Consider the following 57,671-nt stretch of genomic DNA (forward strand, 5'->3'; position numbering starts at 1 on the left):
CCAAACCTTCCAGCAAACTAGCTATTTTCTCCATAACTTGTTGATCTAGACGTCCTTTTAACGACAACAGAATCCCTCCTTCTGATAATTGAGTACTTCAGTCTAATTCCGACTAACTATATAGGATTACTATAAATCAAATCATAATTGTTATTTTTCCAAAAATCAATATATTTTTAAAAAAATTTAGAAAAGTCTATTGTTAGTAAATCTCTGCTTTAAACATACTCATCTTTTTAAGGGGAATACTAAAACCATCTACATGTATCCAGGAGGAATAAAAGTTGAAAACGAAACAGTTATCCATTTTCGCCTTAGGCGGAATTAATGAAATTGGTAAGAACATGTATGTAATTGAATACGGTGAAGATATTTTGGTGATAGATTGCGGGGGAAAATTTCCCGATGAGAGTTTAATGGGTATTGATCTGATTATCCCTGATATGACTTATTTAGAGGAAAATCAGCATAAAATTCGGGCGATGATTGTAACACATGGTCATGAGGATCATATCGGCGGTATTCCCTTCTTCTTAAAAAAACTAAATGTTCCCATTTACGCTACTCGTTTTACATTAGGACTAATTGAACTAAAGTTGGAAGAGCATCGCCTGATTCGGGATACTGAGCTAATACCGATTCACTCAGAGTCAACTTTGGAGTTTGGAGAACTCAGCTGCTCCTTTTTCAAAGTAAGTCATAGTATTCCTGACTGTCTAGGAATAGTTTTTCATACACCAGAAGGCAATGTTGTTCATACTGGAGATTTTAAATTCGACTTAACACCTTCCAATGACCAGTATAGCGATATTCATAAAATGGCACAGATTGGCCAGCAAGGTGTTATTGCATTAATTTCTGAAAGTACGAATGCCGAACGGAAAGGTTTGTCACCTTCAGAGCAAATGGTCGCCGAACATTTGGTAGAGGCTTTTATGAAGGCAGAAGGAAAAATAATCCTTTCCACCTTTGCTTCAAATGTTAACCGTGTTCAACAAGTGGTCGAGGCTTCTATAAAGACCAATCGTAAGCTTGCACTTCTTGGGAGAAGTATGGTGAACGTGGTGGATGTTGCTCTTGAACGCGGGTATTTAAATGTACCGGAAGGAATGCTCATCAGCTCAAACGAAATTGAACAGTTTCCTCCTGACAAGGTCGTCATTTTGTGTACTGGAAGTCAGGGCGAACCTAATGCTGCGCTTGCCCGATTATCAACAGGAAATTATCGGGACGCAACAATTTACCCCGGGGACACCGTTATTTTAGCAGCTTCGCCTATTCCTGGTAACGAAAAAGGCGTCTCTCGGATTATAGACAATCTATTTCAATTGGGAGCAAAGGTTATTTATGGCTCAGGAAGCTCAACCGGTATGCATGTTTCAGGACATGGCTACCAGGAAGACTTAAAACTCATGCTTACCTTAATGAAGCCAACCTATTTTATCCCTATTCATGGGGAATATAGAATGCTCCATCACCATCGGCAGTTAGCCGAATCAGTTGGTGTTGAAAAAGGAAATACGTTTATTATTAAAAATGGTGATGTGGTTGATATCGAAAATTCAGTCGCTCGTCAGACTCGAAGTATTCCAGCAGGTGATACGTATGTTGACGGAATCAGTGTTGGAGATGTCGGGGAAATTGTCTTACGTGACCGCAGGCAGCTTTCAGAAGATGGCATGCTGGTTGTGGTCTTAACCATCAGCAAAACCGATCGAAAAATCATTCAAGGTCCTGATACCATTACACGTGGATTTGTCTATGTAAAGGAATCTGAGGATCTAATCAGAGAAATTAACCGCCTCGTTAAAAAAGTGATAATTGAATTAGAAGCGGACAATATCCGCCAGTGGAACGTCATGAAACAAAATATAAAGAAATCCGTCGGTCAATACTTATTTAAACACACAAAGAGAAAGCCAATGATTCTCCCGATTATCCTTGAAATATAATCAGCACAAATTCAAATGTCAGGCACGCTTTGATTGCTGCCTGACATTTATATTTGGATTATCATAAATATTTTCGGATACCAGCATATATAATCAGAATAACGAAAAATTGTCTTGATTTCAGGACGAATTTATTTTACAGTTAAGCGAAATTGGCTATACTCCTAATAGTATTGGAGGAATATTATGTTTCGTTTACTTAGATTAATCGCTGTTTTATTTCTTATATATATATCTTGGCCTTTTATTGCCAAACAACTGGATCAATCAGAAATTCAAGCTAATTTTGTAACATCTCTAAAAGAAAATCTTGAAGTCCCTGAAACCATTAGCATCTTGTATGATGATATCCAGCAGATGTTAAAACAGCTTGGCTTTCAACTTAATGAAATGCAGAAGACTGAAGAAAAATCAAAAGAGGAACCTCTGGAAAAATTAGAATTAACACCTCCTTCGGAACAAACCTTTTCTATTCATAATATAGAGCTTGGGAATGATAAAAATGATATTGAACATAACCTAGGCGGCGCGAAAAGGGTTTCACTGAATGAATATGGGTCAAATTGGCATGCTTATCATGAGAATTATCATGACTTTTTCATGGTGATGTATGATGACGCTGACAAGGCAGCCGGTCTCTATACGAACCAAGATTTATTAGCATCAACAAATGGAATCAAAATCGGCAGTACAAAAGATAGTGTTCGCAGTATTTTTGGTGAACCGATTACGAAAATCCAAAAGGGAATGGTTATTTACCAGCTTCAAGAGGATAATGACAATGATTTATTTTTATTGGATGATTCCTATGTAACCATTTTTTATGATAAACATGAACAAGATACCGTAACGGCCATTCAAATCATAAGCAAAGCTTTAGAAGAAAACAAAAAAGATTTTTATACAAAAGCAACTCCGACCTTGAAAGAAGGCTTTGAATATCAAATGTTTGATATTACTAATGCTGCACGTGTCAATCATCAGCTTCCTATTTTAACTTGGGATGACCATGTTAGAGAAACCGCTAGAGAGCATAGTACAGATATGGCGGAAAATGATTATTTTGATCATAAAAACCTCGAGGGACAAACGCCTTTTGATCGGATGAAAGAAGATGCGGTCGCTTTTCATACAGCCGGAGAAAATTTGGCTTATGGCCAATTAAGCAGCATTTTTGCTCATGAAGGTTTAATGAATTCCCTGGGGCATCGAAAAAATATTCTCCGCCAGGATTATCAGTACTTAGGAGTCGGTGTCGCTTTTAATGATAAATCCCAGCCTTATTACACCCAAAATTACTATGCTAAATAATACAAAGGAAGTGGGGTAAAATAAGCACGAGCAATCCCACATTGCTCAAAAAAAACATCGTCGGGAGTGATGTATCATGGCTAGAAACAAACTAGTGGTTCCTGGTTCAGAAAACGTCCTGAATCAAATGAAAGAAGAAATCGCCAATGAGTTTGGAGTTCAACTTGGTGCTGATACGACCGCACGAGCAAACGGTTCAGTTGGAGGGGAAATGACAAAACGTCTCGTAGCCTACGCTGAACAAGCACTTCGAAATCAACAAGGTCTATAACCTGTGATTTCATACCCTAGGCTGTCCGAATACTCGGACAGCCTTTTTTCTTACCCTCTTAAAATTGGAAGTGTGCAGCAGCGGAAAGAGCCTCCTGACTTAATGATTTCAGTTATATCTACTTCAATCACTTCAAATCCTCGGTTACGAAGCTGTTGGTTTACTTGTTTATTTACGGGTAAACTTAAAATTTTTTTATTCCCGATATTTAATACATTAGTTCCTAAAGTAAATTGTTCTTCCTCTGATACCTCAATTAATTCATATCGGGATGAAAAAAGGTCAATATCTTCCTTCGTCAAAGCCGGCGGATAAATAAGGGCAACTTCAGGTGAAACGACATTAAAAACACAATCTAAATGGAGGTATTTTTCCTTAAACGGAATAGCTTTTACCTCGAATAGATTGAGTAGACCCTGCAAATGTTCTACTGCTTCTGGATGGGTCCGATTACTTAAGCCAACGTAGATCGTTTTTCCATCAATGACTACATCTCCACCTTCAATTCGATCTTCTGCCAGACTGTAATACGACATTTCCTCATCCTCTAACCATCGTTTAAGTACATCTTGTTCACCAATTCGAACGTCATGTGCCATCTTGGCAACAAAAATGGTTTGTCCTAGCGTAAAGCCAATATCTCTTGTAAATACCTGCTCCGGGTATTTCTTATGATAGGGTAATAAAATAACCTCTACCCCGTGTGCTTCCAGGGTCCTTACGAATTCACGATGTTGTTCTAGAGCGGTTTTAATATGTATACCTTCATCCTCAAATTCCTTTTGTGTTTCATTGATGACTTCACGAATGGTCATATATTGCGGTGCACAAAGAATCACACGCTTTAATACATCATACTCATTAGCACAGTAGGTTTTATGATTGATTTCTGGTGATTTAGTCATATCCTTACCTCCTAAATATATCCATCCTAAATAGAATTGCTAAAACAAATTTACCCATTCTGACATAGATTAATACAAAAACTGGTGGTGATGACTCTTTGTTCGAAGTGAAGACATCAAAGTATGGCAGAGGAATATTTGCAACCCGTGATATAAAAGAGGGTGAACTAATCCACGAAGCACCCGTGATTATCTCCCCTAAAAATGAATATAAGTATTTGAAGAAAACCATCATGATAGAGTACGTATTCTGGTGGGGTGAGGATTACGAAGAATGTGCCTTAGCATTAGGTTATGGTTCGCTGTTTAACCATTCCTTCACCCCAAATGCATTGTACAAACTCAATTTAAAAAATAAGACAATCGATATTTTTGCCTATACCGATATAAAAAAAGGTGATGAAATTCTAATCAATTACAATGGGGACCCTCTGGACGATGAACCAATGTGGTTCGATGTATATTAATTTACCTCCTCCCAATTAAAACAAAAACAAAAAAGCATCCAATGGATGCTTTTTTCAGCCTGTCGGTAACTTTATTTTATCCATTATCGAGGTTAAATAGTTTTTGACAGATCCTTTATTAATTGTTTGAGAAGTTTTATGAGAGAGATGATCACTCGTTTCACTGGTATCCTCATCCATGAGTTCTTGAGAATAAATTCGCTTTCCATCCATAATACTCCGAATAGAATAAGCTAATTCCTCACTAGGATTGTCTTTAAGTAAATATCCTGCCACACTTGCTTTCAATGCACGTCGGAAATATCCTGGTCTTGCAAAGGTTGTTAGGATAATCACCTTACAGGCATTCTCCTGCAAGGACTCTGCAGCTTCTAATCCGCTCTTTTCCGGCATTTCTATATCCATTATACAAATGTCCGGCTGTAATTGGTTCACAAGCATAATGGCCTCTTCCCCATTGACTGCAGTACCAACTACTTCGATATCATCTTCAAGATTCAGCAGATTTCCCATGGCCTCTAACAGCAGCTCCTGATCTTCTGCGATTACAATTCGAATCATTTTCTATCTCTCCTTATCTTGAGCAGCTGCTAGTCATGCAGAGACTCTCCCTTATTAGGAGAGTCAGCCATGTTGTGAAACCTTAAAGTTCTGGCTTTGCTTGCACAGAAATACGTTTTTTGGCTAAAGCTTTGACGTCTTTAAAAGCAACGAAGTTCTTCGCTTTTTCATCCCACAATCGGAAACGGAGCGATTTTAAGCTTGTTGCAAGTGAAATTGTAGGTACATTTTGCAATGGGAGTGTTTCATTGTGAGCCTTTTCTAACTGGTAATTTGGAACCCTTGGGCTTAGATGATGAACATGGTGGTAACCAATATTACCTGTTAAGAATTGTAAAAGTTTTGGCAGCTTGTAGAAAGAACTTCCTTCTACGGCTGCCTTCACATATTCCCATTCTTTGTCTTCTTCAAAATAAGAATCCTCAAAAGTATGCTGGACATAAAATAACCAAATACCCGCTGCACCTGCGATCATGAAAATTGAACCATGTACGAGTAAAAATGCCTGCCAGCCAACTGCTATCCAAAGCACTGCTATCAATGACACAATCAGTACATTGGTTAAATACGTGTTCATTATTTCTTTCTTTTTTGCACCTTTACGGTTAAAACGATTTTTCAAAAGAAATACCCAGATAGGACCTAACCCAAACATGACAATCGGATTGCGATAGAATCGGTAAGCTAAACGAAGTTTAAGTGGTGCAGCCAAATATTCATCAACTGTTAATGTCCATATATCTCCTGTTCCACGTTTATCTAAGTTACCGCTAGTGGCATGATGGACAGAGTGATCATGACCCCACTGATCAAACGGGAACATAGTTAGAACTCCCATTGCCGTACCAACTGCTCGATTTGCTTTTCTATTTTTAAAGAACGAATGGTGCGTACAGTCATGAAAAATGATAAAAATTCTTGTTAAAAACCCTGCTGCAAGAATAATGGGAACCAATGCCAACCAATAGGAAACTGCTAAGGCTTGATAAGCAAGAAACCATAATAAGAGAAACGGTCCAACCGTATTAATGATTTGCCATACACTATCTTTTGTTGTTGATTTTTCAAATGGAGCAACTTGTTTTCGTAAATTTTTTGTATTTTCTTGTACTGACATATTTTTAATTCCCTTCGGTTTGTGTCGTTAATCCAAGTATAGGGAAATAAAATCATTACAGTAAGTACCAGGTGTCATATGCAGAGTATGACAAACGTCATATACAGGTTGTCTCTTGCCCCAAAAATCAAAATCTGTGCTATAATAAAATAATAATGTTTTAATCAACTAACGCAGTGGTGTAAGGGTATTAGACTACTGTTTAGAACAAAAGGGTGCTAATTAATGAAAAAGCAAATTGATACAATTTATATTTTAGAAAATCCCGAAAAGAATATTATAAAATTTGCAACTGGCTACCAGCTTAAATATGATGACATCATTAAAGATGTTTTTGGGGTTGCCTGCCTTAATGATTTACAAATGATGATTCAATTTAACAAACCTTTCCAGGATAGTATCTGTAACAGTAAAAGCATTAACTTAAATGAGCTCTCCTTAAAACAAGTTATTCGGATAGCGTCTAGAAATGAACTCCTTCAATTAAGAGAGCAATTAATGGAACAGCTGGGGAATTTACCGATCCCACGTCCTTTTGATTCTACCATCCAACTTCAAGAAGGTATTTTTCACTGGGATGAGAACAATTCTTTATACATTTCAGAAAAACTTGGCGCCTAACTAAAGTAACCCTTGGGGTTGCTTTTTCTATTGTCTTTTTTATTATTTTTTTTGGCAGGTGGAAAATTCGTGTCTTCGAATAATATCGTAATCATTATTGGCGGGGGTATTTCTGGTAAATTAGCTGCCCGTGTATTATCAGATTATTATAAAGAAGTGATCATACTTGAGAGGGACCAAGAAACTATAGGACCATTATCAAGAAAAGGTGCCCCCCAAGGGGAACATTTACATGCCCTGCTTCATGCAGGTGAACATGGCCTTGAGGAATTATTTCCGGGAATCACTGAGGATTTTTATCATAGCGGTGCTGTTAAAATCAACTCGACCATCGATCTCGCCTGGTATCACCATGGTGCCTGGAAGATTCGATATGACGGCGGGTACAGTACCACATTACAGACTCGGCCGCATTTGGAATGGCATATTGAGCAATACATCAAAAAAATCCCTAATATTGAAGTTTATTACAACCAAGCAGTCCAGGGCTTTTTATATAACGAAGAACAAAATCAAGTAATGGGTGTTCAACTAAAAGATAAAACCATTAATGCTGACCTTGTGGTAGATGCAAGCGGGGTTAGCAGTCTAACATCAAGCTGGATAAACAAACGAGGGATTGAGATACCTGAGGAAATAATGGACATCAACCTTAGTTATATTAGCAAACAATATCTTTTATCTGCTCATGAAGAAAGAGACTGGAAGATTAAGATGGTGTACCCTAACCCGCCGCTTGAAAAAATGGGCGGAACCATTTCAAAGGTAGAGGGAAATCGCTATATCGTTACCATAATGGGGTACCATCATTCGATTAATGAAAGCGAAGTATTAAAAAATGATAATGGCTTTTTAGAACTTGCTAGGAAACTGCCAAAATTAGATATCCATCAAGAAATAGAAAAGGGTATTCCACTAACTAAAACATCAATTTACCGAATCCCCAAAATCATTTGGCGCCGATTTGATAAATCAAAGTATTCACCAAATGGATTACTTCTAATAGGTGATACAGTCTGTAGAATTGATCCAGTATTTGGTCAAGGAATGAGTATAGCTATTTTGCAGGCACTTGCATTACAAAAGCTGTTAAGGAAACAAAAAGGAGAACTTCATAATGTACCAATTTCATTCCACAAAGAGGCTGCGAAAATTATCTCCCCTATTTGGAATATGGTCATAACGGAAGATTTTCGATATCCTGCTACAAACGGAAAAAAGCCTTTTGGCCTTTCTGTACAGCAATGGTATGCAAAAAACATATTTCTTTTATCGTCGCAAAATCAAGATGTGTACAACGCATTTGTTAAAGTAATGAATCTAGTCACTCCTATAACTTCTTTAATGAAGCCATCTATCATTATTGAAGTATTGAAATTTGCGTTCTCAAATTCACGAAAATCTTAACAAAAAAAGCCGTTCTCATTTACAGAGAACGGCTTTTCGCATTACATTATTCCTTAATTGGTGCTTTCCTTTACTACAGGTTTCCCAGCTTCTACTAAAACCTTACTGCCAATTAAAAAGAATCCCTGAATAAACATTAGAAAACCAGTCGCTATCAGCAGCCATTCTATATCGATAATGTCTGCGATTGGTCCGAAGATAAGCATTCCCAGCGGCATCATAGAGGTTGAAATCATTCCTAGTACTCCAAAAACTCTTCCTAAGTAATCTCCCTCCACCTTTTCTTGTAAGAGAACAGTAGATGGTGTATTAAAGATTGGCATCGCCACACCCACGATTCCCATAAATGCAATATAAATCCAAAAGTTAGGGATGATACCAAGAGCAAAAGTACAGGCACCCATCATAAGGGCAGCTAGTGTCATCGTATGAATCTTGTTTTTAAATCCACCCCACGATGCCATGAACACACCCCCTAGCATCATACCGATGGAAAAGGTAATTTCAATGGCGGTTAATCGCCATACATCATCACCAAAGCTCCGTGTCACTTGCAGAGGAGTCAGAAAAGCTACTGGTGCTGCCAAAACAAAGAAAAACGCAAAGAACACAAAAAACTTCTTCACAAAAGCGTGGTTGTGAATATAAATAAAACCTTGCTTCAAGTCACTGTAATAACTGGTCGTTTGTTTTTCTGCTGCTTTTGCATGAACAGGAATTTTCAAAAATACCAGTAAGATAAAAATAGCAATTGCAGCAGTGATAACATCAATAAAGAAGATGGCCTCCATCGTTGCCATTGTTAACAGTGCCGCACTGACCATAGGGGCAACCAGCATAATTAACGCTTGGATACTGCCGTTTGTTCCGTTTACCTTTGTCAGTTTATCCTCTGGTACAAGCTGAGGAAGAATAGCCCCCACTGCCGGACCTTGGATGCCAGTTCCGATCGCCCGGATGGCTGACATAAGAAATAATAACCAAAGTGCCTCATAACCCATAAAAAACAAGATGGCCAAAATTAACGTTGAAACAGCGATCAAAGAATCTGATAGGATAATCAGCATTTTTCGATTGTAGCGGTCTGCCCATACTCCTGCAAATGGAGAAAGAAAAAAGGTTGGGACAAAGCCACAGATGATAGAGATCGTCATCATGATTCCTGACTGAGTGTTCAAGGTGATATACCACATAATCGCATACTGAACCAAGGCTGATCCAAAAAGCGATATCGTTTGACTTCCCAAAAAGAGAATCGTATTTCGTTTCCAATGATTCATCACTTGCTTATTTGTTTCCATAGCGTTCACGTCCTAAATCGTATTTTTTATTTTTGTATGTGGTCAAGGACATTTTTATAGAACCGGAAATAAATCTAAAAAAAGACAGCAAAAAAAGAGGCAGAATCGTCCCCTCTTGTTTTACAAAACCGTAAAATAAAGGTTTCCCTATAAATAGACAGACCACTCCCGTTACTTTGCATACATGCAAATTCCTTGAACCTATTCAATTAACAGTTCAAAGCACGAAATCGTAGTCTCATAGACGCAGTCAAAGGGAAAACCTCCATTTCTTATAAGTTAGTTTTCATTTTAACATATATGTTACTTTATTTCAAAAACAGTTAATAATTCAATCGATCAAATTTTAGCATGTAACTTTGGTAAGTGATTATGATTTGTTTTTCAACTAATATCGATATAATGGAGTTAAAGAAAAATGCGATGAGGGATGAAACGTGGATAACGAAAATAACGACCCAAAACGAAATACAGATGATGAAAGGTATTGGGAAGCTTTTTTTAATCCGGAAGACATGCAGGAATGGGAAAATGAGAAGCTTCTAAAGAAAAAGCGAAAAAAGTTTCTGGTTAATATCGTTAGTTCCCTCCTGGTGCTAGCGCTTCTGATCAGTGGATTAGAGGTTTGGATTAATGTTTTCAACCTTCCTGCCATCAACTTTGTAAAAGTATCAAACAGATTATCTAAAGAGCCTGAAGTAAAAGAGTATAAGAAATCCGTGGTGACCATTGAATGGGATGGAACGAAAGGAACGGGTTTTACGGTCACAGCTGATGGATTGATTGTAACCAATGAACACGTGGTCGACCGTACAAATAGAGTAAATGTCCATTTCAAATCTGGAGACTCATATGTTGGTAAGGTAATTGCGAAACACCCAGAACTTGATGTTGCAATTATAGATATCGAAGCCAGTGACCTGCCTCATCTCCAGTTATCAATTGAAAACGAATGGGAAAGATGGAAACACGAAGAAATCATTTTTATTGGAAATCCCTTAGCTTTTACCCAAATAGCCAATCAAGGTACAATAATCGGAAGTGCTCAATTAACAGACTTGGATGTGCCAGTTCTGATGATTGAAGCCCCTATTTATAAGGGGAATAGCGGCAGCCCGGTAATAAGCCAAACTGGTGAAGTCATTGGAGTGATTTTTGCCACCTTACAAAATCCTCAAATGGATTCGAAAAATATAGTTGGTGTGGCCATCCCATCGTACCATGTAAAGACAATCATAGATCAGTTGTCTGAATAGTTCGCTAAATAAGTTTATTAATTGATTCTATAACTTTAGAAGTACTATACTTATAGATGGATTCGTTTTCCAATAAAGGAGGAGATTTAATGAATAGTTTACTAGCTGCTGCCACACTACATAACGGAGTCAAAATGCCCTGGCTGGGCCTCGGAGTCTATAAGGTTCAAGAAGGTGAAGAAGCGCTGCAAGCAGTGAAAGCTGCCATTAAAGCAGGTTACCGGAGTATTGATACTGCTGCTTTATATCAAAATGAAGAAAGTGTAGGTCAAGCGATAAAAGAATCTGGCGTTCCTCGCGAAGAATTATTTATTACCACGAAGGTGTGGAATGAAGACCAGCGAAACGATTCCGTATTAGAAGCATTTGAAACTAGTATTCAAAAGCTTGGGCTTGATTATGTTGATTTATATTTAATTCACTGGCCAGTAAAAGAAAAGTACAAACAAACTTGGAAAGTCCTCGAACAACTTTATAAAGAAGGGCGCATTCGGGCAATAGGAGTCAGCAATTTTCAAATCCATCACCTCGAGGATTTACAATCTATTGCTGAAATTAAACCAATGGTAAACCAGGTAGAATTACACCCACTTTTAGCACAGGCAGAACTTCGGGACTATTGCAGGAAACAGGAAATCCAGATTGAAGCCTGGGCTCCACTTGGGCAAGGCAGACTTCTAGAACATCCTGTTTTAAAAGAAATTGCAGCCAAATATAACAAATCAACAGCCCAAGTTATACTGCGATGGGATATTCAAAATGGAATTGTAACCATTCCAAAGTCCGTGAAAGAAAGCCGGATTATTGAGAATGCTGCTATCTTTGATTTTTCATTAACTGAAACTGATATTCAAAAAATTAATGCGTTAAATGAAGACAAACGTTTTGGTGGAGATCCTGATCATTTTACTTTTTAATACGTAATTTTCCTAGAAGCGAAAAACCATATTATCATAGAATTAGTGAATAGACCTCATGAAGATTTCATGAGGTCTATTTTTTGGTTATATCCATTTTTATTATTAAAATCTTAAAGACTACGATTCCTTCCTGCTTTTCCAAAAAATCTTTATTCGAAAGCCATTAAACTTGCCTTCCTTATGTTCTAAAGACTGGACGAAGAAGCCTAAGACACATAACTCAGCTGCTAATCCCAGCGATAGCCCTATCGCCCCAATCGCCCCATTCCACTCTGCTGCAAAATTCACACCGATGATTAATGCAATTAATGTAACGACAAAATTGGCAGATTGAGAAATAATCGTTACTCTTGTTTGCTTATATACCATCAGTAATCCGTTAAAGAAATCAACAAACGGAAACACTAGCGCCATTAACATTGTTACTTGGAGCACTTGTAAACTTGCATCCAATAGTCTCCCTTTCACACCCATCACATGCTCAAGAAATATCCCTCCGAGCGGGGTAAAGGATAATATCCCCACCATTATAAAAGGGAAAAAACCAACCACAAGCAAAAACCTTTTTACAAGGGCGTTATTGTCACCATAGAAATTGATAACAATTTGATGGATATAGGTAAAGAAACTCAAAATCAATTGTGTAACGCTCATGGCAATGGCGTAACTCGCTATGGCAAGCTCAATATTTTCTGTTTTACCTAAAGAAATATTTATGGCAGGGCCAATCATAACAACAATGATAGAAGAAAACATAAGCGGGCTATAGAACTTAAAAATACTGCGCTTTGACTCTATTTTTTGATCGTGTATCTCAGGCATTTTTCGAATTAGTTTCTTAGCTTCCATGAAACTGATGATATATTCAATGATCATCCCTAATAAAAAGATAATGGCACCCGTTTTACCGGTTATTTGACCACTATGAATAAAATATAGTGACAACAAATACATCGCACAAAGCCTAATTACCATACCTATCGTTAACCATTTCGTCTGCCGGTTATATATAATAACCCCCTGAGCTAAGCAGCGAAGTGCAGAAAATATGGTAACGAAAATTAGGACTTGGTAAATACTTTTAATATCGTCCACCATATTCACTTTAGCTCCAAAGATTTTGGCAAAAATAAAATCTCCTGCCGGTGTATAGGCAACTGAGATGGCAACAAACATTAAGCTAATGAGGAGATAAAAAGCAAATTGCGACATTAATTTATACGAATCTTTATCTCTTACTAAGGATGAGCAGGTTTGCCGGAGCAGATTTCCCAGCCGTTCTGTAATGACAAACAGACTCATGGCAATTGCATAACTCGCTAAAACAAATTCAGAATTATCCGCCCTTACCAATGTACTGTTGATAATAATATGGGATATCGTAACAAGACTGGCAGATAGTCCTAATGGGATAAAGAAAATAAATAATGTTTTCATGCTGATATTTTCTTCTATTTTTCTCATTCTCTCCAACACCTTTTAGTTAGAATATCTACCTAAATTTATTTCGATACTCTAAATTTATACCAACTAATTATAACTCTTTTGGCATCAGGCGTATACTCGAATTTTTAGAAAAATAAAAAAACACAAGCACTCACTCTTGAATGCCAGTGTTTAAAAAAATATCAATTGTCACTTTCCAATAATGGAATCTTTACCTCTACCCCTAAACGTGTGAGGAGTTTTGCAAGGGTTTCAAGTCCAGATTTAGGATTGATTTTGGTTTCAAGGTAATAGGTGGTTTCCGTTATTTTAGATTGATAGATATGCATTTGGGTAAATGGCCGTTGATCTTTATGAATGGGTTTAAGCGCTACGGCATAACGCTTACCATTATCGGTTGCACCAAGAACAACACCTTCTTCTACTAGTTGATGAAGTGGAAGATGGTGATCTTCAATCCAATTTAATCCTTCTTTCCAAAGCGCAGGTACACTTTCACCACGAATAACCGTGTTGCCTTTTCCTAGCTTTACGTTGATATATAAGGATTCCCATTTTTTGTGACTTGTCTGTTTAGGCTCCTCGGCCTCTGGTACAAAAGCAGACTTTTCGTTTGCCTTTTTCTTCAGCTGTTCAAATAGCTTTTCAACCGTTCCAATACCAACATTTTCGTACTTTGCAAGAATGACCAGTTCCTTTGGAAGCTGCCCGACACTTTCAATCTGATCTTCGTTTAATTGTCTTAATAAGCTCGGAATACCGGAGAATTCTCCTGAGGTAAGCGGCACCTTTGAAAGTTCCTCCGTAACAACGATATGATCTGCTTTATAATAGAAAAACAGTTCCCCTGGTCGTTCGAGTGAAAGGTTCCTTCTAATTTTCTCTTCCTCGATAAAAGTCCTTAACTCCTCAAAAAGCAGTTCATCATTCTTTTCACTATACCGTTTCACATGTTTATGGAGACCCGCTAGATTACTTGGCAGCTCACTCATGATCCTTGCTTGCTGCTCTGCACCTAATCTAATGAGGAAAGTTTCAGATTTCTCAAATCTCTGTGGAAGTAGGAAGGCATCCCGCAGAAAGTATGGTACCTCCAGTTGCCTTCCATTAAACGTTAGTGTGCGAATAGGAGTGAATCCTGGGTTTACCTCTTCACTTATTTTGGAAGGCATTTCAACACTAACCGCTGTTTCCTGAAGTGCGGTCTCAGTGGCAAGTTTTTGGACAGAATTAGCTAGAAGGTCTTCGAGTGATTTCAGTCTAACTTCGAGCTCAGACATATCATATCTTTTTTCCATAATCGGCGATGGGTCTTGATAATCTGGAACCGTAATTTCTACTGGACCATACACCTCTACATACCATTTAACTATTTTGTATAATGCCTCCCACGACAATAGCGCCTCAGAAAAACGGAACATCCTTGAATTATGAGCTGCTTGATTTCCACTTTGCCGAATTAAATGCAGTGCATCTTGTATTTCTTTAAGTAAATAGCCTTTATCACTGAGCATATCAAGTTGATCTTTTAAATTTGCACGAGGGTCAGCAGGTATTTGTTCAACCTGAATAACCTGCTGCAGGATATTTTCTACAAAAATCCTGGCATGCGTCAACATGGTTCTTGGGCTCGAAAAAATACTATTTTCTAATTCCCGTGCAACTAGAGCAAGTTCTTTGGAAATTGGCTCAATAAATTGATAGAAATAGGATTGTTGTTCCATATCTGCTCCTCCGAAAGTTTTTAATAGATTAATTTTATCATATCGAAGGTTCCTGGGAATATAGAAGCAGGTATAACTGCCAAAAAAAGCCGTCTCTAAAGAGACCGGCATAATTTTGTCTTATTAATTAGTAAAAATAGTTGCAATCATTTGGTCATATGACATGTCACTGTTGACTGTATATGAACCTGGCCGTAATGCGTTTTGCAGTCCTCTAGCTTCAATATCCTGAGTGAATTTGAAAGCGTCTGGAATTAATTTTGCTTGAAAAAGGACGTTTGCCACATCGATACTAGTCATCCCATCAGCAACATTAACTACAACTTGGGTTACCGCTTTTTCCTTTTCTTTTGAGTCGTCTGGTTTTATTTCACTACTTTTTGCAGCTTGTAAAATCTTTTCAAGTTCTTCCTTGGTTTGTACAACATAACCGTCAGATTCAAGTTTATCCTTCATCTGTGCCGCCGTTAGTTGACCTTTTTCGGAAGATTTTGCTGATACTTTTTGTGAGGCAGTGTCATCGGTGAAGTAAACGATCCCACAGATGGTTGTAGCTATAAGGATTCCTGCTGCAAAGCTGCTTATCAAGTTAATTCGCATTAGCAACAAGTCCCCCTTCATCTCTTAATTTTAAATAAGGGGCTAACAGCTGCTCAATTTTCGTTTCTGGTACTTCTTTTTTCTCAGCGATGCTTTCAATTGAGTAGTTACGTCTATATAAGTCTATGATTTCTCGCATAAAAAGCTTTTCTTCTGCAGAAAGTTGAATTCCAGCTTCTTTTATGACCACTTCTATATCAAGCTCGATATCGCGGATTGAATCTTGAATGCTATTGATTTCTTTCATTAGGGATACATGTACTAAATCAATTTGCTTTTTTTCTACTTTAGAGTCACGATATGACTTAAATAAAGAATATCCAAGTAATACTGCAGAGAGCAGAAACAATCCAAATAAAGTCCATTCCATCAAAATATTACCTCCTTGTTTTTAATAGAACCAACACAAGAATCTATTATACATCCAAAATAAATAAATTTCGATTTTATTCTACAAAATACATCAAAAGTCCGAGGAATTTGTCAAAAAGCAGGTAATTGTTCTTGTCCATAACCTATATGTCTTTGGTAATGGAGTATATTTTTACGAAAAAAAACCGCTTCACGATTGTGAAGACGGCTTTATCCAAAAACTTTCCTTGCTTTACAGAGAGTTTGCATCCATTCCCATTTGGCTCCATTCTTCTCGTGATGGTCCATACACGCCTGGGACCTTCAATCCAGCTTGGCGCATAAGGACAGTCATCTGTCCACGGTGATGGATGATATGCTTGTTGAGCATATTAAGCATTACCGCTCTTGGAAGGTCCATTCCAAATACACTTTTCGTTTCCATTAGGGATGGGTCTGTCCACTGTTCACTAATAGCTGCACTAGTTTCTGCACTAACTCTGCGGAACGTTTCGGCTATTCCCCTTGCTGAGGTTGGAAGGTCAGCTTCATTTAATGAACTTTTTACTGTAACACCAAACTCCATTAACATTCCCGGTGTACTCGCAACAATATGCCAGGCAATTTCACCTAACGTACGATCTTCCGGAGAAACTCTTTGTTGAAGTGATTCATCTGTTAAGGTATCCAATACCTTTTGGGTAGAAACGGCTTCTTGATTCCATTCGTTGATAAAATGAGAGACTGCTGTATACATTTGATTTCCTCCAATACCAATTGTTTTTGACTACACTAGCATCTTACTCCATTTCCAAACATAATACAAAATATCCCATTTGTTTTTTTAAAATTTATTTTAATTCCCAAAGGTACAGCTCCATGATAGAATCATATCGTTGTCAATCTATCGAGATACATAAATAAGCGGTGGTGTATTGTGAAAGAATCTGTACTTATTCAAAATAAAAATCGAATCAAACTAAATGTAAATTTTCTAAAAAAAGACTTGGTTTTTACCATCTCATTTTTCCTTGCTATGGCGAGTTGTTTTTTCCAATCTCCAAAGATAGAGTATCTTAATTTCCCGGTTTTGATTAGTTTACTTAACTTAATGATCGTGATTAAAGCTTTTGAGGAACTAAAAGTTTTAGACAAATTTGCGATTTCGATCTTAAATAAATGCAATAATAGTAAAGCCGTTTCAGCCATTCTTATCCTGTTATGTTTTTTCAGCTCAATGTTAGTTACAAATGATGTAGCGCTACTAACCTTCGTACCCCTGACTCTTGTAATTAGCAGGAAAACGGGAATGCCCATGATGGAAACGATCATCCTTCAAACCATAGCGGCAAATATCGGAAGCAGTCTGACGCCAATGGGCAATCCACAAAATTTGTTTATTTATTCTTATTACGGAATAACTGCCCTGCCTTTCTTTGCGACAGTACTTATTATTGCTATCCTTGGTATCATTTCCTTATATATCTTCATTAAAAGACTGGATAGGAAAGAACTGAGCGTGGAGATTCCAGAGAGTAATGTTAACTACCCGAAAACAACCATAATATGGGGAATCGTTCTAATCGTTATCATTGCCTCCATTTTTGGAGTCATTTCCTACAAAGCTGCTTTTATTGTTACATTGATAACTGCAGTGATCTTGAATCGACCACTTTTATTTAAAATAGATTATTTGCTGCTGTTAACCTTTATCTGTTTTTTTATTTTTGTAGGAAATATATCCAACACTAGTGTCATCCATTCACTGGCAAATGCTAGTTTAAAAGACTCTGAATCCGTTTATTTCCATTCTATTCTTTTAAGCCAGTTTATTAGTAATGTCCCTGCTTCCATTCTATTGGCAGAATTCACATCTAATTGGAAACCATTACTATTGGGTGTAAATATCGGAGGACTAGGAACCATTATTGCTTCAATGGCAAGTGTAATTTCTTATAAATTGTATATTCAATCGAATCCATCCGAAGGTAAAAAATATTTACTTAAGTTTAGCTTATATAACTTTTCCTTTTTAGCCTTTTTAACACTGATTCCATATCTTATCTTTAAAATCCTAAAAATATTCTAATTAGAAAATGAAACAAATCTGCTCAAGAAACACAGCAGTTTGTTTCATTTTTTCTTATGTATTTGTAAATATTTACATAATTTGTTTCGTTTAAAAGATTCTCTTTGGTGCATAGTAAAATTATCCCCTAAAAAAAGTTCCGAGGAGTAACAATATGAAAACTAAATGGAAAATGATTATTCTGTCGACTTTCCTCTCAATTGGATTATTAACTGCCTGTAACGTTGATAAAAGAGAATCATTAAATCAGGAAAATGATGTAAACTTCCGTCCTGTACAATATAAACGGAAAACCAACGTAAATGAAAGTAATAATGATTATAAAAACCAGGAAGACAGACGCTTCCTTCAAGAGCGAATAGATGATGAAATGTAATGAGTCTAGGGTAATTATTATTTCTGTATATGGGTAAAAATAAGGCAGAGAATCATTTATTAAATGTTCTTCTCTGCCATTTTTGTATCAATCATAGTTTAATTGTTGATAGTAATTACCTTTATAACCATTGCTGGAATACTAATAATGATTTCACTTCAGGTGGATTTTGGGATATTACCAATCGGCGCAGTACACCATATAGTGGGTTTCGAAGTTGAAGTTTTTGAGGAGATTTTCAAGAATGGTTTTGGTCCGGTCGACTTCCCAGTAATAATAATTATCGTAAGAAGTACTTCCGAAAAATGGGCCTGTTCTTGTGGGTAATTCATTATGCGGTGTTTTTCTTTTCATTACATTTACACATGAATTATATAATTCTTGCAGGTTTTCTTTTGACACTTCATAGGAACACATATCGTCATTACCATTTTGTACGTTCTCCACAAACCAATGATGAATTTGATTTGCTTTTCGCCATACAGCAACTTCAGTTCGAAGACTCCGCCATGAAAAACCTAATTCTTCAAAGTGTTTAATATAAACTTTTATCTTGTCGTACAACTTGCCCTTTTCTTCTTCCAGCTCACTCAGATGGATATCAGCACAACGAATTTCAGCCAAATTCATGCCATCAATTTTTGGAAAAGAATATAAATGCATATCAAGTCCCATTATGAACCTCCTAAAAAATAGATTCTTAAATACAAGAGTTTTAGAAGAAACTATGTGTACATTTGGTAATCACCTCCTAAAAGATGGGCAAAAATGTTATTAGATGGATAAACCGATAGGGAAAGATCTCGAATTAAGTCGAAGGAACTCAATATGAAGAAATTAGAGGAGTAGATGAAGAGTAATAAATAATAAAAGAAGTATAGCATTATAAGACTAGGACGCATACATAATTAGTAAATATCCACAAAACTGTAACACCTTTAAGAAAAGCTTTTCATTAAAGCGAAGGGAGTGAATAATAAAAACAACTGTCCGCCTCAGGCGGACAGTGTCCACGAACGGTGACAGGCACCCAATTATTCAGTTCCCAGCGTTACTCCGAGTTTCTTCAAGTATTTCCGGTAAGCTATGCTCATACGGTCGCATTTCAATGATAGTTCTACCTGCAAATCAAGCGGCAGGAGCTCTGGCTTTTGGTTTTCAACGATTGGTTTGTCCTGCGCAAAAATCATATCTTGAAATTCAATTGTTTCTTGATCAGTTGTACCCGTTTCATAGTTAAAAGACATGATACCATAAGCAATCGACTTTCCTTCGGTAACAGGAAGAATGGTTAGTAAAATACTCATCTTATTGTCGGTATCCGGGTCTCTTTTGGTAAAACGGACGGTTAATGGCCGTACGATTTCATAGGTGTAGTAAACATTTTTGGCAACGCCAGTACCATCGGGGTCTGGCTGATAAATAGCAATTTCATCTGAGAAGATTCTATCTCCATCAATATTAACATCATAATCGCCAATTTCAGGATGTTCAGGAACCCCAAGAAATCCTTCGTGTATAAAGGAAAGATGACCTACATCAAGAAAGTTTTCTACAATTCTTGGAGGGTTGGCGTTCACTTCCTGAGGTCCCCATTGGATATTACGATAATTTTGATCACTATATTCTGGATATGGAAGAAATTCAGGATTGTTGTTTTCAAGATTTATCCAAACAAATCCATACTCTTCTCTGCATGTATATTTAATCGCTCTAGCTTTTAGTGGAATAGATTTCCCTTTAGGAAGCTGTGGAATTTTTGTACAAGTACCTTCATCATTATATTCCCAGCCATGATATGGACATACAAGATTGCCATCTCTCACGCAGCCTAGAGATAGTGCTGCTCCTCGATGGATACATAAATCCTTAAAGGCATGAATGCCTTGTTCATTTCGGAATAAAACAACTCTTTCCCCCATCATCACTACTTGTTTGGGTTCTTCTTTAACATCTTCTATTTTACATACCACGATCCAATCACTTCGAAGAACCGTATCATTTATTTGCATTTTTACATCTCCCCCTAAGAATCTGTGTATCTATATTCTATTAAGAATATATTTTATAGTCAACACGAAAAGACGAACATTATTTTATGTTCATCAAAAAATATTCGTAATTTTATATTTACAATATTAAAACTCCCTCTTATAATACAAATAGAGTTTTTATTACCCGCGCAGGAATAAACAACCATATCGCCATTTATACTATATTTTACATGTGTTTCTATTTTATTTTTTACATATTTTAATAATAAAGGAGAATGGTTCCGGTGACACAAAATAAGCAAAACCCGAACATTACAGTTGAGATAGATGAAAAGATAAGTGTAGGAAAGGCACTTCTGCTTGGTATGCAGCATGTACTTGCGATGGATTTATATATCGCTCCAATCATTATCGCGGGTTTACTATCATTAGATTCTATGAATACTACTTTCTTCATTCAAATGTGTTTCCTAGCAGCGGGTATTGCAACCCTAATTCAAACCATTGGCGGACTACGTTTACCCGTTGTACAAGGTCCTTCTTACGTTCCTATCGGTGCTCTTGCAGCAATTGGAGGAAAGCTTGGAATGGGAGCCGTTTTTGGAAGCTTACTGCCTGGTGCTTTACTAATTGCTATCCTAGGGTATCCTTTAAAGTGGTTTGCGAAAGCTGTTAAAAAGATCATCCCGCCTATAGTCGGTGGAACAGTCATCGTGATAGTAGGAATTTCACTCATGCCTTCTGCCTTTAATAGCATTTATTCTGCTCCGGGTCATGTAGGTCATAACGTAATCATTGCCTTTGTTTCCGCTGCTGTACTAGTTATTTGTATTCTTTTAGGGCGTAAACAAAAAGGGTATGGAACCTTTTTCCGACTTATTTCGGTTATTCTAGCAATTGTCGCAGGTACCATTACCGCTTCATTATTTGGAAGTGTCGATTTCTCGACTGTAAAAGAAGCAGAATGGTTTTCACTTCCTAGCTTTTTCCCATTTGGAAAGCCTGTTTTTGATTTACAAGCTATTCTCACTATGGTCTTTATCTATTTAATTATCTTAATCGAAACAACTGGTACTTGGTTTGTTGTATCCACAGTAACCGGCAGTGAATTAGACGAGAAAAGATTGAACAGAGCATCTCTTGGTGAAGGAATTGGGTGTTTCGTGGGGTCGCTTTTCGGTGGAACGCCAATGACAGGGTATTCTTCTAATGCAGGTATTATCGCAATTACAGGTGTCGCTAGCAGAATGGCTATTATTAGTGCAGGGGTCATTTTGATTGCACTAGGATTACTTCCAAAATTATCAGCTGTGATCACATGTGTACCTGAACCAGTCATCCAAGGAATTTTCGGAGTTGTCTGTGTGGCGATTGTCATGAACGGGATGAAAGTAATTCAGCATGTAGACATCGATGATCGTAATATGATGGTGATCGGTGTTCCGATTCTATTAACTATCGGTACAATTGTTCTTCCAAAAGAAATTCTTTACAGTGTTCCCGACTTTGCAAATTATATCTTATCTTCTGGAACAGCTGTTGGAGCACTGGCTGTAGTTATACTAAATCTCGTCATTCCTCAAGAACGAAAATCAGTGGCAGCTGTAAAACAAAAATCACTTACACAGTGAATGCACACAAAATGCTTGGATTTTTCGAAATCCAAGCATTTTTATTATTCTATCTTATTCTTCCACCTTTTGGGTGTAATATTGATAGCCAAGATATTGATAATTTTGCCTCTTATACATTTCCTTAGGCGTGTCCTGACCATCGGCTACTAGAATGACAGTCTTATCATGGAAGGTATCCATCACAAATTTTTGGATTCCGCTTCCGATTCCTTTCTTTTGAAAGGCTTCGTCCACACCTAAATTATCTATTTCGGCAGTATTCTTCGTGATGATTACATCCACTGCACCAGCTGGCGTACCTTTATAGAGAGCTAGAAGCTGCAGGATTGCAGGATCTTCAAAAATACGTTTATTTAGCTCTACCTTCTGATCCGCAAAATTCCTGCCAAATATGATATCCTGTTGATACTGCAAAGCAAGAAAATCCCTTAGGTTTTTTTCAGTTACTATTTGAACCTTAATGTCAGGGTTATCCTTTACATCTGGAAATTGATGGGGTTCAATCGCATATAATTCAAGAAAGCCAATATCATAATTTTCCTGATTTAAGAACTTCACTAACTCAGCTGGAATTTTTTCATTGGCCGGAAATTTAAACTTCACATGTTTTTGACCATGCTTCCGATGAAATTCTCTTAAATAACGTTCTGCCTCCTTTAAATCTTCTAATTTAGGAAAAGTTTTAAACTCAATATAATTACTATCATAACGTGATAACATTTCCGGAAAGTGGTAATGGTTGTATAAGTCATTCTCAGCAGTGATATGACTGTGAATGAAAATATTATCAAATGTAATTTGCATTAATAAGACCCCTTTTTTGCCTGAAGTAATTTCTATAAATTTTTTATCATTTGAATGAGGCGCATCAAATCTGTTTTGGATACGGACATCTTTAAGACACCGCTTTCTTGATAGTCAATAATTGCTTGTAGTGAAAGAATAGTTGGCGGGGCGAGTTTTATTTCTTTGTTCTGAAATGCAACTAGTGCATCTTCCGGCTTCATCCAGACTGCTCCATCAATTTCCTTTTGATCTGGCACGGGGTGTTGTCCTATTGGAAGTTTTGCTAAAAAGAAACAGGTATCAAAACGGATTGGGCTTTCCTCCGGTGTGATAATTTGACCGAAATAGGTTAAACATTGAGGCTCGAAATAAAGATTTTCTTGTTCTAACACTGTAATAAAAGGCAATTCACCTTCTATAAGGTCTTTTCGATAATCTTCTAACTTTTCAATAGGCAATCGAACTGGCGAACCGTCTCTTTTATTCCCCAACAATATCCCAACTTCTTCAAATAATTCTCTTGCTGCGGCAATATAATATGAAAGACTAATAGAAAGCTGAGACTTATCGCTGTTCACATAATCATTTTCTACCATTTCATCATGTTTTTCTACTGATCCTCCGGGAAAAACGTGAAATCCACCCATAAATTTCATTGTAGCTGGCCGTTTTGTTAAATACACTCTAGATGAATCGTCCATTAATACAACGGTTGAAGCCGGTTTTGGTATTACAGCCATCTTGTTCCACCCCCAATTTTTTAAAAAGCACTCCGATCAATCTTGCCTTTTCCAATATTCAGATATAAACACTTCAATCATTTCATTTAAACTCGCTTTGTTTTGCTTTTTTAACCATTCTACCTGATTGATAGGTAAATTTAATTTAAGGCTTATGTTCTCATTAGGCATTTCTACTTTTCTAATTTCTTCTAACGTGACTCCCTCTTCTGCATTTGGAAACCAAGAACTACTCTCATCTACCATATCAAGATCTCCGTAATCATCTATTGTATGGAGATCACAATATAAATTAAGCTGCGGCAATCCTCCTGATAGGGTTTTCACATGCATAATGGAATCAATCAGCCTGCCATTTTCTAATTCTATTTCCATAATTAGATTCTGCTCTTTCTTATATTTTCGCTCTGTCACTTCACTTACAATCAAATCCAATTCAAGCGTGTAGCCCGACTGTGATGCAAAGATATAAATCGCGCTATTAAAAATATGTATATTCTCTCCATCAATTTTCACAGATTTTACAATAGCCATAAACCATTCCTCCAAAAACAATAACAATCATAATCTAATTCTATACCAAAATTGGAGACTTGTTAACTTACTAAAAACCGCACCAGCGAAGATCTACTGTGCGGAAAAATACAACTTAGTAATTATTAAAAATGGTCTGCAGCTTTGCTTTTAAAATATCTTCTGTGTCTGCAACATTAACTGAGATTACAATTTCTTTGTTCACAACAGTGTTGTCATATTTAATATGTAAGACAGTCTCTGCAAAACTACTTGAAATAAACTCTAATGTTAGAGTTTCTAAGCTATCCTCATTAATAAAATTGAAAACTTGAACAAATTGATTTTGTTTCGTTTTAATATATTTTGTTCTGCCTTCTTTAAATTGAAAATCTTTAATTTTAGTAAAAATCCGCTCCTGTATCGTTGATGGACCTACCTCAATAAAATCTATATCTTCCGGATCATCCCCCGCATGGAGATCAAGACCCGTATGCAGAAAAACCTTTACACTGCGATAGGTAATCGGCGTATGAAATGGGATCAAAAACGAAAATGGCAAGTGAACCGTTTGGTTTGCTTTTAAAGTGAGAGGCTGGGAAACAACGAACTTATCAAGTAAAACCTCTGTTTTTTCAAGCGGTTTCAGTGGATTGATTGCACACTCAGTCTTTAAGTAAATATAAACGTAACCCAAACTTACATCTTCAGAGCCCGATTTAACTTCGACTTCTCCATTTACTCTTTCTCCAATTGAATAGTGATTATTTTCTAGTTTTGTATCAATAATTACCTCTTCAAAATTTACGCGGTGTAGTTTCTTTTTGTAATAAATCACTATCATTCTCTCCTCAGCATTATTCTTTTTGTGGTTCGTCCTTGTCAGATAATTTGTACTTAATTCCTAGTAAGGCTGCAATGACAATCGCAATCGAACTTATAACAAAAGCCTCTGGGGCCGATTCCTCATTCCACCAGTCAGTATATAATGACCATATACTGCTTAAAGTAGAAATGACAACAAAAATACTGGTAATCGTCACATAAAAATTATCGTTTTTCCTTCTTCTTTCCTCTCTGCGTTCCAGACTCTTCTTTTCGACAGCGGCTTTACGAATATCCAATAGAGAGGCAATTGACTCTACTTCAGATTGAAGTTTCCTGTGTAAATCCCCAATATGTAAAACTCTATATATGTATTCATATACTTTATTTTGGTGGGTTATATGCGAAACTTGTAAAAAAGAACTCCTTAAATCAAAATAAGCAATTTCCTCTCTTAACTTTGTAATGGTTTCAATAGAAGAATTTGATTCGATTAACGTATCCATATCTCTTGGAATCTCTGCCGCCTGGACAGATAAATGCAATAAAGCATAACGTTGATGTAACGCTATGATATACATATAAAAATAATTGAGTTTAACATTCATGATATAACTTTCTGAGAAGAAATTGTTGGTTATCTCATCACCTGTGTGCAGGACAATATTGCAAGCACCTTCTAATGCTATTCCCCAGTAGCTATTATTAAATGGCTTATATATTTCCTCATTTTTTTCAATATCATATTCACTTTGGCTCGGTTGATATGATTCTTTGAATACACGTCGAGTTTCAAATAGAAAACGTTGCAACTTAGTAATATATCCATCAGATTCACTAAATGATTTATCTAGAATTGATGTATTAAAGACTAAGGCATTCTTTGGCTCAAGATTGTCTTTTTCGAAATAAGAAGTAACAACCAATGGATTTAATAGTCCGGCAGTGATATTTGCAAAGTTAGAGTTCATTTCATATGTACTTTTGTCATTTGCATGTTTTAGGAGGTGCATTTGGCCGCCGAAATTTTTGAGCCTCTTGACATAATAATTGGCCAGCACCAGATCTTCCATATGTGAAATAGAAGGATAATAGATATCATAAATCAGAAAGCCGACACCTGTTTCAAAGAGATATAGTTGGACATCGGTTATCTTAAGTACGATTTCTTTCTTTTTAGATGTATGTAACACAACATTATTATTTTTGTTTTTAGGGAGACCATATAAATCCCATGCCAGCTGATTTAGACCCCAAAGTTTACCAATTGTACTTTCGTATACCTTTCCATCATTGGGAACAAGTTGATTAATATGACCAAAAAAGCGGTCCTCGCTATTGTGCTGGATTGGCAGCCAAACTGAACGATTGTTGCTCTGATGTACTTCTTTTTCCATTTTCATATCATCAATTTTCTCAACAATTTTATCGAAATTACCATTTGTTTCGAAAGAAAATGGAATAATAAATAAATTCAACTGATGTTTAATTTTATCCAAAACTTCCCCACCCTTATACTCTCTTTAATATATAGATAACTCTTTGATTTGGCAGGACGATATTCTACAAAATCAAAAATATAGTATATTTTAACATAAACAAAAGACTATTTACCTATGAAATTTGTAATATTCAATAAAAATCACTCTAATTAGCCACTTAAAAAATCAAAACTTTTTACAGGAAAAATGTTAAAGAAAGTTCACAGCATACCATAGTGTGTTGCGTTAAAATAAAGACAAATAAACATGTGATGTTCTTCACATTATTGGTGATAGAAAGGAATTAGTGTCATGTCACTACATAAACCGGACCAAATATTAGAAATATCAATTAAAAATGGAATTAAAAAAACCAGTTATCCGTTATTAACAACCCTGCTATTAGGTTTCCAAGCAGGGGCATTTATCTCATTAGGATTTCTGCTCTATATTCGTGTTACTGCACCACTGTCTGAAAGTTTATCCGGGCTTAGCGCGATTTTAGGTGCCTCCGTTTTCCCAATCGGACTAATTCTTACATTAATTGCAGGAGGGGAGCTGCTGACGGGAAATATGATGGTAGTGCCACTGGCAAGATTTTCAAATAAAATTCAAACCAAACAGGTTCTCCAAAACTGGCTGCTTATTACAATTAGCAATTTTCTGGGCGCCCTTTTCGTGGCATACTTCTTTGGACATATTGTTGGATTAACCGAAACAGGTATCTATTTGAATAGTACGGTTCATATTGCTGAACACAAAATAAACGCAACCTTTCTTCAGGCATTTGTTTCAGGTATTGGCTGCAACTGGCTTGTAGCAGCAGCTGTGTGGTTATCCTATGGAAGTGAGGATATGATCGGAAAAATTGCAGGAATTTGGTTTCCAACTATGGCATTTGTTGCAATTGGATTTCAACATGTCGTTGCCAACATGTTTGTCATCCCAGCCGCCATTTTTGCAGGACATCTGACTTGGATGGATTACCTAAATAACTTCATCCCTGTCTTCTTAGGTAATGCTGTTGGGGGAGCTTTGTTTATCGGTATGGCGTATTGGTTTGCTTATAAGAAGAATGAATACGCCGTAATTGAAGGAGCAAAAAAACCAGGAATATTAGATAAGAAAATTGGATTATAGTTAAATAATTAGAGCTGCAATTTACGCAGCTCTAATTATTTCAAAGATTTAATGACCCTGATGTGTTCCTGTTTCTCCTCCAGGTCCATTTCCAATCTTTGGATTAAAAGGAGTAAACATTCCATCAGGGTTTCGTTCCCAAATCCAGGCATGTAAGGAAGGTGGAATGCCAGCCTCTGTATTTGCGGGGTCAAAGGTCCTTCCGAAAAGACTACTTCTAACATCAGTGGACAAATATTCTACCCCGACTAACTTTAATCCTTTTTTGGTAGGAACATACAGAAGTACCTCTGGAGTTAAAGCATTTACCTTACCATCAACTAATTTTTCTTTAACATAATGAAATCCCATATTTGGGACGAAAAAATCTGTTGGAGCATATCCATCCTTTATAGCTCGATTTACATTTTTATATTTTTCCGTAGCATCCCTTACTTTTTCTATAGACCACTTAACTTTGTCACGATCGTTAAATTTACTAGAATCATCTCTTCCTGAGTGACTTTTCGCAGTCACAACTGAAGCCAGCATAAATATAGCCACTAAAACCGTTAGAAAGGAAAACAAATTTTTCATGATGAAAACCTCCTTTTTGAAAGTACTCTTAACGTTATTCAAAATTTAATTTGTGTATGCCTGTATCAAAATGATATAGAACAAAAAATTTTCATTATCAGCAAAAAGGGTAATTATCCCCAGTCCTTATTACCTTCAACTGATGAATATTCCCCTTTCAAACAAGCCCTAAGGCCCATTATTTTGATTCTCAAAAAAACAAAGAGCAGCCGAATACTATTCGACTGCTCTTTGTTTATATATCAAAATAACTTATTCAAATAATGGACTTACTGCTCTTTCATTATGAATTCGATCAATAGCCTCTGCTAATAATGGAGCAACGGAGAGCATCGTAATTTTTTCAATTTTCTTTTCTTCTGTCTGTTCAATCGTATTCGTCACCACCACTTCCTGGATTGGTGAAGATTCAATACTATCGATAGCAGGTCCAGACAGAACAGCATGAGTACAGCAAGCATATATTGCTTTTGCTCCTTGTTCTGCTAACGCATTGGCTGCTAAAGTAGTAGTTGTTGCAGTATTAATTAAATCGTCAACAATAATGGCATTCTTACCTTCTATATTCCCAATAATATTTAATATTTCAGAGCCATCATGTTCCGTACGCCGGCGATCAACAAGGGCAATCGGAGCATTTAACAGCTTGGCCAATTTCCTCGCCCTCCCTACAGCACCATTATGTGGTGCAACAACGACAACATCACTAAGTCCCTTTTCTTCAAAATAAGCTGATAGAATGGGCGTTCCAATTAAATGATCCACTGGAATATCAAAAAAACCCTGGACTTGCGGGGCGTGAAAGTCCATTGTTATCAGTCTGGTAGCACCTGATTTTTCTAAAAGGTTCGCAATTAATTTGGCTGTAATGGGCTCCCTCGATCTTGCTTTACGGTCTTGACGTGCATAACTGTAATAAGGAATAACCACATTAATCATTTTGGCTGAGGCTCTTTTCAAGGCATCAATCATGATAAGCAGCTCCATAATATGGTCATTGTTTGGATGTGAAGTAGATTGAACAATATATACATCACAACCCCGTACGCTCTCTTCTATATTAACCTGGATTTCCCCATCACTAAACTGCTTGACCGAACTCTTGCCAACTTCACATCCTAAATGTGAAGCTATTTCTTTTGCCAGGCTTTGATTTGAATTTAATGAAAACAATTTAAACTTTTTTTTCAATTGATACGGCACTATAATGTCCCCCATGCTTTGTTTATTTACATTTAAAACTTTAGTCCATCTACTCATTTTACATCAAATGAGGTCTCTAGAACACAATTTAACACAAATTGAAAAATATTGCCCATCCATAGTGTCCCATTATTTATACAAGCATAATATGTACAAGAAAAACACCTGCAGAGAGTAGGTTATGAGAAATGAGTAAAATTTCAACAAAGAGTAAAGTTTCAGCTTCAAATATATTATCTGCATTGCAGCCACATCATAAATCACTTTTACTCTACGGACTGACCCTGGTAATCATCGCAACGGTAATACCTTCCTTATCGGTTCTATTCAAGGAACAACTAATTCTTCTTCCATATTCGAACGGAATGGTCAGTCATCCCGTTCCTATTATTTTATTTGTTGCGATTCTTTTAATTAGTGCCATGACCTTTGTTTTAATCGGAGCAACTCATGGTCACTTTTTGACACGATTTACCGCCATAAGCATTGTAGCCATTTTATTACTATTTTTGAGTCAGTCGTTTTTGGCTGTGAATTTTATCTTGCTGCCCATCTTTTTCATAATAGGGTATCTTCTGTGGAGAGGTTCACATCCACTGCCGGGACATCCGACAGTAAAAGATATTCAGATCATCTTTTTTTCGGTTTTTATTTGTTGGGGAATCGTAAATATAGTTGGAACTTTTCTCCTGGAAATGGGGGTAATGGTGACAATATACATCGGCGTCACACAGTTAATTGCCTTTGCCGTCATCCTTCCAATTCCTCTTATTATATTGTCTGGAGTCGAGCTGGCTAATGTGTCGGACATGGTCGTCGAGAAGATTGCGATTTTCAGTAACTCTTTGGGAAAACAAGTGGTCTTAATCCTTCTATTCATTACTTCGCTTGTTAAATTGGGATTCAATTTATGGAAAATAGAATGGCATTCAATCAGCAGCCTGTTCTTCTCTTTCATCTTTCTCATCTTTATCTTTTTCATTGTAAGATACACACCCAAACATCTGCTGCAATTTCAACCAAAATTTAAACACTGGTTAATGTTAATAGCGGTAATCCATCCTGTACCCGTTGGTTTGGCCGCCATCTTAATCTTGTTTGGGGTACAGATGCCGATTGACTATATTTCTAACCTCCTGACAGCAGCCATTGGTCCTATTAGCCTTGTTTTAGCTGGAATACTTTTTTACATTCAAAGATTAAGGGCTTTCTCTATTTTTATCGTAGTACTGGGAATCTGGCTAATGCTGACCTTCAGTCTAAAAATAGGTGGAAACCTGCTTTTCGGTTTTACTTTTAACGGATTAACACTATGGGGCTTAGATGGGGTTACTGCCTTTTTCTTCATAATTTGGAGCATTTTATTACTTTACCAGCGAAGATCCTCTCCTTTCGTCACCATTGCTCTAAAGTTTTCCGTCTTCTTAAGCTGTTGTTTTGTCATCGATCAATTATTGAACAATCAAGTTGCCCTCGCCGAACTTTATACCCTCTTTCAAATCCTAACTTTTTTAGTAGTCCATCAAATTATTGCACCCAAGCGTTCATGGTGGATTCAGCTAGTCCCTTGGGTTTTAGTGGCAGTCATGTTTGCCCACAATATTTGGAATGGAATCTTTCCCAATGGTGTGATGAATTCGGTAAAATTATGTATTTTAACCATAGCCATGCTATGGGATGTCCTGATGTCGGAAGAAAAAATACGCGGGGAAAAAGTCTTTGGACCCCAGCAGCCCGGATTATTATTCATCTACCTGGGTTATGCTCTATGGACAGTCGCCCAAGTCGTTTATGCAAAAACTGGTAAAGGTGCAACTGTCTTTGATTGGGAGCCTATGATCCTCTTTGGTTTTCTGTTCATTGGGATTCCATGGGTCTTTTATCTCCTCATAAGGGAAGTAAAAACACTGTTTACTGAACTAACTAAACCATAAATATGGTTGGGTCACATACTATATTATGTGACCTTTTTTTTATTTTCGTATCAAATTAGGATAAGTACTTTTTGGGTGTTAACTCAATGGAATCTTGATTGCATTCCTCCAGAAATGGACAATTATTGCATTCGTTTACATTATTCGTTTTAAAATAGGCAGAAGAATTCTGAATCGAGTACTTCATTACTTGAAGGTAGTTAAGACCTTCCTGTATATCTTCTTTAGTCGGGGTAAAGACATGCTTCCTTCCATCTAGAAGTGTAACCACTTCTACTCGCAGAGGAGTTCTCTTTAATACCTTTTCAGAAAAAACGACTGACAAATGGTTGTATAGCGTTAACATTTCTGGCGTAGCATCGAGAAGGTATTTTTTTATCACAAAGGAAGAATGTGACCACTCAGCAACATCAAATGTTAATGATAGGTCAACTTCCAGTTCCTCAAAATATGTATTTAGTTTTTCGAATAAAAATAAGGGTGGCGTTTTTTTTGATTCTGCTGTGATATTTTCCATTAGATAATCTGTTATTTTCGCAATGACCAAATAATATTGCAGCCTGGAATCAAATATTTGGGGAGATACTTTACTCCAATATTTATCAATTAATCTTAACACAGACCCTGAATCGCGCCGTTCGACTGGAAGCTGATAGAAGGAGTACACAACTTTATTCACGACATGTTGGACAACTTGCCTCCAGTTAATCGATTTTCTTCTCTTCTCTATAAACTCAAAATAAAATTTATATGGACAGGTGATGAAGTCTTTTAAATTCTCTTCTGTTATTGACTGTATTTGAATCATTTGCATCCCCCGCAAAAAAATTTATTTAATACGATAATAATTGATAATGATTATCAATGTCAATTATTTTTTATAGTTTAGCTCCTTAATTAATTGAATTATTAAATTTTTAGCAAGAATTTTCTCAAGACACATATATTTTTGGCAGGATGATTTTGAAGGAGGCTATGATAATGATGACTTCTGAGGGAATGCGCTTGCGAAAAATTCAGAGACTTGCTCATGAAATTATGGATGAGGTAAATTTAAGGGAAGTACAAATTCCACCTGAACTCCTAACAATCGTAATTGATAACTTATCCCGTGCAGTTGGTGACCTAACAGACCCTTCTGGAAACTACTCTTTAAGTTATTTAGAAGAAAAAGTAGGAAATGCCCATTCGTTAGTCGTAAAAAAGAAACAATGAACTTACTAGTTCACTAAAGCCCACTTAACGACTGTTAGAGTGGGCTTTTTTTATAAAAATATTGAAACATAAACACTTAGTATACGTACTTAATAGTATGGAAGGATGTGGAAGCATTGAGCAGATACTCAATTGAAGAATTTATCAAGCAAACAGAACAGAAAGACAAAGGAGAAGGCTTCTTCGAATTAGAGACTCCTCGAATGTTAGAGGTAAATTTAGACGGAATGGTTTGGGCCAAGGCTGGCTCAATGGTAGCCTATCACGGAGAGATAAAGTTTGTTCGTGAGGGAATTTTAGAACATGGTCTTGGTACTGCTTTTAAAAAAGCATTTACGGGTGAAGGTGCCTCTTTGATGAAAGCGAACGGCAAGGGTAAATTATATCTTGCCGATAGCGGGAAGAAAATCATTATCTTAAATCTGCAAAACGATTCCATCTTTATAAACGGGAATGATCTATTAGCCTTTGAACCTAGTATTAAATGGGAAATTAAATTAATGAAACGAATTGCCGGAATGCTTGCCGGCGGATTATTTAATGTTCGCTGCGAAGGAACGGGTATGATTGCCTTTACCGCGCATTATGAGCCTATCACGTTAAGAGTAACACCAGGAAACCCCGTTATTACTGACCCAAATGCCACCGTAGCATGGTCTGGTAATCTTATGCCAAGCTTCCAGACAGATATTACCTTAAAAACCTTTTTTGGAAGAGGCAGCGGTGAATCTATTCAAATGAAATTCGAAGGTGACGGCTTTGTAGTGATTCAGCCTTTTGAAGAAGTTTACATGAAAGCGAAACAAAATATTACATAAAAAAACTAGTCCTCCTTTCTAAAGACAGGGGACTATTCTTATATGGTCAATTTACGCTTATCTATTTTTCAAGAAGCCTTGCTGCTTCAGCATTTCCCCTACATCTTTGTATGAATCATTCACATAAAAATCATCTTTATAAAAATTAGCCATTCTTTGTGTCCAGGTAGATCCCCCGCTATTTCTTCCCTTCGTTGCTTCACTATGTATATGATTAAACTCCTTGATTTCATCTTGGATATTCTCGTTGTATTTTTCTTGGTGAAATATAGCTTCCATAGATAATCGCGGTGCCAAATCAGGGATATCGCTTGGATAACCTATACATAGACCTGAGACAGGAATGACATACTCCGGCAAATTCAACAGTTCAATATATTCAAGAGGACTTCTCCGAATTCCGCCAATAGGAACTGTGCCTAATCCGAGCGATTCTGCAGCTGTAATGGCATTTGATATCGAAATACCAACATCAACTGCTCCTACTAATAATAAATCAGGATTCACAGATGCCTTAAACTCAGTACCTTCTAGTTCACATGCCACCTTGATTCGATGAAAATCTGCGCAAAACACTAGGAATACTGGTGCTTCTATAATATGTTTTTGGTTTCCTGCAAGTTCCGCCATTTTCTTTCTTCTATCTTGATCATTAATAGAAATAATCGTAACATGTTGACCGTTCACCCAAGAAGGGGCTGCTTGTGCAGCAGCGATTATGGTCTTTAGATCTTCCTTCCTAACCTTACGCTCAGAATAATGCCTAATGGATCGATGAGTCATCATAGTTTTGACCACTTCATTTGTTTTATTTTCTTGAGTGTTCATTCATACTCCTCCTTATTTTGAATTTTGATATAGTATTTACCCTATCAAAAAAGTTAGCCTATTAAAAGAAAAGCACCTTTATTTTTTACTATTTAAGAAAGATTTAATCTTTAATTTAGAAACCTTTTATATTTTCCTATTATAGTAGGTTTATCTAAAAGATAATTTAATATAAGGAGTAATTCTCATGACACATGCACATTTAACATCTCTTGTATTATCGCTGGTTTTCCTTATTCTTATTGCAGTACTTCAAAACAAAGGGAAAAATATTAAAATATGGCATATGATATTACGTGCCACCTACATTCTTATCATCGTAACAGGCGGTATGCTCTTCTTTGCGGCTTTTTCCATTCCGTTATCTTATTATTTGAAGGCAATACTTGGTATTTTAATGATTGGTCTATTTGAAATGGTAATCGTGCGGAAACAAAAAGGAAAGAAAACAGACGTAATCTGGATTGCCTTCTCTATCGTTCTAGTTCTCCTCTTTGCACTAGGATTCACACTTCCAATGGGGTTCGATTTAATTAAATAAAAAAGGGGAGTGAATCATGGTGCCTGGCACCGATGAATCACTCCTTGATTTTTTTCCAGATTATATTTATATACCAGTACTTTTTTCATAAATTTTTAAAAAACCGCCACTTGGTCCATAGACAATCCCATTATGGTCCCAACCGTATTTTTCATAATAGTTTTCTAAATCAGTAGCCAAATAAAGCTTCTTATATCCTTTATTGGCAGCCTCACTTAAACCGTGTTCCAAAAGTTGCGAACCGATTTCTTGCCCCCGGTACTCTTTATCAACGAATAAGCATGCTAGCCATGGACATAAATCCTGGCGGCTATTAATGTCGTTTCTTAAGATTGCATACGTGCCAATAATCTTTTCATTTTCAACAGCGACAAAAAATCTCGGAAGGTCTTCGGAAGTTTCAGCGGAATGAAGAATACAATCCTCGTAAAACTTAAAATTGTCTTCTGACGCCCATACGTTCCAAAATACCTCAATGCCTTCCTTTAAAAGTTCATTCCCTTTTTGCAGCTCAATAATTTCCATGTTGTTATCCCCTTAACTGTTTTCTATGTATATACAGAATTTCTGCTAATCTACTTTTTTGATTGATAGTTATTTACATTACACATAACCTAAATAACTTCGGGTAAAATTCGGCATCACGATTGTTCCATTATAGCTGTATTTTTCAAATAAATTTGAGATATCTTCCACAAATAATTTGTAATCATTGTCTGATTCTTTTAGTGAATATGACGCTGAAAGATTCCTGCCCAAAAATCCATTATAATCCATAACTAAATCATAGTGGAACCTTTTATATTCATATTGACCATTTCGAAAAAATTGTTTAAACACTTCTTCATTCTCACCGATTCCACCGCTAAACCCATAAAAGCTTGGACAATATTTCTTAAAAATCTCGGCATTTTCCTTTATGAGAGGACTTTCGGAATCCCTGCTATTCCATACTAGCGCAACATTGCGCTCCTGCTTCAAAATTCGTTTACATTCTAATTTGAACTTCTCTTTGTCAAACCAATGAAATGCTTGAGCAGCTATAACGAGATCCACACTATTTTCCGGTAAAGTAGTATCTTCAGCTGAACCATTAATAGAAGTAAATAGATCGAACTTTCTCAAGTTTTGTTCTGCTTTCGTTCGCATGTCTTTATTTGGTTCGACTCCTGTCACACTAACTCTTCTTTCCAGCAGTTGTCTGGTTAGAATACCTGTCCCAGAACCAATATCTGCAATTCTGCAAGATTCATCCACATGATTGGCTGAAAATAAATAATCTATATATTCATTTGGGTAACTAGGGCGAGATTTAGAATACATATCTGCCTTTCCGCTGAAATTTTCCGTTGGTTTCACTAGATATTCCTCCTAGTTAAGTTAACTCTTCCATATCATTTGAAAATGATGACTTGTACCTTTATTTCTACAAAAAAGGCATTTCTCCTTCTGTAAGAAATGCCTGCCTTCCTTTATTGATAGTTAATTATTTTTCTTAGAATTTATCTCCTACTTTAATAACGACATTCCCCACCTTGTGTCCTTTCTCGACATACTTATGAGCTTCAACGATCTCATCAAACGTATAGATTCTATCAATAACTACCTTTAATTCACCGTTTTCCACCAAATTTTTAAGGAAGTTTAGTGCCTCTTGTGTTTCAGGTGAATTTCGACTCAATATTAATTTCCTGCTGGTTGTTAATTGATTCCATAGCATTCTAGCATTTGGCAGTGGTTCTGTAATATTAATATAGGTGCCATTCTTCTTTAACAGTTTCAAACAATCTGTAAAGGAACTCTTGTTTACAGCCTCAAATATTACATCATACGTTTCATCGCTATTTGAAAAATCTTCTTTTATGTAATCAATTACCTGATCCGCGCCCAATGTTTTCACTAATTCTACATTAGATGTACTGCATACCCCAGTAACTTGTGTTCCAAAATACTTGGCAAGCTGTACGGCATAACTTCCTACACTTCCTGAAGCACCATAAACCAGAACCTTTTGACCCTTCTGTATATTAGCTTTTCTAAGAAAAAACAAGGCTGTGCGGGCTCCAATTGGAATGGCTGCAGCCTCCTGATAAGTAAGATTAGAAGGCTTAATACACACAGGTCCATCTTCGGGCAGGCACTTATACTCAGCATAACCGCCAAACCCCGCCAGAGATGCTGCAAATACCTGGTCCCCTATCTTAAATCTTTTGACATCTTTTCCAACTGACTCTACCTCTCCAGCTAACTCCACCCCCAAAATCTCTTTTTTGGGTTGTTTGAAACCCAGACTAATTCGTGCCGGGAGCCAAAAGACACGAGGAACGGTAAAACTTCGTGCACGAATATCTGCAGCGGTTACAGTTGTTGCTTTTACTTTTACTAGTATTTCATTATCTTTAGGAATCGGTTTCTCTACTTCTTTCAGTTGAAGGACTTCCGGGGAACCATAATTTGTGTAGACAATCGCTTTCATTTATTCGCCTCCTATTCAGTATAGATATATCTATATTTACGAATACTTAGAACTACAGTTTAACAATATTTGGAATAGTATAGAATATAAAAAAGCAGAAAATTCACAAGGTATGGATAATAACTTGTAAGCTTTCTGCTTTTTCATTATTTTACTTATTGTTAATCCCCAAACAGTATCCTAACTGTAAGCCAGCTCTTTTTCTGTTAGACCGAGCGAGTGCTCAGTCGATGAATGAATTTTGCGAAGAAGATCTGGATTTTCCATTAGTGACACACCGTAAGATGGAATCATTTCTTTAATTTTTGGTTCCCATTCCTTTATTTGCTGCGGGAAGCATTTTTTGATGACCTCAAGCATAACGTGAACGGCTGTAGAAGCACCAGGAGATGCTCCTAGTAATGCTGCAATGGATCCGTCAGAAGCTGTTATTACTTCGGTGCCGAATTGAAGCGTCCCTTTACCGGCATCGGTATCTTTTATTACTTGTACACGCTGGCCCGCTACTACTAAGTCCCAATCCTCACTTTTTGCGCTTGGGATAAATTCACGCAGCTCTTCCATACGCTGTTCTTTTGATAACAATACTTGCTGAATCAAGTATTTCGTCAAAGGCATTTCCTTTGCACCTGCTGCTAACATAGTCAAAACATTATTCGGTTTTACAGAGGTTACTAAATCGAACATGGACCCAGTCTTCAGGAATTTTGGTGAGAATCCGGCAAATGGTCCAAATAATAATGATTTCTTATTGTCGATAAATCTTGTATCAAGATGCGGCACAGACATTGGCGGTGCGCCGACCTTCGCTTTTCCATATACTTTTGCATGGTGCTGCTCTACAACTTTAGGATTATTACACACCATAAATATGCCGCTTACTGGGAAGCCGCCAATATTTTTCCCCTCAGGAATACCAGATTTCTGCAGTAAGTGCAGGCTTCCGCCTCCGCCGCCGATGAAGACAAATTTCGCAGTATGGCGTTTGACTGTACCGCTAAACTGATTTTGAACTTTCAATTCCCACAAGCCATCGCTGGTGCGTTTAAGGTCATTCACACTATGATTATATTTGACTTCAACATTTTTACTCTCTAAGTGATCAAATAACCTGCGTGTTAAGGCACCAAAGTTGACATCCGTACCAGAGTCTATTTTAGTTGCCGCAATCGGATCATTCCATACGCGGCCCTCCATAATAAGCGGAATCCAGTCCATCAGTTTTTCCGGGTCTTCAGAAAATTCCATACCTTGGAAAAGTGGATTTTTTGTGAGCGCTTCAAATCTTTTCTTTAAGAAAGTAATATTTTCTTCCCCTTGTACCATACTCATATGAGGCAATTGTCTGATAAACTCCTGAGGATTCTCTACCAGCTTATTGTCTACAAGATAAGACCAAAACTGCATTGACACTTGGAACTGCTCATTAATTTTAATTGCTTTACTTATATCTACAGATCCATCCGGTTTTTCGGTAGTGTAGTTAAGCTCGCACAGTGCCGCATGCCCTGTTCCCGCATTGTTCCATTCGTTAGAGCTTTCCTCTCCTGCGTTTTCAAGCTTCTCAAACACTTTTATTTCCCATTCCGGTACTAATTCCTTTAAAATCGTCCCTAAAGTGGCACTCATGATTCCGGCGCCAATTAATATGACGTCTGTTTTAGTTTCTCCGTAGCTCATTTTTACCAACCTTTTCTTTTAAAAATTTGCAGAAAGATGCACGAGGACGCCTGGGTAAGCACATACAAGCCACACACCTTTTCTGTATCAATTATTACCATATCAAAGTCTAATATATTCATTATAAGTTAAATTATATACTATTATATGATAATTATAAATTATTTAAAAGCTTATAAAAAGAGAGAAGTCCTAAACTGGTTTTAAGTACACGAAAAAAAAGCCTTAACTTAGCTTTTTCAGCGGTTAAGGCTTTGGTCTTCCTATCATTATGGCTGCTGTCTTTTATTACTTTCTAGAACTTCCTCTTCTTCATCAATAATGGAAGCAGCAGTCCGTCTGAATTCGGATAATGTCTTTCCAAACGCAGATCCAATTTCGGGGAGCTTTTTTGGCCCAAAAATGATTAAAGCAATGATTAGAATAAGAATTAATCCTGGGATCCCTATATTTGAAAGCATATTTTCCTCCTCAAATAATTTATGCTAAAATCCCGCCTTTTTGTCTATAGGTTAGAATCCCTTCCGCTGCTCGATAAGCCAATGCCCCAACCGTTCCGGTTGGATTATAGCCGCTATTATGGGCAAATGCTGTAGCGCCAACGACAAAAAGATTGTCAGCATCCCACATTTGCAAATAATTATTGACGGCAGAAGTTTGAGGATCTGCTCCCATGATGATACCGCCTGTATTATGGGTCGATTGATAGGTGGTAATATCATATGGACCCAGTTCCTCCATAGAATCAATATGGTCAGCACCCATTTCTTTCATGATTTCAACACATCGTTCCGACAAAAACTTAGCTAACTGCCTGTCCTGCTCTTCGAAATCATAAGTAATCCGAATTAATGGATCTCCGAATTCATCTTTGTATGTCGGATCAAGATCAAGATAATGATGCTTAAAAGGCATACTTGCTCCTTGTCCGCCAACGGATAGAACACGATTAGCATATTTTACCGAATTTGCTTTAAATTCTTTCCCCCATGTTGGGGTGCCTTTTGGAACTTTGTTATTTGAAATCGGCCGAAAACCGGTTTGAGAAATGGCAATGGATCCTCCATGAATAAAATTAAGATTGGTATGATCAAAGTTATCGCCATTATAATCATCCACTGTCATGCCGAGTGCACCTGCACCTGCAAAGGTATTAAATTCTTCCTTTTCAAAGAAGCCTGTCGCATTCCCTTTTTGTACTTGATAGGCATAATTCTTCCCAATCACACCTGATCCTGTTGCCGGGTCATATGGCCGCCCAATACCCGATTGTAATAATAATCGAACATTATTAAACACATAGCTTGTTAATACCACAATATCAGCGGGCTGTTCAATCTCTTCTCCTGTTGTCGTATCTATATACATGACTCCGGTTGCTTTATTGCCGGATTTCAACACACGTCTGACATTGGAATGCGTGCGAATCTCAAATTTCCCGGTCTTTTTTGCTACAGGAATAACGGTAACTACAGGATCCGCTTTTGCTCCATATTCACAGCCAAACCTCTCACAATAAGCACAATATTGACACGCTGCACGTGCTACCCCATCCGGATTTGTATAAGGTTCAGAAAGATTTGCGGAAGGACGGTTATAGGGATGGAGCTTTAAGTTCGTTGCCGCCTTTTTAAATTTTTCAAGTGCTGGTGTTGTTTTCATCGGCGGTGTTGGATATGGACTAGACCTTTTCCCAGCAAGCGGATTCTCTTCCCCTGAAATCCCTGCCATTTTTTCAAATTTATCGAAATATGGTTCTAATTCATCATAAGTAATACCCCAATCTTGAATGGTCATATCCTTAGGTATCTTTTTTTCACCGTATCTTTCTATCGTTTTGCTGCGGATTTCAAAATCGTAAGGGAGGAAGCGATAGTTTTGCCCGTTCCAATGAACACCCGAACCTCCTAGACCCTCTCCTAATATAAAGGAACCGTATTGCCGCATTGGCAGAGCTCTGATTCTTTCATTTCCTCGAAATGTAATGGTCTCCTTCGAGAGATTCTGCATCAGGTCGTAACGAAGAGCATAACGAAGTTCATCGTGCATCATAAAATAATCCTCTGTTTTTCGCTCTTTTCCTCTTTCCAATCCGACACAATTTAAACCCTGCTTAGTCAGCTCTGCTGCGATAATCCCGCCTGCCCAGCCAACGCCGACAATGACAACATCAACTTTTGGTAATTTCTTTGCCACTTCTTACACCTCATTCATAGTTGATTTAGTGCAAATTCTAAATCCATTACTGGCCAAGATGGTCCTTTAGACTTTTTGGTGGAATAACCGTAAACTCTTTATCAATAATTTGGGTATATGCCATTTGACTGCCTGGATAATTTCTCATTTTCCATCCTTCCATATTTCTATTTCCACTGTATAAGGGGTCGCTATAGGCCCCTTCTAATGTACTGCTCCTTAGCATATTAAAAAAACCACTTGGAGAAAGGGTTGTAAGGTTAACCTTATCTTCAGCAAAATCGGTTAAAATATCGTCTTGTTCTTCTTCTGAGAGTTCAACAAAATTCTTCTTATACTTCGTTAAACTATGGTTTTGCATTTCCCGTAATCCAATATCAAAAATTTCACGTCGTCGCAGCCGGCCTTGATATCCTTGGACTTTTTCCCCTTTATAAAAGGGTGGCTGCATGTATTCCCTTGAATTAAAACCCCAGTCCCCGCTTAATTGGTGGTCGATAAAATAGGCAACACCTAAATCCTTGGCTCCAGGTCCATTATCATCGGCCGGAAAAATACGCTCCGTTGCGGCTTCCACCATCTTAAACTGCTCCCTGGTAAAGTACATTAATGCTAGATTATAGTTTTCTTCAGTCCTTTGGTTTTTTACATTCAGATTATTCGTTGTTTTATCTTTAAATGGAAGTAAACTGCCTAATGCACCACCAACAGCCAACCCCCCCACTGCTATACCAGAACTTTTGAGGAATTTGCGGCGTGAAAGTGATTCTTTCTCTTCATGTTGTTTGGAGTTTTCTGCCATAAAATCCACCTCCTACATTTTAAGGATAGATTACCCCAAAAAAATCCATTCATACATAAAAGAATGTTGGACATAATAACATAAATTCTATTATTTAGAGGTGGAAAATAATGAAAAAAATATGGAAAAATGCGGCCATTGTTAGTACAGCCTTTTTCCTCACAGCATGCTCAGGTCAACAGAATATGATGGATGAGACCGTTAAAGCAGAGGAAGGTCAGCATGACACGCATGGAGAACACCAAACAAGCGTCTATGATAAAAGTGTTACAGCAAGAAATATGAATGATGGACTAATTATTCCAAGTGAAAATGGGGAAAAAACACAAACCACGGATGAACATGGGGGAACCTCTCATGGAGCTGGAACAAATGTATATAGTTTAATTGGGAGCTCAGGTTTGAATGATGGCGGGATTTCCTCTCATCTTGAATCAAGATTGGGCGGTGAAGGAATCAATGGGATTAAGGTGTTTGTATTAGATGACACAGTTATCCTTGCGCGTGCAGCCCCTGAAGTGACCTCCACTCAGTATGATTCAATGCAGGAGCATATCCTAAATGGGGTCGATGGTATGTCAAGAAAAGACCTTAACCAAAAAGACCTTGTTAATACGAATAATACAGCTTCTCAAGATGTGGATGACAACCTCGAGAAAGCAAAAAGTTATATGAATAAGGTCTTCAACGGAAATGTCCAAACGCTTACCGTTACAAATCCAGCAGCAGTTGAGCTGATTGAAAAAATTAAAACAAATTTAAAAGCGGACTCCGTTCCATATGATACCGTTTCACAAGATATTATTACGCTTGTAAAAATGACAAGGGAAAAATAAACAGCAAGAGACAAGTTCAGTATATTAGGTTCTGGTGTGCAGATGTTTATCAAATGTAAAAAACGAGTGCTTCTCAGGTATCAAATAACCCGTGAATCACTCGTTTTATTTTCCTTTTTTAACTATCTCACGACTTACCCATGAATGTTCTAATATTTCAAACCCCGCCTGATTATATAGCAAATCGGTTCTTCCATCGTTGTAATGACCTTAACATTAGAAGAGAATTGTTGAATTCTTTCTAGAACTTGTTCCTTTATATAGGCATTATGGTGGAAAACGCCGCCTTGCAAAATTAATTCAAAACCTTCATGCTGGATGCCAGCTTTTACAATCGCTGTTTTAAGGAGGAGTATGAGTTCATTTACTGCATGATCTAAGATTCGTTTACTCACTGTATCACCTAACCGATAGGCATCATCCACTAATGCAGCAAGGGACCCAACATCATCAACAGAATAGGAATCACTATAAGTCCAATTATATAAATCTTCAATCTTCTCGAAACCAAATTTATCTAGTACAAACCGAGATAAAAGTGTTTCTTCTCCACGCCCATCCTGCATTTTGAGAACAGCCTGGATGGCCTGTTTACCAATCCAATAGCCGCTTCCCTCATCCCCTACTCGATGTCCCCAGCCGCCAGAGCGGATAATTTGTTTCTTGCCATCATGAGCAAACACAATGGAACCTGTTCCAGCGATTAAGAGAATGCCGGCTTTATTTTGGGTGGCACCTAATAAGGCAGATAGGCAATCATTTTCAACTACTAAACTTCCAACTTCGATAGACAATGCTTTAACTGCGCGCTCAACGACACCTTCTACAATTCTTTCATCCTTTTCGGTATCGATTCCAGCAAGTGCAAATACTGCTTTATCCACATCTGCCAAACCACCTGCATCATGGAAGGCAGTTAGAATGGCTTCAACTAAAGCCTCTTTGGCACCTTCCGCCCCTACTACCTGATAATTAGAAGCACCTGCCTTTCCTTTACCAAGGATCGTGCCATCCTCATTAACAAGAACTGCCAATGTTTTCGTGCCGCCGCCATCGACCGCAAGCAGTTTAGCGGCGTTCTTATTCATGTGCTCCAGTCCATTTCGTAATAATCTCCTTGACCTTTCTTGCTGACGAGGTAAGGTGATCTTGTTTTTCATTTAACCAATTTTCTAACTCATTCTGTTCTTGTATTCGAACTTTGATTGTTTTTTCCATTCTGCTTGGGCTTGGTCCGCCTTTTAGGTCACGGATTTGAACAAAATATTCAGGGCTTAAGCATTGTTTTAATTCATCTTCTGTTAAAACAGATTCCTTGCCTGCCACTTTTTTTGACTGCTCATTCAAAAGTTCCAAGGTTAATGACTCTAATGAACTTTTTCCATTTTTCATTAATTCCTTCACCGTTGAACTTACAACATGGTGAGCCTGACGGAATGATAGGCGGTCTTTTCTGACAATGGTATCGGCCAACTCAGTCACATTTGCAAAACTTTCCTTTGCCCTTTTGAGAAGGGTATCTTTATTGACCTCCATCGTAAGCAAAACAGACGTTAATAAGTCATAAATGCCGCCTAATCTTTCTATTGCTTTCCAGATATACGGCTGCATATCGTCCTCTGTGTCCACAATATCTCCAAAAGGAGTATTATGGAGCATAAGTAAGACGGTTTGACAATCTCCTGCAACACTCGATAATAAAGCTCTCATATGCTCAATCGAAACTGGGTTTCTTTTTTGCGGCATGATGGAACTAATTTGGACGTATGGTGAAGATAGTAGAAACGCCCCATACTCCTGTGTGCCCCATAATAAGAAGTCTTGCATGGATCTTCCTAAATTGAGTGCTGATAACTGTACGGCCGTTGCACTCTCAGCTATATAGTCTGCACCTGCAACTGCATCCCAAGCATTATCAATCATGTCCTCAAAGCCTAGAAGGTCTTTCATACGTTCTCGATTAATCGGAAATCCAGAGGTGGTTAAGGCGGCTGCTCCCATACTGCTGCGATTGACCGTTTTATAGGCTGCCTGAAGTCGATTGATATCACGTGTAAGCATATCAGTCATCGCATTCAAATAATGACTCAAGGTAGTTGGCTGCGCCTGCTGGGTATGTGTATAGCCAATCATCACTGTTTCTTTATGCTCGTCGGTCAATTCAATAAGACCTTCGCGAAGTGTTAATGCCTTTTCTATCAATAATAAAAGTTTCTTTCGAAGTGTCATCCGGTATATGGCAATTCCCATATCATTTCGGCTTCTTGCTATATGAAGATTTCCCGCAATATCACCTGCATCTTCAATTAAAGAATGTTCGACTTCAAAAAATAAATCCTCGAATTCACCGGTATAACTTCTTCCTTTAACATCTTCCATATCTAAGTTAGTTACCGCTCTGGCAATTTTCTCTGCTTCTTCTATTCCGACAAGTCCTTGTTCAACAAGCATAATTAGATGTGCATGGTGAATTTCCACCATTGAATCAATGAATTGCTGCTTTGCCTCATTATAGGCAGGTTCCAGTACCATGGATGTATAGGTTTTAGAAGGAAAAGTTGTCCCTTCTTTTTTTAAGACTTTCTCTCGAAGTGAGGTTTTCAAATCGGTCCATCCCTTCTGTCTCTTAGTATTCAAGCCAGTTTTTGATTAATTCATTCAAATTTGCAGCTGCCTTTTCAACAATTCTCTTCCCTTTTTCAAAGGAGGTTTGTTGAATTAGTCCCGTATAACCATTCCATGCTTTTGGCGTTCCTTCAACAAGAATGTAGGGGCAGGCGGAAAACGGCGGCACCTCTTTATACTCTTCGTCCTCTGCATTTACCTGTACCAAGTCTGGGCGGAACGCTTTAACAGCAGACATTTCGTATGGTCCGCCATGTCCTCTTCCTTTTGTACCTTCAAATCCAATTTCCTCTGCTGCGTCGTTTGCAACCATCTGCCACCAGTTCACCAATAAGAAACTTGCGTCAGGATGCTTTCCTGTAACATATTCTGCTGCGGTTCGGGAAACACCCATATTGCCGTCATGGGCATTTAATAATATGATCTTCTTGATACCTTGCTCAATAATACCCATCGAAATATCAATCAAGTATTCTTGAATAATACTAGGCCGAATCGCAATGGTTCCTTTATATTTGTTTGTTTTTCCCGGACAGGCTGTATAGGGTATAGTCGGAAACAGAGCTCCGCCTAAGCTGGAATCGACCATGTTCGCAAATCCATCTGCTAAAATGATATCCGTGCCTAACGGAGAATGCGGACCATGATACTCAAAACTCCCTAATGGAACAACAGCAAATGGTGCCTGCTCTAACGTTTTTAGGTCTCTGCCATGAATGTCACTTGCGTTCAAAATATAAACTCCTCCTTAAATGGCCGAACCTGCTTTTCCATCTGTTATTTTTTGCGAAACAAAAAGTACAGTAATAATCAGAATGATTTGCAGTACACCGTAGGCGCAAGCGGTTCCGAATTGGAAGGCGTACATTTTTTGGAATATCGCAACAGATAAAGGCATAGTTGAAGTACTATAAATTAATATGGAGGCAACAAACTCCCCTATCCCCTGAACCAAAGCCAGCAAAGTTCCTGCTAGAATACCAGAGAAAGCCATTGGCACAACTACCCTTCTAAACGTATACCACCAATTAGCACCTAAGCTTCGTGCCGCTTCCTCGACAGATTCATCCATTTGCATTAACGCTGCAGAGGTAGAACGGAAGATAAGCGGTAAATGCCGCACAAAATACGCTAATGGTAAAATCCAGAATGTCCCGATTAGGACTTGATTAAAACTGAATACACTTGGTTCGCTGAAGGCAGCGATTAAATTTACTGCTACAACAGTACCAGGGAGTGCCCATGGAACCATAATTAAAATATCGAGGACAGCTTTTCCTTTAAATTTCGTCCGTACCATGGCATAGGCTGCCGCCACACCAAACAAAATATTTCCGGCTGTTGCCACAAAACTCATCTGTAAACTGTTCCAGATTGGACGCCATGTTCGTTCATCCGTAAATAAATCAATATAATGCTGCAAAGTATAAGCGGTTGGTATTACTTGTACTGTCCATTCCCCGTCCACGGAAAAAGAAATCAAGACAAGAACAAGGATAGGAAGCATGAGGATAATGACCCCAATAAAAGATAGAAACATAGACATGTATTTTGCAAATTGGGAACGTAATTCGGTACGATGAACACTGATTCCCTTACTTTGATTTTGATAGTTTCGTCGTCCTTGATACCATCTCATCAGGATTAAGAAGGAAATCGATACGATCGAGAGGATCGTCGATTGTGTCGCTGCCATATCAAGGCTTCCATTTGTACGAGATAAATAGATTTGCATCGTCATCGTCCGTTCCACACCAAACATTAACGGTGCAGTGTAGGATGCCATTGAAATCATAAATACAAGTAAGGAAGATGCGATTAACGCAGGAGTTAACATAGGCAGAATAACCTTGATCCAAATGCGGATTCTTCCTGATCCAAGGCTTGTTGCTGCTTCTTCTAAGGAAGGATCGAGACCTTTAATCGCTGCTGCTGCCGTTAAATAAAAGTACGTGTACATGGTGAAGGTATGAACGACGATAACACCCATAACTCCTTTTAATGAAAACGGTACTTTTTCGAGATCAAAGAGAACTTGGAATGCCCTTGGGATGATACCACTTTCTCCATAAAGGAACGTAAAAGATAACACGCCTACAAGCGGCGGCAATGCCATTGGAACCAGAATTAAAACCGAAAGCAATTTTCTACCTGGAAATTCATATCGTTCCATTAAAAAAGCCATGGTGACACCAACAATAGCACAGGTAATCACACTAATGACCGAAATATATACACTTGTCCATAGCGCTTCAAGATTGGCTGTACTTGTTAAGCCGAAAAATCGCTGGTAATTTTCGAGTGTTGTTCCTTCTTCACCGACTACGCTTTGAAGAAAGGTCTGGTAAAACGGATAGATTACATACCCTAAAAGTACTAAAAAAAGCGGTGATATTAATACATAGACAAAATACTTTGAACGTGTAAGCCGGGCCCACCAGTTCTCATGCAGAGCCGTCGTTTGATTCGCACTCATTCTTTCACCTCTATTCTCCGATTAAGTAGATTCCTTTTTCAGGTATGTGAAGGGTAATCGAATCACCGCGCTTAAGGATTTCATTTCCTTTATTGATAATCATGACCTTCATAATGTTAGAGCCTACTTTCACCACATAATTAATACTCACACCAGTAAATTCTACAAGTTGAATGGTGCCTGTCACCTGATTAGGACCAGTTCCTTCATATACCGCTTCAGGACGGATTGATACTTTAATGGATTCACCTGTTGTTAGCTTTTTCCCATTGGCGGATTGAGACATACTCCCTTGAACGAAAATACTCTCATCGAGCTTAACTTTTACAGTGTCAGCATTTACTTCAACGACCTCTGCATCTAGGATGTTGGCTTCTCCAATAAAGGAAGCAACAAAATGATTCGTTGGCTGGTTATATATCTCTTGCGGCGTCCCAATTTGTTGTACGACCCCTTCTTTCATTACCATAATCCGGTCAGACATCGTCATTGCTTCTGTCTGATCGTGGGTAACATAAATGGTTGTCACACCTAATTCGACTTGAAGTCTTTTAATCTCTAATCTCGTTTCTTCACGCAATTTCGCATCTAGGTTGGATAATGGTTCATCTAGTAACAGAATATCAGGTTCAATGACTAACGCACGTGCTAAGGCAACACGCTGCTGTTGACCGCCTGAAAGCTCATTGATTTTACGAGTCCCGTATTTTTCAAGATGAACAAGCTTTTGGGCCCGTTCAACTTTTTCTTTTATCACGCCTTTTGACATTTTACGAACTTCAAGACCAAATGCAATATTCTCAAAGACCGTCATATGAGGAAAAAGAGCATAGTTTTGAAAGACCATTCCGATATTCCGTTTGTTCGGCTGCAGGGTCGTAACATCTTTGTTGTCAAAAAGGATCTTCCCTTTTGAAGGATAATAAAATCCTGCAATCATCCGTAATGTCGTAGTTTTTCCACATCCTGATGGCCCTAAAAATGTAAAAAATTCTCCGGGTTTCACATCGATATCAACGTTTTCTACTCCAATCGCAGTTCCAAACATTTTACTAACGTGATCAAGCCTTACACTTTTCAACACAAACACCTCGCTGTTCTTAAAAATGAGCCAAAAAGAAAAGCCTTTATTAGGGCTAATTCTTTTACAAAGCAGGAAAACAGCCTCATGCATTCCTGCCTTGTAAAAGAGGGTGAAAAAACTCCTTCACCCCTTTTATCGTAATCTATTAATTTTTACCTTTAATATTTTCGTCCCAATGCTGCATCCACTCAGCTTCTTTTTCAGCCATTACTTCCCAATCTAAGTCTAATCCCTTCAAATCAAGCTCTTGGTACCAATCTGGCATGGTGGATTTGTCGATGTCTGTACGAGTTGGAATTTGAAATAAATCTTCAGCTAATGTTGTACGAGTTTCTGGATCAAACAAGAATTCATAGAATAATTTTGCGTTTTCTAGGTTTTTCGCATCTTTAACAAGTCCAACTGCATCAACTAAAATTGGTGCACCACTTTCTGGATACACGAAATCAAATGGCTGGTTATGCTGATTTTTTTGGATTAGAATATCCTGCAGGTTCCAAAGAGAAATAGAACCTTCTTGACGAGCAAGCTTTAAGTATAGGTTTGTTGGGTCTTGTGCATATTCTTTTGTATTGGCATCAAGCTTTTTAAGCCATTCATAGCCAGCTTCAGGATTATCGGCACCTTGTTCATGAATCATTGCAGAGTAAATGGTTCTCATGGTTCCTGATGCTAATACACCACGAATGATGATTTGATCTTTCCATTTTGAATCAAGTAAATCCTCCCAATCCTGTGGAGCTTCGTCTTTCTTAAGCATGTCAGAGTTGTACATGATAACTTCTGGCAGCAGCATTTCTCCATACCAGCGGCCTTCAGCATCCTTGTGCTCTGGCAAAATGCTTCCATCAAAGCTTGGTTTGAACGATTCTAACAAATCTTCATTTGCTGCTGTCATAAATGCAGATTGTGTTCCTCCCCACCAAAAGTCTGCTTGAGGATTTGCCTTTTCCCCACGGACACGTTCAAGAACTTGCTGTGCTCCCATGGTTAATACATCCACCTGAACATCTGGGTATTTTTCGTTGAACATATCCACCACTTTATCGACAATGGTTTGGTCACGTGCGGTATAGATTACGAGGTTTCCGCTAGCTTCTGCTTTTTCCTCTGTATCTCCTTTTTCATTATCTTTCGCAGGTTTTTCCCCGCCTGAGGAACTGTTCGAACATGCTGAAACGAAAAGCATCAGTACTGCTAATAAGAACACCAACAAATTCTTCTTCTTAAACATACTACTCCCCCTACAAATGAAATTTATTTATTCTTAAAGCAGGCTAGCATAACCCGCTAAGAACCAAAGGAAAATAACTTTCAAAACTGTTACCCATTTAAAGCTAATTTAAGATACTATCGTATTCCCGAAGGAACAATGAAACAGCTCCTAAAACTCCTGCATTTTCCCCTAATTGTGAACGATAAATTTCTACAGAACTAGGCAGGTATTGGTGAACAATTTTTTGTAATCTTGGCAGAATGAAATCCGCAGATTTCATCACACCTCCGTCAAGGATAATAACCTCTGGATTTAATAGAGAAGCAGCATTGATCATTCCATAAGCTAAATGTTCAATAGCATCTTCTGTCACAGAAAGAGCTGTTATGTCTCCTGCTTTTGCTAACGAGAAAGCCTGTTCTCCCGTTAACTCCGTTTCTGCCGCTTCCTTCCATAAAGGATGACTCTGGTTTTCTTGGACAAGCTGCGTAAATCTCCTTCCAATCGCTTTTCCACCTGCAACACTTTCCAAGTAACCATATCTGTGAAAAATAGGTTTGAACTCATTTTTCATATCATTTTTATCTGTAACCATATATCCCAGCTCCCCAGAAGCATAAGAGGATCCGCGATATAATTGGTTATGAATAATAATCCCACTGCCGACGCCTGTTCCCACGGATATAAACAGTACATTCTCTTTATTTTTTGCCCTGCCTAACCATTGTTCACCTAGAACAGCTATATTGACATCATTATCAACATAAACAGGGAAGGAGAAGTATCGTTCCGCTTCTGTCAAAAACGGATAACGAACCCATTTTAAACTTGGAGCTTCCACCACAACCCCCGTATTTGTCTCCGTGATACCGGGTACTCCTACTCCCATTCCCAGAATCAAACTTTTATTCAACTGATGTTTTTGAATCATCTCTTGAACTTCTTTTTGAATTTGTTTCAATAACCCATTTTCTAAATATTTTTTAGTAGGAAAGCTGCTAGCACTGATAATCGTTCCGCCAAGATCTGAAATAACGGTTCTTACTTTCGTGCCGCCGATATCCACCCCAATGACAAAGGCAGCCTTTTCATTAAAATAAAGATGAATAGGTCTCCTGCCACCCTGAGAAGAAGATTCGCCGATGCCTTTTTCATAAACCCAGTTCTCTTTTACTAATTCATCGACTAGTAAGGAAACGGTTGGCTTACTAAAAAGGACTTTTTCCGCGATTTCTGCTCTAGAAATAGGTTGATGATTCTTTATACATTGCAAAACAATCTTTTTATTATTCATCCTTATTTCTGCATTAGATAGTTTCTTATTCATCATCATCACGGCCTTAAATCTATTTGTTAGTTAGTAAGTTTAACTAATTCACCTTCACTATACCTTAATTTGGAAACGTTCACAATACAAAATTTTAAAAATTTGGATAATTAAGATTAATTAGGTGGAAATGATGAAAAACCTATGAAACTAAACCTATATGAATACTGGTACCTATTACTTATTAACCACATCTATTGGACTATTTCCAAATATTAGATAGTTATTTGGTAATATTTACAATTTTTAGAAAGGTAATATAATCATAGGTGTAAATGCTTTTGTCTCATTAGTTAGTAATCCTAACTAACTAAAATACATAAAGGAAAGGAGAATTGGGTAGATTAATTCAGTTAATAATGAAAGGGGTTTCAAAAATTGAGAAAACTTTTCTGTTTATTAATGACCGTTCTATTACTTGCTTCCCTCCTGCCTCCAGTTAGTCTTGCACAAGAACAAAGTGAAGCTGATGTTGAGCTTTGGAATGTTGTTAAACCTCTAGATACTACCGTCACTTACTTAAACACAGGAGCACATCCAGACGATGAACGCAGTGATTTACTTGCCTATTTATCCCGCGGGTTAGGTGTTAAAACAGCTAGCTTAATCGCTAACCGTGGTGAAGGCGGCCAAAATGCCATTGGTAATGAATTAGGAAATGCACTTGGTATTATCCGCTCCAATGAAATGATCGAAGCAGCTAAGGTCAATGGAGTTAAAGCTTATCATTTAAGTGAAATTACATCAGATGATATCTATGACTTTGGTTTTTCAAAATCACCAGATGAAACCCTGGAAAAATGGGGTGCAGATGTTACGTACGAACGTTTAATTAAATTTATCCGTACGTATCAGCCGGATATTGTCATGCCTTCATTTGAAAATGTTGACAGCCAGCACGGACACCATCGTTTGATGGCTATTTTATCGGAAAAAGCATTTAAAGATGCAGCAGATCCGAACGTTTTCCCGGAACAACTTAAGAATGGCCTAAGCACTTGGCAAATAAAGAAGTTTTATTTACCAGCAAATGCTTCAACAGCTACTACATCGATTGAAATTGGTGACTTCGACCCAATTTATGGAATGAGTTACCCACAACTAGGCGAAGCATCCCGCTATCTTCACAAGAGCCAAGGAATGGGAAATGATATTGATGTTGCGCCGAGACAGTCACATCTTAAATTAGTTGAATCCGCTGTAGAAACGGATTCGAATGAGCTTTTTGCAGGAGTTCCATATGACTTCCACGCTTGGGCGGATATCATTCCTGCTGCCAACGTAAGTGAACAGCTGGATACATTACAAAATCAATTAGAAGGTATTATCAAGCTGTATCCAAACCGTGAAGCGATTTTACCTGAATCACAAAAAGCTTTAGGAGCTGTCCAAAAATTAATTGCCAGCACAAAATCTGCAAAACTCGAAGCTGGTGTTAAAAATGATTTGCTTCATAAGCTCCAACTTAAAGAAGAACAGCTTCAGCAAGTAAGTTTCGTTTCTTCCAGCCTTGCTGTTGATACTGAGATTGGTTCTTATGTATTGACTCAAGGTGAAAAAACACAAGTGACTGTTAAGATTACAAATGAGGGCAAGGAAAAAATCCAACATATTGAGGCAGCTTTACTGACTCCTGATCATTGGAAGCATGAAGGTGCAACGAATGTAAAGCATCTTAAGCCAGGTGAATCAAAGACTGTTACCTTTAATGTCACAGTTCCGTCTGATGCAGAATATTACCAGCCTTATGGTGACGCTGTCATCAAAGCACAACTAACATTTAAGGAAAACGGTGTGAAAACAACATCTGTTATCGATTTAGACAACACAGTAAGTGTACTCCCTGAATTAGGTGTGACACCTGACCCAGTGAATATCACAGTTAACACTGCAGATGTTCAAGATGAAATTCCTGTCAATGTTAGAGTGAAGAACTATGCGAATGGTTCTAAGAATGCTAAGGTTTCATTAAATCTACCTCCAGGCTGGTCGAGTCAACCAGCAGCAGCAGATGTTAGCTTCTCTAAACGAAATGAAGAAAAAGAAGTTTCATTCACACTAGTTCCTCCTTCAACGGTTGAAGATGGAAACTTCACCATTGGAGCCATTGCTGCATCAGATGGCAAGACATATGATACGACTGTCCAAGAAATAAAATATGACCATATTAATGACTCTTACTTTATGTACCCATCTAACATTAATGGTGTGGCATTTGAGTTATTAAAACCAGACAATTTGAAGGTTGGTTACATTGACAGTGGCTTTGACACAGTTGCGGATTCACTACAGAATGCTGGATTTGATATTACGAAGATTACACCTGAAGAATTGGCATCTGGAAATCTTTCACAATATGATACAATCGTTGCTGGAATTCGGTCGACTCTTGGAAGACCAGACATCTTACAAAATAACCAAAAATTACTTGATTACGTGAATAACGGTGGCCATCTTGTAATGCAGTATGTTACTTCTGGAGATCCATGGAATGGAGGAGCATTCAAACCACCATATTCATTAACAATCGGCTCTCCTTCCATTCGCGTCCGTGTAACCGACGAAAATGCAAAGGTTACCCATACTCAACCAGAACATGAACTCTTTAACAAGCCAAATAAGATTAATGATAGTGACTGGGATAACTGGGTACAAGAAAGAGCTCTTTACTTCCCAACTGCATGGGATGCTAACTACGAAACATTTGTATCCATGGCGGACCCTGGCGAAGAAGCTTTCAACAGCGGTATCCTAATGGCAAAATACGGTGAAGGAACTTTCTTATACACCAACTTAGTATTCTACCGCCAAATCAACGCCCAAGTTCCTGGAGGATACCGAATCTTCGCGAACTTAATCAGCTACGGCTCAAATAACTAAAATATCATGTAAAAAAGAAAATGACGTGATCTTTACGTCATTTTCTTTTTTTACAATAAAAATACATTTCAAATTATTTATATATGTAAATTTAAGATTTACCGTTTCTGACAAAAAATCGACTGCCAGCCCTCTTGTTCATTTTCTTCAAAGTATAGTACCTTCCAATCTCCAAATTCCGTCAACAACTCATTGGACTTTAGTTTATATTGGTCGGATACCCCTTGTTCCTCTATGTATGGTGACTGATAGTAGGTTTCCATAAAGAAATAGCCGCCCTCTTTTAAAACATTTTTTACAATTGGTAACAGTGAACGGTCAAGGTAATAGGACATAACAATAAAGTCAAAGGGGTTATTTGGCCAATTTAAAGTATCCAAATCTGTTAAGTCCGTTACACGGGGCTGTACACTAAGATTTTCTTTAGCTGCTTGTTCTTGAACATAGTTAATCGCAACGTCTGAAATATCAACTGCCTCGACTTGATTGTTCATTCCCGCTAAGAACAAACTGTTTCCTCCAAGACCACAAGCTATGTCCAGAGCCGTGCCGCCTTCTTTAAAATATGAAGCTAGCTTTTTTAATCTTGGATTGGGTTGAGGTTCCTTTTGCTGAGTTATTCGATCCAGGTGTTTTGTATTCCATTTATCTCTCGTATTCATTTAAAAACTCCTCAATTTGTTTTTTCCATAATACTCCATCCTGATATTTTTGAAAAGTCTTAATTTCGTAACATGCTAAAAGACAAATTAAAAACCCGGAGCCACATTTCTGGCCCGGGGTAAATTTACTACTGCCTATTAATTCTGAATGTCAGTTTCAATTGGATAGATTAACTTAAATTCAGGAAAATGCAATCCATTTTTCTTTAATTCATTTACAATGATCATATTCATAGTAGATTCCGGCACAATACAGTCCAAACAGGTTTGATCCTTTATCACCAATTCCATAACAAGTTTGTTGTTATCCACGTTAGAAACCTGAAGGTCTGCACCATCTAATTGTAAAGTCTTTCGAAGAGATTCTAATATATCTAAAATTTGAATTTCCATAAAAATCCTCCTCCCCATTTCATATTGATATCGCTACTCACTATTGTCTGATTTAATAAACAAACTCTTATAATATTGATAAAAACTCTCCTCTAGATTTCCTAAACTATCAGATTGATAATTGGTATTGGAGTCTGAGACTCTTTTCAATAATTCAATTGTGGAATTTGTCATCACAGGTTCCATTCCTAATTCACTTACGAACGAATGCGCATCCTCCATTTCATTTATTCTCCTTGGTGCATGTAGAATGGTCCCTGTTAAAAATCGATTAAATAGCTTATCGAAAGGGATAGATAATGAATGGTCAATGGATTCCATGATTTTTTCATAAGCACCCCCTGATAGCTTTGCTGCGACAAAGGTTTCAATTAATAGGGCTGCCAGACCTTTCATAAAAATGCTTTTTACCAATTTAAAACTGGATGCTGTCCCAGCTTGATGATCAAGAACTTCGATATTCATACCAATTGAATTTAACTCAAGCGCCGCCTTTTCCGCGTTAATACCCGAAAGGATAATCGCAGCTTCATGCTTCTTAATTGGTAATGGCTCCAGTAGAACACCATCTATAAAACACTTTCCTTTTTCTGCAAACTTTTTTGAAATTTCCCTCATTAAATTCGGACTAGTACTATTTAAATCTATATACATTTGTTCCTTTGTTAAATATAGTAGTATTTCATACGCACTTTGCTCTGCAGCATTTGATCTTGTTACATTGAGAATTAGATCACTTTTTTGTGCTAAGTCACGAGGCGATTCCATCAGCTGAACATTTAGCAATTTTGCCATTTCCTTCATTCCGGAAGATACATTCAGACCCTTGTAGTGATAAACAAATAAGTGAATATTTTCTTTCCCCTTTAATCCCTCAGATATAGAGCGAGCCACTTCACCAAAACCAATAAATCCTATATTAATAGATTTCTTCATCATTCAACGCTCTTTCCACATTTTATAGGTCTAGGAGAAGCTTAGGATTATCTTTGACCATTATTTGAATTTCTTCCATACTAAATCCATGTTCGAGAAGGGAGTTAACCATTGCTTGAAATCCTTCCAGAGGAGTAGGATTATGGATTTGGCCGAAATCTGTTGAAAAAATACATTTATCTACTCCTACAGCACGAATCGCTTCTACATAATCCAGAACGGGCACCTGGGAATGTTTTGGCATCGTGGCAACCCAACAATGGTCCATATATGCACCCATACCTGCTAATGCAATTTGATCTTCAATCGTTAATCTTGTTCCTACAGAAGGAGTTAGAGGATGATTGACAACCAATTTATCTATCCCTATTTTCTCTGCTTCCTCAAAAAGGATAAAAATTTCATCACGGGAAATATGTCCCGTTGCTAGAATCATATTGTTCTCTTTAATGATTTCCAAAATTTCAATAACTTGGGGCACCAGCTTGCTGTTTTGATCAAGTAGTGAAATATTATTAGATATTCTCTGCTTTTCATTTTTCTTATGGGTTGGGTCGTTTTGTGCGGAATAAGTAGGCATCCAAACAATTTTGGAACCTAAATTTGCCTCAATGGCAACTGCCTCTGGATTTAACCCGCCCACACTGGCATCCAACGTAATGCCGCCTATTGCCAACGCTCCATCATTATAATTGTTTGCAAGCTGAGCAATAGCACCGGTACCGAAGCATTTATTTTTCAATACGACTGCCTGCATACCAACCGATTTTGCTTCTCTTAAAAGTTCGAATGCATCTATCTTTCTTTTCGTTAAACCATCTGGAGCAAAGTGTACATGGAACTCCACTGCACCTCGCAATAATATTTTAATATTTTCATTGAACATGCCTACATCCTCCAAAAAACAATTTCCTACATTCTAATTACCTATTTAAGGTTACTGGTTGTTCAACATACTCTTTATCCTTTATCCCATGTGCCATCCATGCACCAAAAAAAATGACAAATGAGTTTATCAAAAAGATAGCCCCTAATCCGATAAACGTACTTAAACTAGCAAATAGAAATGGAATAATCGTTTGTGCTAACCGGTTCGAAGCTAATCTAATGCCTAATATTTCACCAGTCCTTCCAGGGGGAGAAGCATTGTATGTCAAGATGATAGTTATCGGCTGTGTA

At 37.6% G+C, this 57,671-nt stretch carries 58 protein-coding genes (2 of these 58 only partly in view); 18 read left to right on the plus strand and 40 right to left on the minus strand.

The genetic code is table 11. The annotated features are described in order from the left end of the window. Positions 1-34, minus strand: the start of a protein-coding gene (locus SFC47_RS13360; protein ID WP_411254980.1) for a YezD family protein. 140 nt of this gene lie to the left of the window's left edge; only the first 34 of its 174 coding nucleotides appear in the window; the start codon lies at positions 32-34; its stop codon lies off the left edge, out of view. Between the two features lie 310 nt (positions 35-344). Here SFC47_RS13360 and SFC47_RS13365 point away from each other — a divergent pair, with 310 nt between their 5' ends. The 3 genes from SFC47_RS13365 (at position 345) to SFC47_RS13375 (ending at position 3,534) form a co-directional block, all read left to right on the plus strand. Continuing rightward, positions 345-1,952, plus strand: a complete 1,608-nt coding sequence (locus SFC47_RS13365; RefSeq protein ID WP_411254981.1) for a ribonuclease J — start codon at positions 345-347, stop codon at positions 1,950-1,952. A gap of 186 nt (positions 1,953-2,138) precedes the next feature. Further along, a complete protein-coding gene (locus SFC47_RS13370) occupies positions 2,139-3,263 on the plus strand; it encodes a CAP domain-containing protein (protein ID WP_411254785.1) in 1,125 nt (374 codons plus the stop codon). Between the two features lie 76 nt (positions 3,264-3,339). Next, a complete protein-coding gene (locus SFC47_RS13375) occupies positions 3,340-3,534 on the plus strand; it encodes an alpha/beta-type small acid-soluble spore protein (protein ID WP_411254786.1) in 195 nt (64 codons plus the stop codon). A gap of 50 nt (positions 3,535-3,584) precedes the next feature. Here the strand turns inward: SFC47_RS13375 and SFC47_RS13380 are convergent, their stop codons facing one another. Beyond that, positions 3,585-4,439, minus strand: coding sequence for a dimethylarginine dimethylaminohydrolase family protein (locus tag SFC47_RS13380; RefSeq protein ID WP_411254787.1), 855 nt, complete (start codon positions 4,437-4,439; stop codon positions 3,585-3,587). Positions 4,440-4,537: 98 nt separating this feature from the next. Here SFC47_RS13380 and SFC47_RS13385 point away from each other — a divergent pair, with 98 nt between their 5' ends. After that, the gene (locus tag SFC47_RS13385; protein WP_411254788.1) at positions 4,538-4,906 is read left to right on the plus strand and encodes an SET domain-containing protein; all 369 of its coding nucleotides are present in this window, start codon (positions 4,538-4,540) and stop codon (positions 4,904-4,906) included. Between the two features lie 54 nt (positions 4,907-4,960). Here the strand turns inward: SFC47_RS13385 and SFC47_RS13390 are convergent, their stop codons facing one another. Together SFC47_RS13390 and desA are read right to left on the minus strand one after the other, a co-directional pair. Beyond that, positions 4,961-5,467: a response regulator gene (locus tag SFC47_RS13390; RefSeq protein ID WP_411254789.1), complete on the minus strand. Its 507-nt coding sequence runs from the start codon at positions 5,465-5,467 to the stop codon at positions 4,961-4,963. An 82-nt stretch (positions 5,468-5,549) separates the two neighbouring features. After that, entirely contained in the window at positions 5,550-6,584 is a 1,035-nt protein-coding gene (gene desA / locus SFC47_RS13395; protein ID WP_411254790.1) for a Delta(5) desaturase DesA, read from the minus strand. A 225-nt stretch (positions 6,585-6,809) separates the two neighbouring features. Between desA and SFC47_RS13400 the strand changes: the two genes are divergently transcribed. Next, a complete protein-coding gene (locus SFC47_RS13400) occupies positions 6,810-7,205 on the plus strand; it encodes a hypothetical protein (protein ID WP_411254791.1) in 396 nt (131 codons plus the stop codon). 69 nt (positions 7,206-7,274) lie between these two features. Beyond that, entirely contained in the window at positions 7,275-8,612 is a 1,338-nt protein-coding gene (locus SFC47_RS13405) for an NAD(P)/FAD-dependent oxidoreductase (RefSeq protein WP_411254792.1), read from the plus strand. A 53-nt stretch (positions 8,613-8,665) separates the two neighbouring features. Here the strand turns inward: SFC47_RS13405 and SFC47_RS13410 are convergent, their stop codons facing one another. Continuing rightward, positions 8,666-9,892 carry an MFS transporter gene (locus SFC47_RS13410; RefSeq protein ID WP_411254982.1) on the minus strand — a complete coding sequence of 409 codons (1,227 nt, stop codon included), beginning with the start codon at positions 9,890-9,892 and terminating at the stop codon, positions 8,666-8,668. A gap of 458 nt (positions 9,893-10,350) precedes the next feature. Between SFC47_RS13410 and SFC47_RS13415 the strand changes: the two genes are divergently transcribed. Both SFC47_RS13415 and SFC47_RS13420 read left to right on the plus strand, forming a co-directional pair. Next, positions 10,351-11,169, plus strand: coding sequence for a S1C family serine protease (locus SFC47_RS13415; protein WP_411254793.1), 819 nt, complete (start codon positions 10,351-10,353; stop codon positions 11,167-11,169). Positions 11,170-11,258: 89 nt separating this feature from the next. Then, positions 11,259-12,086, plus strand: a complete 828-nt coding sequence (locus SFC47_RS13420) for an aldo/keto reductase (RefSeq protein ID WP_411254794.1) — start codon at positions 11,259-11,261, stop codon at positions 12,084-12,086. 120 nt (positions 12,087-12,206) lie between these two features. Here the strand turns inward: SFC47_RS13420 and SFC47_RS13425 are convergent, their stop codons facing one another. The 5 genes from SFC47_RS13425 to SFC47_RS13445 form a co-directional block, all read right to left on the minus strand. Beyond that, positions 12,207-13,553, minus strand: a complete 1,347-nt coding sequence (locus SFC47_RS13425) for a multi antimicrobial extrusion protein MatE (protein ID WP_411254795.1) — start codon at positions 13,551-13,553, stop codon at positions 12,207-12,209. 164 nt (positions 13,554-13,717) lie between these two features. Then, complete coding sequence (locus SFC47_RS13430) at positions 13,718-15,259, minus strand: DUF4145 domain-containing protein (RefSeq protein WP_411254796.1); 1,542 nt, start codon at positions 15,257-15,259, stop codon at positions 13,718-13,720. A gap of 123 nt (positions 15,260-15,382) precedes the next feature. Next, entirely contained in the window at positions 15,383-15,859 is a 477-nt protein-coding gene (locus SFC47_RS13435) for an aminodeoxychorismate lyase (protein WP_411254797.1), read from the minus strand. Next, positions 15,849-16,229: a hypothetical protein gene (locus tag SFC47_RS13440; protein ID WP_411254983.1), complete on the minus strand. Its 381-nt coding sequence runs from the start codon at positions 16,227-16,229 to the stop codon at positions 15,849-15,851. Before SFC47_RS13440 ends, SFC47_RS13435 begins: the two co-directional genes overlap by 11 nt. 234 nt (positions 16,230-16,463) lie before the next feature. After that, the gene (locus SFC47_RS13445; RefSeq protein ID WP_411254798.1) at positions 16,464-16,967 is read right to left on the minus strand and encodes a DinB family protein; all 504 of its coding nucleotides are present in this window, start codon (positions 16,965-16,967) and stop codon (positions 16,464-16,466) included. A gap of 180 nt (positions 16,968-17,147) precedes the next feature. Between SFC47_RS13445 and SFC47_RS13450 the strand changes: the two genes are divergently transcribed. Both SFC47_RS13450 and SFC47_RS13455 read left to right on the plus strand, forming a co-directional pair. Beyond that, the gene (locus tag SFC47_RS13450; RefSeq protein WP_411254799.1) at positions 17,148-18,299 is read left to right on the plus strand and encodes an SLC13 family permease; all 1,152 of its coding nucleotides are present in this window, start codon (positions 17,148-17,150) and stop codon (positions 18,297-18,299) included. Positions 18,300-18,453: 154 nt separating this feature from the next. Continuing rightward, positions 18,454-18,675 carry a hypothetical protein gene (locus SFC47_RS13455; protein WP_411254800.1) on the plus strand — a complete coding sequence of 74 codons (222 nt, stop codon included), beginning with the start codon at positions 18,454-18,456 and terminating at the stop codon, positions 18,673-18,675. A gap of 177 nt (positions 18,676-18,852) precedes the next feature. Here SFC47_RS13455 and SFC47_RS13460 read toward each other — a convergent pair whose 3' ends face one another. Then, complete coding sequence (locus tag SFC47_RS13460; protein WP_411254801.1) at positions 18,853-19,350, minus strand: beta/alpha barrel domain-containing protein; 498 nt, start codon at positions 19,348-19,350, stop codon at positions 18,853-18,855. A gap of 359 nt (positions 19,351-19,709) precedes the next feature. Continuing rightward, a complete protein-coding gene (locus SFC47_RS13465; RefSeq protein WP_411254802.1) occupies positions 19,710-20,687 on the minus strand; it encodes an aromatic ring-hydroxylating dioxygenase subunit alpha in 978 nt (325 codons plus the stop codon). Between the two features lie 266 nt (positions 20,688-20,953). On the opposite strand from SFC47_RS13465, the gene SFC47_RS13470 reads away from it, so the two are divergent. Then, positions 20,954-22,300, plus strand: a complete 1,347-nt coding sequence (locus SFC47_RS13470; RefSeq protein WP_411254803.1) for a uracil-xanthine permease family protein — start codon at positions 20,954-20,956, stop codon at positions 22,298-22,300. A gap of 54 nt (positions 22,301-22,354) precedes the next feature. On the opposite strand, the gene SFC47_RS13475 is transcribed toward SFC47_RS13470, so the two are convergent. From SFC47_RS13475 to SFC47_RS13495, 5 genes are all read right to left on the minus strand, one after another. Next, positions 22,355-23,107 (minus strand): GNAT family N-acetyltransferase, encoded by a 753-nt coding sequence (locus SFC47_RS13475; RefSeq protein ID WP_411254804.1) that lies wholly within the window; start codon positions 23,105-23,107, stop codon positions 22,355-22,357. 32 nt (positions 23,108-23,139) lie between these two features. Further along, positions 23,140-23,829 carry an NUDIX hydrolase gene (locus SFC47_RS13480; protein ID WP_411254805.1) on the minus strand — a complete coding sequence of 230 codons (690 nt, stop codon included), beginning with the start codon at positions 23,827-23,829 and terminating at the stop codon, positions 23,140-23,142. Positions 23,830-23,865: 36 nt separating this feature from the next. Further along, positions 23,866-24,363, minus strand: a complete 498-nt coding sequence (locus SFC47_RS13485) for a hypothetical protein (protein WP_411254806.1) — start codon at positions 24,361-24,363, stop codon at positions 23,866-23,868. A 115-nt stretch (positions 24,364-24,478) separates the two neighbouring features. After that, positions 24,479-25,180 carry a sporulation protein gene (locus SFC47_RS13490; RefSeq protein WP_411254807.1) on the minus strand — a complete coding sequence of 234 codons (702 nt, stop codon included), beginning with the start codon at positions 25,178-25,180 and terminating at the stop codon, positions 24,479-24,481. Between the two features lie 19 nt (positions 25,181-25,199). Further along, complete coding sequence (locus SFC47_RS13495; protein WP_411254808.1) at positions 25,200-26,666, minus strand: hypothetical protein; 1,467 nt, start codon at positions 26,664-26,666, stop codon at positions 25,200-25,202. A 294-nt stretch (positions 26,667-26,960) separates the two neighbouring features. On the opposite strand from SFC47_RS13495, the gene SFC47_RS13500 reads away from it, so the two are divergent. Then, on the plus strand, positions 26,961-27,788 hold the full coding sequence (locus tag SFC47_RS13500; protein WP_411254809.1) for a formate/nitrite transporter family protein: 828 nt from the start codon (positions 26,961-26,963) through the stop codon (positions 27,786-27,788). Between the two features lie 48 nt (positions 27,789-27,836). Here the strand turns inward: SFC47_RS13500 and SFC47_RS13505 are convergent, their stop codons facing one another. Next, the gene (locus tag SFC47_RS13505; RefSeq protein WP_411254810.1) at positions 27,837-28,364 is read right to left on the minus strand and encodes a hypothetical protein; all 528 of its coding nucleotides are present in this window, start codon (positions 28,362-28,364) and stop codon (positions 27,837-27,839) included. Between the two features lie 252 nt (positions 28,365-28,616). Further along, positions 28,617-29,567 carry a ribose-phosphate diphosphokinase gene (locus SFC47_RS13510; protein ID WP_411254811.1) on the minus strand — a complete coding sequence of 317 codons (951 nt, stop codon included), beginning with the start codon at positions 29,565-29,567 and terminating at the stop codon, positions 28,617-28,619. Between the two features lie 188 nt (positions 29,568-29,755). Between SFC47_RS13510 and SFC47_RS13515 the strand changes: the two genes are divergently transcribed. Then, positions 29,756-31,501 (plus strand): hypothetical protein, encoded by a 1,746-nt coding sequence (locus tag SFC47_RS13515; RefSeq protein WP_411254812.1) that lies wholly within the window; start codon positions 29,756-29,758, stop codon positions 31,499-31,501. A gap of 55 nt (positions 31,502-31,556) precedes the next feature. Here SFC47_RS13515 and SFC47_RS13520 read toward each other — a convergent pair whose 3' ends face one another. Next, positions 31,557-32,309 (minus strand): hypothetical protein, encoded by a 753-nt coding sequence (locus SFC47_RS13520; protein ID WP_411254813.1) that lies wholly within the window; start codon positions 32,307-32,309, stop codon positions 31,557-31,559. A 173-nt stretch (positions 32,310-32,482) separates the two neighbouring features. Between SFC47_RS13520 and SFC47_RS13525 the strand changes: the two genes are divergently transcribed. Both SFC47_RS13525 and SFC47_RS13530 read left to right on the plus strand, forming a co-directional pair. Beyond that, on the plus strand, positions 32,483-32,716 hold the full coding sequence (locus SFC47_RS13525) for a hypothetical protein (RefSeq protein ID WP_411254814.1): 234 nt from the start codon (positions 32,483-32,485) through the stop codon (positions 32,714-32,716). 116 nt (positions 32,717-32,832) lie between these two features. Continuing rightward, positions 32,833-33,534, plus strand: a complete 702-nt coding sequence (locus tag SFC47_RS13530) for an AIM24 family protein (protein WP_411254815.1) — start codon at positions 32,833-32,835, stop codon at positions 33,532-33,534. A 57-nt stretch (positions 33,535-33,591) separates the two neighbouring features. Here the strand turns inward: SFC47_RS13530 and SFC47_RS13535 are convergent, their stop codons facing one another. Then, positions 33,592-34,362, minus strand: coding sequence for an NADPH-dependent oxidoreductase (locus SFC47_RS13535; protein ID WP_411254816.1), 771 nt, complete (start codon positions 34,360-34,362; stop codon positions 33,592-33,594). 187 nt (positions 34,363-34,549) lie between these two features. Between SFC47_RS13535 and SFC47_RS13540 the strand changes: the two genes are divergently transcribed. Then, entirely contained in the window at positions 34,550-34,903 is a 354-nt protein-coding gene (locus tag SFC47_RS13540; protein WP_411254817.1) for a DUF1516 family protein, read from the plus strand. Positions 34,904-34,969: 66 nt separating this feature from the next. On the opposite strand, the gene SFC47_RS13545 is transcribed toward SFC47_RS13540, so the two are convergent. The 7 genes from SFC47_RS13545 to SFC47_RS13575 form a co-directional block, all read right to left on the minus strand. Beyond that, positions 34,970-35,428, minus strand: a complete 459-nt coding sequence (locus SFC47_RS13545) for a GNAT family N-acetyltransferase (protein WP_411254818.1) — start codon at positions 35,426-35,428, stop codon at positions 34,970-34,972. A 78-nt stretch (positions 35,429-35,506) separates the two neighbouring features. After that, positions 35,507-36,262, minus strand: coding sequence for a class I SAM-dependent methyltransferase (locus SFC47_RS13550; RefSeq protein ID WP_411254819.1), 756 nt, complete (start codon positions 36,260-36,262; stop codon positions 35,507-35,509). Between the two features lie 136 nt (positions 36,263-36,398). Next, entirely contained in the window at positions 36,399-37,379 is a 981-nt protein-coding gene (locus SFC47_RS13555) for an NAD(P)-dependent alcohol dehydrogenase (RefSeq protein WP_411254820.1), read from the minus strand. 180 nt (positions 37,380-37,559) lie between these two features. After that, the gene (locus tag SFC47_RS13560; RefSeq protein ID WP_411254821.1) at positions 37,560-39,059 is read right to left on the minus strand and encodes a malate:quinone oxidoreductase; all 1,500 of its coding nucleotides are present in this window, start codon (positions 39,057-39,059) and stop codon (positions 37,560-37,562) included. A gap of 269 nt (positions 39,060-39,328) precedes the next feature. Continuing rightward, on the minus strand, positions 39,329-39,520 hold the full coding sequence (gene tatA / locus SFC47_RS13565; protein WP_411254822.1) for a twin-arginine translocase TatA/TatE family subunit: 192 nt from the start codon (positions 39,518-39,520) through the stop codon (positions 39,329-39,331). Positions 39,521-39,539: 19 nt separating this feature from the next. Then, positions 39,540-41,255, minus strand: coding sequence for a GMC family oxidoreductase (locus tag SFC47_RS13570; RefSeq protein ID WP_411254823.1), 1,716 nt, complete (start codon positions 41,253-41,255; stop codon positions 39,540-39,542). A gap of 46 nt (positions 41,256-41,301) precedes the next feature. Next, positions 41,302-42,057, minus strand: a complete 756-nt coding sequence (locus tag SFC47_RS13575; RefSeq protein ID WP_411254824.1) for a gluconate 2-dehydrogenase subunit 3 family protein — start codon at positions 42,055-42,057, stop codon at positions 41,302-41,304. A 110-nt stretch (positions 42,058-42,167) separates the two neighbouring features. On the opposite strand from SFC47_RS13575, the gene SFC47_RS13580 reads away from it, so the two are divergent. Next, positions 42,168-42,893, plus strand: coding sequence for a hypothetical protein (locus tag SFC47_RS13580; protein WP_411254825.1), 726 nt, complete (start codon positions 42,168-42,170; stop codon positions 42,891-42,893). 149 nt (positions 42,894-43,042) lie between these two features. Here the strand turns inward: SFC47_RS13580 and SFC47_RS13585 are convergent, their stop codons facing one another. The 7 genes from SFC47_RS13585 to SFC47_RS13615 all read right to left on the minus strand — a co-directional run bounded on the left by SFC47_RS13585 (position 43,043) and on the right by SFC47_RS13615 (position 51,588). Continuing rightward, complete coding sequence (locus tag SFC47_RS13585) at positions 43,043-43,981, minus strand: N-acetylglucosamine kinase (RefSeq protein ID WP_411254826.1); 939 nt, start codon at positions 43,979-43,981, stop codon at positions 43,043-43,045. Further along, entirely contained in the window at positions 43,974-45,497 is a 1,524-nt protein-coding gene (argH, locus tag SFC47_RS13590; RefSeq protein ID WP_411254827.1) for an argininosuccinate lyase, read from the minus strand. Before argH ends, SFC47_RS13585 begins: the two co-directional genes overlap by 8 nt. 22 nt (positions 45,498-45,519) lie before the next feature. Continuing rightward, the gene (locus tag SFC47_RS13595) at positions 45,520-46,251 is read right to left on the minus strand and encodes a creatininase family protein (RefSeq protein WP_411254828.1); all 732 of its coding nucleotides are present in this window, start codon (positions 46,249-46,251) and stop codon (positions 45,520-45,522) included. 15 nt (positions 46,252-46,266) lie between these two features. Further along, positions 46,267-47,994, minus strand: coding sequence for an ABC transporter permease (locus SFC47_RS13600; RefSeq protein ID WP_411254829.1), 1,728 nt, complete (start codon positions 47,992-47,994; stop codon positions 46,267-46,269). Positions 47,995-48,004: 10 nt separating this feature from the next. Beyond that, a complete protein-coding gene (locus tag SFC47_RS13605) occupies positions 48,005-49,075 on the minus strand; it encodes an ABC transporter ATP-binding protein (RefSeq protein ID WP_411254984.1) in 1,071 nt (356 codons plus the stop codon). A gap of 148 nt (positions 49,076-49,223) precedes the next feature. Next, positions 49,224-50,312 carry an extracellular solute-binding protein gene (locus SFC47_RS13610; RefSeq protein ID WP_411254830.1) on the minus strand — a complete coding sequence of 363 codons (1,089 nt, stop codon included), beginning with the start codon at positions 50,310-50,312 and terminating at the stop codon, positions 49,224-49,226. A gap of 103 nt (positions 50,313-50,415) precedes the next feature. After that, the gene (locus SFC47_RS13615) at positions 50,416-51,588 is read right to left on the minus strand and encodes an ROK family transcriptional regulator (RefSeq protein WP_411254831.1); all 1,173 of its coding nucleotides are present in this window, start codon (positions 51,586-51,588) and stop codon (positions 50,416-50,418) included. 411 nt (positions 51,589-51,999) lie between these two features. Between SFC47_RS13615 and SFC47_RS13620 the strand changes: the two genes are divergently transcribed. Further along, entirely contained in the window at positions 52,000-54,501 is a 2,502-nt protein-coding gene (locus SFC47_RS13620; protein WP_411254832.1) for an NEW3 domain-containing protein, read from the plus strand. Between the two features lie 98 nt (positions 54,502-54,599). Here SFC47_RS13620 and SFC47_RS13625 read toward each other — a convergent pair whose 3' ends face one another. The 5 genes from SFC47_RS13625 to SFC47_RS13645 all read right to left on the minus strand — a co-directional run. Continuing rightward, positions 54,600-55,163, minus strand: coding sequence for a class I SAM-dependent methyltransferase (locus tag SFC47_RS13625; RefSeq protein ID WP_411254833.1), 564 nt, complete (start codon positions 55,161-55,163; stop codon positions 54,600-54,602). A 138-nt stretch (positions 55,164-55,301) separates the two neighbouring features. Continuing rightward, positions 55,302-55,556 carry a hypothetical protein gene (locus tag SFC47_RS13630; protein WP_411254834.1) on the minus strand — a complete coding sequence of 85 codons (255 nt, stop codon included), beginning with the start codon at positions 55,554-55,556 and terminating at the stop codon, positions 55,302-55,304. A 33-nt stretch (positions 55,557-55,589) separates the two neighbouring features. Beyond that, positions 55,590-56,495 (minus strand): NAD(P)-dependent oxidoreductase, encoded by a 906-nt coding sequence (locus tag SFC47_RS13635; RefSeq protein WP_411254835.1) that lies wholly within the window; start codon positions 56,493-56,495, stop codon positions 55,590-55,592. A 19-nt stretch (positions 56,496-56,514) separates the two neighbouring features. Continuing rightward, positions 56,515-57,378, minus strand: coding sequence for a DUF6282 family protein (locus SFC47_RS13640; RefSeq protein ID WP_411254836.1), 864 nt, complete (start codon positions 57,376-57,378; stop codon positions 56,515-56,517). Positions 57,379-57,415: 37 nt separating this feature from the next. Then, positions 57,416-57,671: the 3' end of an MFS transporter gene (locus tag SFC47_RS13645; protein WP_411254837.1), read on the minus strand. Its footprint extends 917 nt past the window's final position; only the last 256 of its 1,173 coding nucleotides appear in the window; its start codon lies beyond the right edge, outside the window; it ends in the stop codon at positions 57,416-57,418.

This window comes from Neobacillus niacini (assembly GCF_046591715.1).
Taxonomy (GTDB): Bacteria; Bacillota; Bacilli; order Bacillales; family Cytobacillaceae; genus Neobacillus; species Neobacillus niacini_L.

Coding starts and splice junctions, on each gene's coding strand:
- SFC47_RS13365 (WP_411254981.1), top strand. CDS start 345: ATGTATGTAATTGAATACGGTGAAGATATTTTGGTGATAGATTGCGGG.
- SFC47_RS13370 (WP_411254785.1), top strand. CDS start 2,139: ATGTTTCGTTTACTTAGATTAATCGCTGTTTTATTTCTTATATATATA.
- SFC47_RS13375 (WP_411254786.1), top strand. CDS start 3,340: ATGGCTAGAAACAAACTAGTGGTTCCTGGTTCAGAAAACGTCCTGAAT.
- SFC47_RS13380 (WP_411254787.1), bottom strand. CDS start 4,439: ATGACTAAATCACCAGAAATCAATCATAAAACCTACTGTGCTAATGAG.
- SFC47_RS13390 (WP_411254789.1), bottom strand. CDS start 5,467: ATGATTCGAATTGTAATCGCAGAAGATCAGGAGCTGCTGTTAGAGGCC.
- desA (WP_411254790.1), bottom strand. CDS start 6,584: ATGTCAGTACAAGAAAATACAAAAAATTTACGAAAACAAGTTGCTCCA.
- SFC47_RS13400 (WP_411254791.1), top strand. CDS start 6,810: ATGAAAAAGCAAATTGATACAATTTATATTTTAGAAAATCCCGAAAAG.
- SFC47_RS13410 (WP_411254982.1), bottom strand. CDS start 9,892: ATGAATCATTGGAAACGAAATACGATTCTCTTTTTGGGAAGTCAAACG.
- SFC47_RS13420 (WP_411254794.1), top strand. CDS start 11,259: ATGAATAGTTTACTAGCTGCTGCCACACTACATAACGGAGTCAAAATG.
- SFC47_RS13425 (WP_411254795.1), bottom strand. CDS start 13,553: ATGAGAAAAATAGAAGAAAATATCAGCATGAAAACATTATTTATTTTC.
- SFC47_RS13430 (WP_411254796.1), bottom strand. CDS start 15,259: ATGGAACAACAATCCTATTTCTATCAATTTATTGAGCCAATTTCCAAA.
- SFC47_RS13435 (WP_411254797.1), bottom strand. CDS start 15,859: ATGCGAATTAACTTGATAAGCAGCTTTGCAGCAGGAATCCTTATAGCT.
- SFC47_RS13440 (WP_411254983.1), bottom strand. CDS start 16,229: ATGGAATGGACTTTATTTGGATTGTTTCTGCTCTCTGCAGTATTACTT.
- SFC47_RS13445 (WP_411254798.1), bottom strand. CDS start 16,967: ATGTATACAGCAGTCTCTCATTTTATCAACGAATGGAATCAAGAAGCC.
- SFC47_RS13455 (WP_411254800.1), top strand. CDS start 18,454: ATGAAAACTAAATGGAAAATGATTATTCTGTCGACTTTCCTCTCAATT.
- SFC47_RS13460 (WP_411254801.1), bottom strand. CDS start 19,350: ATGGGACTTGATATGCATTTATATTCTTTTCCAAAAATTGATGGCATG.
- SFC47_RS13465 (WP_411254802.1), bottom strand. CDS start 20,687: ATGCAAATAAATGATACGGTTCTTCGAAGTGATTGGATCGTGGTATGT.
- SFC47_RS13475 (WP_411254804.1), bottom strand. CDS start 23,107: ATGCAAATTACATTTGATAATATTTTCATTCACAGTCATATCACTGCT.
- SFC47_RS13480 (WP_411254805.1), bottom strand. CDS start 23,829: ATGGCTGTAATACCAAAACCGGCTTCAACCGTTGTATTAATGGACGAT.
- SFC47_RS13485 (WP_411254806.1), bottom strand. CDS start 24,363: ATGGCTATTGTAAAATCTGTGAAAATTGATGGAGAGAATATACATATT.
- SFC47_RS13500 (WP_411254809.1), top strand. CDS start 26,961: ATGTCACTACATAAACCGGACCAAATATTAGAAATATCAATTAAAAAT.
- SFC47_RS13505 (WP_411254810.1), bottom strand. CDS start 28,364: ATGAAAAATTTGTTTTCCTTTCTAACGGTTTTAGTGGCTATATTTATG.
- SFC47_RS13515 (WP_411254812.1), top strand. CDS start 29,756: ATGAGTAAAATTTCAACAAAGAGTAAAGTTTCAGCTTCAAATATATTA.
- SFC47_RS13520 (WP_411254813.1), bottom strand. CDS start 32,309: ATGATTCAAATACAGTCAATAACAGAAGAGAATTTAAAAGACTTCATC.
- SFC47_RS13525 (WP_411254814.1), top strand. CDS start 32,483: ATGATGACTTCTGAGGGAATGCGCTTGCGAAAAATTCAGAGACTTGCT.
- SFC47_RS13535 (WP_411254816.1), bottom strand. CDS start 34,362: ATGAACACTCAAGAAAATAAAACAAATGAAGTGGTCAAAACTATGATG.
- SFC47_RS13540 (WP_411254817.1), top strand. CDS start 34,550: ATGACACATGCACATTTAACATCTCTTGTATTATCGCTGGTTTTCCTT.
- SFC47_RS13545 (WP_411254818.1), bottom strand. CDS start 35,428: ATGGAAATTATTGAGCTGCAAAAAGGGAATGAACTTTTAAAGGAAGGC.
- SFC47_RS13555 (WP_411254820.1), bottom strand. CDS start 37,379: ATGAAAGCGATTGTCTACACAAATTATGGTTCCCCGGAAGTCCTTCAA.
- SFC47_RS13560 (WP_411254821.1), bottom strand. CDS start 39,059: ATGAGCTACGGAGAAACTAAAACAGACGTCATATTAATTGGCGCCGGA.
- tatA (WP_411254822.1), bottom strand. CDS start 39,520: ATGCTTTCAAATATAGGGATCCCAGGATTAATTCTTATTCTAATCATT.
- SFC47_RS13575 (WP_411254824.1), bottom strand. CDS start 42,057: ATGGCAGAAAACTCCAAACAACATGAAGAGAAAGAATCACTTTCACGC.
- SFC47_RS13580 (WP_411254825.1), top strand. CDS start 42,168: ATGAAAAAAATATGGAAAAATGCGGCCATTGTTAGTACAGCCTTTTTC.
- SFC47_RS13585 (WP_411254826.1), bottom strand. CDS start 43,981: ATGAATAAGAACGCCGCTAAACTGCTTGCGGTCGATGGCGGCGGCACG.
- SFC47_RS13600 (WP_411254829.1), bottom strand. CDS start 47,994: ATGAGTGCGAATCAAACGACGGCTCTGCATGAGAACTGGTGGGCCCGG.
- SFC47_RS13610 (WP_411254830.1), bottom strand. CDS start 50,312: ATGTTTAAGAAGAAGAATTTGTTGGTGTTCTTATTAGCAGTACTGATG.
- SFC47_RS13615 (WP_411254831.1), bottom strand. CDS start 51,588: ATGAATAATAAAAAGATTGTTTTGCAATGTATAAAGAATCATCAACCT.
- SFC47_RS13625 (WP_411254833.1), bottom strand. CDS start 55,163: ATGAATACGAGAGATAAATGGAATACAAAACACCTGGATCGAATAACT.
- SFC47_RS13630 (WP_411254834.1), bottom strand. CDS start 55,556: ATGGAAATTCAAATTTTAGATATATTAGAATCTCTTCGAAAGACTTTA.
- SFC47_RS13635 (WP_411254835.1), bottom strand. CDS start 56,495: ATGATGAAGAAATCTATTAATATAGGATTTATTGGTTTTGGTGAAGTG.
- SFC47_RS13640 (WP_411254836.1), bottom strand. CDS start 57,378: ATGTTCAATGAAAATATTAAAATATTATTGCGAGGTGCAGTGGAGTTC.